The organism is Cupriavidus alkaliphilus (genome assembly GCF_900094595.1).
GTDB classification, from domain to species: domain Bacteria; phylum Pseudomonadota; class Gammaproteobacteria; order Burkholderiales; family Burkholderiaceae; genus Cupriavidus; species Cupriavidus alkaliphilus.
Genome location: NZ_FMAD01000011.1, coordinates 56,059 through 113,213, shown reverse-complemented (window position 1 = coordinate 113,213; position 57,155 = coordinate 56,059). Strand labels below are relative to the sequence as shown.

46 protein-coding genes (1 of these 46 running past the window's edge) are annotated in these 57,155 nt (G+C 70.2%); 25 read left to right on the top strand and 21 right to left on the bottom strand.

Annotation, left to right across the window (positions count from 1 at the left end):
• Positions 1 to 78: 78 nt before the first annotated feature.
• The 4 genes from GA0116996_RS21755 (at position 79) to gabD (ending at position 3,446) form a co-directional block, all read left to right on the top strand.
• Positions 79 to 1,290 carry an AI-2E family transporter gene (locus tag GA0116996_RS21755; RefSeq protein ID WP_092315741.1) on the top strand — a complete coding sequence of 404 codons (1,212 nt, stop codon included), beginning with the start codon at positions 79 to 81 and terminating at the stop codon, positions 1,288 to 1,290.
• 107 nt (positions 1,291 to 1,397) lie between these two features.
• Positions 1,398 to 1,613 carry a hypothetical protein gene (locus tag GA0116996_RS21750; protein WP_092315739.1) on the top strand — a complete coding sequence of 72 codons (216 nt, stop codon included), beginning with the start codon at positions 1,398 to 1,400 and terminating at the stop codon, positions 1,611 to 1,613.
• Between the two features lie 99 nt (positions 1,614 to 1,712).
• Complete coding sequence (locus GA0116996_RS21745; RefSeq protein WP_092315959.1) at positions 1,713 to 1,925, top strand: DUF3079 domain-containing protein; 213 nt, start codon at positions 1,713 to 1,715, stop codon at positions 1,923 to 1,925.
• 72 nt (positions 1,926 to 1,997) lie between these two features.
• Positions 1,998 to 3,446, top strand: a complete 1,449-nt coding sequence (gabD, locus tag GA0116996_RS21740) for an NADP-dependent succinate-semialdehyde dehydrogenase (protein ID WP_092315737.1) — start codon at positions 1,998 to 2,000, stop codon at positions 3,444 to 3,446.
• A gap of 12 nt (positions 3,447 to 3,458) precedes the next feature.
• On the opposite strand, the gene GA0116996_RS21735 is transcribed toward gabD, so the two are convergent.
• From GA0116996_RS21735 to GA0116996_RS21725, 3 genes are read right to left on the bottom strand one after another with little or no spacing between them, the layout of a single operon-like run.
• Entirely contained in the window at positions 3,459 to 4,292 is an 834-nt protein-coding gene (locus GA0116996_RS21735; RefSeq protein ID WP_092315735.1) for a hypothetical protein, read from the bottom strand.
• Positions 4,293 to 4,319: 27 nt separating this feature from the next.
• Entirely contained in the window at positions 4,320 to 4,673 is a 354-nt protein-coding gene (flhD, locus tag GA0116996_RS21730; RefSeq protein WP_092315733.1) for a flagellar transcriptional regulator FlhD, read from the bottom strand.
• Position 4,674: 1 nt separating this feature from the next.
• Positions 4,675 to 5,478, bottom strand: coding sequence for a helix-turn-helix domain-containing protein (locus GA0116996_RS21725; RefSeq protein ID WP_092315731.1), 804 nt, complete (start codon positions 5,476 to 5,478; stop codon positions 4,675 to 4,677).
• Positions 5,479 to 5,726: 248 nt separating this feature from the next.
• Here GA0116996_RS21725 and GA0116996_RS21720 point away from each other — a divergent pair, with 248 nt between their 5' ends.
• Positions 5,727 to 7,700, top strand: a complete 1,974-nt coding sequence (locus tag GA0116996_RS21720) for a PAS domain-containing hybrid sensor histidine kinase/response regulator (protein ID WP_092315729.1) — start codon at positions 5,727 to 5,729, stop codon at positions 7,698 to 7,700.
• 113 nt (positions 7,701 to 7,813) lie between these two features.
• Complete coding sequence (locus tag GA0116996_RS21715) at positions 7,814 to 8,794, top strand: Bug family tripartite tricarboxylate transporter substrate binding protein (protein ID WP_092315727.1); 981 nt, start codon at positions 7,814 to 7,816, stop codon at positions 8,792 to 8,794.
• Positions 8,795 to 8,804: 10 nt separating this feature from the next.
• Here the strand turns inward: GA0116996_RS21715 and GA0116996_RS21710 are convergent, their stop codons facing one another.
• A complete protein-coding gene (locus GA0116996_RS21710; RefSeq protein ID WP_092315725.1) occupies positions 8,805 to 9,635 on the bottom strand; it encodes an IclR family transcriptional regulator in 831 nt (276 codons plus the stop codon).
• Positions 9,632 to 10,459, bottom strand: coding sequence for an IclR family transcriptional regulator (locus GA0116996_RS21705; RefSeq protein WP_092315723.1), 828 nt, complete (start codon positions 10,457 to 10,459; stop codon positions 9,632 to 9,634). Before GA0116996_RS21705 ends, GA0116996_RS21710 begins: the two co-directional genes overlap by 4 nt.
• Positions 10,460 to 10,772: 313 nt before the next feature.
• Between GA0116996_RS21705 and GA0116996_RS21700 the strand changes: the two genes are divergently transcribed.
• From GA0116996_RS21700 to GA0116996_RS21685, 4 genes are all read left to right on the top strand, one after another.
• Complete coding sequence (locus GA0116996_RS21700) at positions 10,773 to 11,732, top strand: MBL fold metallo-hydrolase (protein ID WP_092315721.1); 960 nt, start codon at positions 10,773 to 10,775, stop codon at positions 11,730 to 11,732.
• Between the two features lie 59 nt (positions 11,733 to 11,791).
• The gene (locus tag GA0116996_RS21695) at positions 11,792 to 13,534 is read left to right on the top strand and encodes an FAD-dependent oxidoreductase (RefSeq protein WP_092315719.1); all 1,743 of its coding nucleotides are present in this window, start codon (positions 11,792 to 11,794) and stop codon (positions 13,532 to 13,534) included.
• Positions 13,535 to 13,570: 36 nt separating this feature from the next.
• A complete protein-coding gene (locus tag GA0116996_RS21690) occupies positions 13,571 to 13,795 on the top strand; it encodes a DUF2783 domain-containing protein (RefSeq protein WP_092315717.1) in 225 nt (74 codons plus the stop codon).
• A 153-nt stretch (positions 13,796 to 13,948) separates the two neighbouring features.
• Positions 13,949 to 15,307, top strand: coding sequence for an MFS transporter (locus tag GA0116996_RS21685; protein WP_092315715.1), 1,359 nt, complete (start codon positions 13,949 to 13,951; stop codon positions 15,305 to 15,307).
• Between the two features lie 56 nt (positions 15,308 to 15,363).
• Here the strand turns inward: GA0116996_RS21685 and GA0116996_RS21680 are convergent, their stop codons facing one another.
• Complete coding sequence (locus tag GA0116996_RS21680) at positions 15,364 to 15,672, bottom strand: hypothetical protein (protein ID WP_010814535.1); 309 nt, start codon at positions 15,670 to 15,672, stop codon at positions 15,364 to 15,366.
• Positions 15,673 to 15,845: 173 nt separating this feature from the next.
• Here GA0116996_RS21680 and GA0116996_RS21675 point away from each other — a divergent pair, with 173 nt between their 5' ends.
• Together GA0116996_RS21675 and GA0116996_RS21670 are read left to right on the top strand one after the other, a co-directional pair.
• Complete coding sequence (locus tag GA0116996_RS21675) at positions 15,846 to 16,067, top strand: DUF2188 domain-containing protein (protein WP_018007233.1); 222 nt, start codon at positions 15,846 to 15,848, stop codon at positions 16,065 to 16,067.
• A gap of 59 nt (positions 16,068 to 16,126) precedes the next feature.
• The gene (locus GA0116996_RS21670) at positions 16,127 to 17,512 is read left to right on the top strand and encodes an erythromycin esterase family protein (RefSeq protein ID WP_092315713.1); all 1,386 of its coding nucleotides are present in this window, start codon (positions 16,127 to 16,129) and stop codon (positions 17,510 to 17,512) included.
• 34 nt (positions 17,513 to 17,546) lie between these two features.
• On the opposite strand, the gene GA0116996_RS21665 is transcribed toward GA0116996_RS21670, so the two are convergent.
• The 4 genes from GA0116996_RS21665 to GA0116996_RS21650 form a co-directional block, all read right to left on the bottom strand.
• A complete protein-coding gene (locus GA0116996_RS21665) occupies positions 17,547 to 17,864 on the bottom strand; it encodes a hypothetical protein (RefSeq protein WP_092315711.1) in 318 nt (105 codons plus the stop codon).
• A gap of 84 nt (positions 17,865 to 17,948) precedes the next feature.
• On the bottom strand, positions 17,949 to 18,224 hold the full coding sequence (locus tag GA0116996_RS21660; RefSeq protein ID WP_092315709.1) for a BON domain-containing protein: 276 nt from the start codon (positions 18,222 to 18,224) through the stop codon (positions 17,949 to 17,951).
• Positions 18,225 to 18,249: 25 nt separating this feature from the next.
• The gene (locus tag GA0116996_RS21655) at positions 18,250 to 18,807 is read right to left on the bottom strand and encodes a BON domain-containing protein (RefSeq protein WP_092315707.1); all 558 of its coding nucleotides are present in this window, start codon (positions 18,805 to 18,807) and stop codon (positions 18,250 to 18,252) included.
• 44 nt (positions 18,808 to 18,851) lie between these two features.
• The gene (locus tag GA0116996_RS21650) at positions 18,852 to 20,015 is read right to left on the bottom strand and encodes a flavodoxin family protein (protein ID WP_181487070.1); all 1,164 of its coding nucleotides are present in this window, start codon (positions 20,013 to 20,015) and stop codon (positions 18,852 to 18,854) included.
• A gap of 273 nt (positions 20,016 to 20,288) precedes the next feature.
• On the opposite strand from GA0116996_RS21650, the gene GA0116996_RS21645 reads away from it, so the two are divergent.
• Positions 20,289 to 20,867 carry a CinA family protein gene (locus tag GA0116996_RS21645; protein ID WP_092315705.1) on the top strand — a complete coding sequence of 193 codons (579 nt, stop codon included), beginning with the start codon at positions 20,289 to 20,291 and terminating at the stop codon, positions 20,865 to 20,867.
• A gap of 81 nt (positions 20,868 to 20,948) precedes the next feature.
• On the top strand, positions 20,949 to 21,305 hold the full coding sequence (locus tag GA0116996_RS21640; protein WP_092315703.1) for a hypothetical protein: 357 nt from the start codon (positions 20,949 to 20,951) through the stop codon (positions 21,303 to 21,305).
• 103 nt (positions 21,306 to 21,408) lie between these two features.
• Here GA0116996_RS21640 and GA0116996_RS21635 read toward each other — a convergent pair whose 3' ends face one another.
• The 3 genes from GA0116996_RS21635 to GA0116996_RS21625 form a co-directional block, all read right to left on the bottom strand.
• Entirely contained in the window at positions 21,409 to 22,026 is a 618-nt protein-coding gene (locus tag GA0116996_RS21635; RefSeq protein WP_092315701.1) for a diguanylate cyclase, read from the bottom strand.
• Between the two features lie 28 nt (positions 22,027 to 22,054).
• On the bottom strand, positions 22,055 to 22,507 hold the full coding sequence (locus GA0116996_RS21630; protein WP_092315699.1) for a DUF2383 domain-containing protein: 453 nt from the start codon (positions 22,505 to 22,507) through the stop codon (positions 22,055 to 22,057).
• 108 nt (positions 22,508 to 22,615) lie between these two features.
• A complete protein-coding gene (locus GA0116996_RS21625; protein WP_243419738.1) occupies positions 22,616 to 22,915 on the bottom strand; it encodes a hypothetical protein in 300 nt (99 codons plus the stop codon).
• A 338-nt stretch (positions 22,916 to 23,253) separates the two neighbouring features.
• On the opposite strand from GA0116996_RS21625, the gene GA0116996_RS21620 reads away from it, so the two are divergent.
• The 8 genes from GA0116996_RS21620 to treY all read left to right on the top strand — a co-directional run bounded on the left by GA0116996_RS21620 (position 23,254) and on the right by treY (position 44,311).
• Positions 23,254 to 26,697, top strand: coding sequence for an alpha-1,4-glucan--maltose-1-phosphate maltosyltransferase (locus GA0116996_RS21620; protein ID WP_092315697.1), 3,444 nt, complete (start codon positions 23,254 to 23,256; stop codon positions 26,695 to 26,697).
• A gap of 21 nt (positions 26,698 to 26,718) precedes the next feature.
• A complete protein-coding gene (treS, locus tag GA0116996_RS21615) occupies positions 26,719 to 30,072 on the top strand; it encodes a maltose alpha-D-glucosyltransferase (RefSeq protein ID WP_092315695.1) in 3,354 nt (1,117 codons plus the stop codon).
• Entirely contained in the window at positions 30,069 to 32,363 is a 2,295-nt protein-coding gene (gene glgB / locus GA0116996_RS21610) for a 1,4-alpha-glucan branching protein GlgB (protein ID WP_092315693.1), read from the top strand. Before treS ends, glgB begins: the two co-directional genes overlap by 4 nt.
• Positions 32,360 to 34,555 carry a glycogen debranching protein GlgX gene (gene glgX, locus GA0116996_RS21605; protein ID WP_092315691.1) on the top strand — a complete coding sequence of 732 codons (2,196 nt, stop codon included), beginning with the start codon at positions 32,360 to 32,362 and terminating at the stop codon, positions 34,553 to 34,555. Before glgB ends, glgX begins: the two co-directional genes overlap by 4 nt.
• Entirely contained in the window at positions 34,552 to 36,798 is a 2,247-nt protein-coding gene (gene malQ, locus GA0116996_RS21600) for a 4-alpha-glucanotransferase (protein ID WP_092315689.1), read from the top strand. Before glgX ends, malQ begins: the two co-directional genes overlap by 4 nt.
• Positions 36,799 to 36,918: 120 nt before the next feature.
• Complete coding sequence (locus tag GA0116996_RS21595) at positions 36,919 to 39,462, top strand: glycogen/starch/alpha-glucan phosphorylase (protein WP_092315687.1); 2,544 nt, start codon at positions 36,919 to 36,921, stop codon at positions 39,460 to 39,462.
• A 191-nt stretch (positions 39,463 to 39,653) separates the two neighbouring features.
• Positions 39,654 to 41,657, top strand: coding sequence for a malto-oligosyltrehalose trehalohydrolase (locus GA0116996_RS21590; protein ID WP_092315685.1), 2,004 nt, complete (start codon positions 39,654 to 39,656; stop codon positions 41,655 to 41,657).
• Positions 41,654 to 44,311: a malto-oligosyltrehalose synthase gene (treY, locus tag GA0116996_RS21585; protein ID WP_092315683.1), complete on the top strand. Its 2,658-nt coding sequence runs from the start codon at positions 41,654 to 41,656 to the stop codon at positions 44,309 to 44,311. Before GA0116996_RS21590 ends, treY begins: the two co-directional genes overlap by 4 nt.
• 10 nt (positions 44,312 to 44,321) lie before the next feature.
• Here the strand turns inward: treY and GA0116996_RS21580 are convergent, their stop codons facing one another.
• Positions 44,322 to 44,900 (bottom strand): malto-oligosyltrehalose synthase, encoded by a 579-nt coding sequence (locus tag GA0116996_RS21580; protein ID WP_092315681.1) that lies wholly within the window; start codon positions 44,898 to 44,900, stop codon positions 44,322 to 44,324.
• 469 nt (positions 44,901 to 45,369) lie between these two features.
• Here GA0116996_RS21580 and GA0116996_RS21575 point away from each other — a divergent pair, with 469 nt between their 5' ends.
• From GA0116996_RS21575 to GA0116996_RS21565, 3 genes are read left to right on the top strand one after another with little or no spacing between them, the layout of a single operon-like run.
• A complete protein-coding gene (locus GA0116996_RS21575; protein WP_092315679.1) occupies positions 45,370 to 45,741 on the top strand; it encodes a BON domain-containing protein in 372 nt (123 codons plus the stop codon).
• Between the two features lie 48 nt (positions 45,742 to 45,789).
• Positions 45,790 to 46,020 carry a hypothetical protein gene (locus GA0116996_RS21570; RefSeq protein WP_092315677.1) on the top strand — a complete coding sequence of 77 codons (231 nt, stop codon included), beginning with the start codon at positions 45,790 to 45,792 and terminating at the stop codon, positions 46,018 to 46,020.
• Positions 46,021 to 46,062: 42 nt separating this feature from the next.
• Positions 46,063 to 46,461: a hypothetical protein gene (locus GA0116996_RS21565; protein ID WP_092315675.1), complete on the top strand. Its 399-nt coding sequence runs from the start codon at positions 46,063 to 46,065 to the stop codon at positions 46,459 to 46,461.
• A gap of 70 nt (positions 46,462 to 46,531) precedes the next feature.
• On the opposite strand, the gene GA0116996_RS21560 is transcribed toward GA0116996_RS21565, so the two are convergent.
• From GA0116996_RS21560 to GA0116996_RS21530, 7 genes are all read right to left on the bottom strand, one after another.
• Entirely contained in the window at positions 46,532 to 47,206 is a 675-nt protein-coding gene (locus GA0116996_RS21560) for a BON domain-containing protein (RefSeq protein ID WP_092315673.1), read from the bottom strand.
• Positions 47,193 to 48,080, bottom strand: coding sequence for an endonuclease/exonuclease/phosphatase family protein (locus GA0116996_RS21555; RefSeq protein ID WP_092315671.1), 888 nt, complete (start codon positions 48,078 to 48,080; stop codon positions 47,193 to 47,195). The genes GA0116996_RS21560 and GA0116996_RS21555 overlap by 14 nt, the downstream gene beginning before the upstream one ends.
• 29 nt (positions 48,081 to 48,109) lie before the next feature.
• The gene (locus GA0116996_RS21550) at positions 48,110 to 48,475 is read right to left on the bottom strand and encodes an endonuclease (protein ID WP_092315670.1); all 366 of its coding nucleotides are present in this window, start codon (positions 48,473 to 48,475) and stop codon (positions 48,110 to 48,112) included.
• 92 nt (positions 48,476 to 48,567) lie between these two features.
• Positions 48,568 to 54,429, bottom strand: a complete 5,862-nt coding sequence (uvrA, locus tag GA0116996_RS21545; protein WP_092315668.1) for an excinuclease ABC subunit UvrA — start codon at positions 54,427 to 54,429, stop codon at positions 48,568 to 48,570.
• A gap of 240 nt (positions 54,430 to 54,669) precedes the next feature.
• Positions 54,670 to 55,701, bottom strand: a complete 1,032-nt coding sequence (locus GA0116996_RS21540) for a LacI family DNA-binding transcriptional regulator (protein ID WP_244159942.1) — start codon at positions 55,699 to 55,701, stop codon at positions 54,670 to 54,672.
• Positions 55,702 to 55,783: 82 nt separating this feature from the next.
• The gene (locus GA0116996_RS21535) at positions 55,784 to 56,767 is read right to left on the bottom strand and encodes a tripartite tricarboxylate transporter substrate binding protein (protein WP_092315664.1); all 984 of its coding nucleotides are present in this window, start codon (positions 56,765 to 56,767) and stop codon (positions 55,784 to 55,786) included.
• Positions 56,768 to 56,809: 42 nt separating this feature from the next.
• Positions 56,810 to 57,155, bottom strand: the final stretch of a protein-coding gene (locus GA0116996_RS21530) for a porin (protein WP_092315662.1). It continues 749 nt past the right edge of the window; 346 of the gene's 1,095 nt are visible here — the last part of the coding sequence; its start codon lies off the right edge, out of view; its stop codon occupies positions 56,810 to 56,812.

Sequence of the window (57,155 nt, the reverse complement as noted above, 5' to 3'; positions counted from 1 at the left end):
GCGGCGTCCGACAGTCCAACGCCTGCCAGGACGCTATCTTCGAGAGTAGCGCCAGGCCTTTTGCCGAAGCGCCCGGCTATGTCGACCGTTCCCGATCCCACCGCCCCGGCGCTGCCGCCAGCGCAGCCCGTCCCACAACTGACCGACGATGGCCGCGCCGCTGGCGCCGCCGATCCGTCCGCGCCAGCGCCCGCGCTGCTGACCGATGCCGCCGTCGCCGGCGCGCTGCATCGCGCCAGCACCGCGCTGATGGTGCTGGCGGTGCTGTTCTCGCTGTACGCCGTGCACGTGGCGCGCGACTTCCTGGTGCCGGTGGTGATCGCGGTGGTGATGGCCTACCTGCTCGATCCGCTGGTGTGCGCGCTGCAGCGGCTGGGACTGGCGCGCTCGCTGGCCAGCACCATCGTACTGCTGGCGCTGCTGGCCGCCCTGCTCAGCGGCGCCTACCTGCTGCAGGGCCAGGTCGAGTCGATGGTCAACAGCCTGCCGGAGATGGCCAGCAAGTTGTCGCGGTCCGTCGGCGCGCTGCTCAGCGGCGACGACTCGATGTGGCAGAAGATACGCCGCGCCGCCACCGTGCTCAGCGGCACCGGCCAGCCGCCGCCGGCGCGCGGCACGCAGGTGGTGGTGGAGCAGTCGTCGGGCCAGATCAACAACATGCTGCTCGCCGGCTCGGTCAGCATCTTCACCATGGCGGCGCAGGCGGTGGTGGTGGTGTTCCTGCTGTATTTCCTGATGCTTGCCGGCGATACCTTCAAGCGCAAGTTCATCAAGATGGTGGGCACCACCATCTCGGAGAAGAAGATCAGCGTGCACATGCTGGATGAGGTCAACCGCTCCATCCGCCGCTACATGGGGATGCTGCTGGTGACCAACGCCGGCCTGGGCGTGTGCACCTGGCTGCTTTTGAAATGGCTTGGGGTCGACAATGCCGGCAGCTGGTCGATCGCGGCGGCGGCACTGCACCTGGTGCCCTACTTCGGCGCGCTGGCGATCGCGCTGTGCCTGGGCATGGTCACGTTCATGCAGTTCGGCACGTTGGGGATGGCTGCCGCGGCGGCCGGCGGCTCGCTGCTGATCGCCACGCTGATCGGTTCGGTCATCACCACGTGGATGACCGGCCGCATGGCGCGCATGAACGCCGTGGCGGTGTTCGTGGCGCTGCTCTTGTTCACGTGGCTGTGGGGCGTGTGGGGAATGCTGCTCGCGATCCCGCTGATTACCATCGCCAAGGTGGTGGCGGATCACATTGAAGGCATGGAAGTGGTGGCCGAGTTCCTTGGCGAGTAACGTGCGTTTGCGCACCTGTCGCACCGGAGCCGCACCGCTATACTGAAACAGCGAATGCTGCACCACAGCATTATCGGGCACGGCGTTTCGCGCGGAGGAAAAACACCATGTCTTTATGCGACCTGTGCGAGTCGCAACTGGACCGCCCCGGCCATGTGCCGCCGCATCCGCGGCTGGCGATATCGGCGACGCTGCGCATGGCGAGCGGACAGAATGCGTTTGTGTACCGCTGCGGCCACTGCGGCGAGACACTATTGCTTGCAGCCGACGACGGTGAAGCGCCGGACCGCTGGACGCGCCTCGACGCCGACGGCTGGCGTTGAGCGGCGCTACGCCGCTGTTGGCGCCATGTTGGTGCCTTGTTGGTGCCGCCTTGATCGCGCACAAGTCCGGTATCCGGAAGCGTCGAGATAATGGCCATCATGGCCAAGAAATTTCCCATCCATCCCAGCCATCCCGAGCGCGTCTGCTGGGGCTGCGACCAATACTGCCCGGTCGACTCGATGCGCTGCGGCAACGGCTCCAGCCGCACCCAGCACCCCGTCGAGCTGCTTGGCGACGACTGGCTCGAATACGGCGACTGGGGCATCGAGGCGCCGCCCGCCCGGGCACCGTCCGGGGCCACCCCCGGGTAGCGGGATTACAATCGTTGTCTCCGGCCCAACGACAAAGACCCGGCGCCACTGCCGGCATACACCGAGACAACCATGCTGAACCTCCAGGATTCCTCGCTGCTGCGGCAGCAGTGCTTGATTGACGGCCGCTGGATCGATGGCGAGCGCCGCATCGACGTGACCAACCCCGCCACCGGCGAGCGCGTCGGCCAGGTGCCGCAGCTGGGCGCCGAAGAGACGCGCCAGGCCATCGAAGCCGCCAATCGCGCGCTGCCGGCGTGGCGCGCCCGCACCGCCAAGGAGCGCTCGGCGCTGCTGCGCAAATGGTTCGAGCTGATCATGGCGAACCAGGAGGACCTGGCCCGCATCATGACCGCGGAGCAAGGCAAGCCGATCGCCGAGGCGCGTGGCGAGATCGCCTATGCGGCCTCGTTCATCGAATGGTTTGCCGAGGAAGGCAAGCGGGTCTATGGCGATACCATTCCCGCCCCGGTCAGCAACCAGCGCATCGTGGTGACCAAGGAACCGGTGGGGGTCTGTGCCGCGATCACGCCGTGGAACTTCCCCGCCGCCATGATCACCCGCAAGGCCGGCCCGGCGCTGGCGGTCGGCTGCACCATGGTGGTCAAACCCGCCTCGCAGACGCCGCTGACGGCGTTGGCGCTGGTGGCCCTGGCCGAGCGTGCCGGCATCCCCGCCGGCGTGCTGTCGGTGGTGACCGGCTCGGCCAGCGCGATCGGCGGCGAGATGAGCAGCAATGCGCTGGTGCGCAAGCTGACCTTCACCGGCTCGACCGAAGTCGGGCGCGTGCTGATGGCGCAGACCGCCGCCACCATCAAGAAGGTGTCGATGGAACTGGGCGGCAACGCGCCCTTTATCGTGTTCGACGATGCCGACCTCGACGCCGCCGTCGAAGGCGCGATCGTTTCCAAGTACCGCAATGCCGGTCAGACCTGCGTCTGCGCCAACCGCATCTACGTGCAGTCCGGCGTGTATGAGGCGTTTGCGCAGAAGCTGGTGGCCGCGGTGGCGGCGCTGAAGGTGGGCAACGGCATGGACGACGGCGTGCGCATCGGCCCGCTGATCGACGACAAGGCCGTGGCCAAGGTCGAGGAGCATATCGCCGACGCGCTCGGCAAGGGCGCGCGCCTGCTGCAGGGCGGCCAGCGCCATGCGCTCGGGCACTCCTTCTTCCAGCCGACGGTGCTGGCCGACGTCGCGCCCGGCATGCTGGTCGCGCGCGAGGAAACCTTCGGCCCGCTCGCGCCGCTGTTCCGCTTCGACACCGAGGACGACGTGGTCGCCATGGCCAACGACACCGAGTTCGGCCTGGCCAGCTACTTCTATGCGCGCGACCTGGGCCGGGTCTGGCGCGTCTCGGAACGGCTGGAATACGGCATGGTCGGCGTCAACACGGGCCTGATCTCGAACGAGGTGGCGCCGTTCGGGGGCGTCAAGCAATCGGGCGTGGGCCGCGAGGGCTCGCATTACGGCATCGACGACTACCTGGTGATCAAGTACACCTGCATGGCCGGCATCTGACCCGGCGCGCCCTCAGCCCGCCGTGCCCGCGGCGTGCCGGGGGCAGGACTGCGGCGGCGCCAGCCGGCAGCTGTCCCGAAAGCGGGCGATCTGGTCGTGCACCTGCTGCATCTGTTCGATCTGGTAGCTGGCCCGCTCCCGGCTGTAACGGGTGCCGAACTCATACAGCGCCCCGTCCGCGGCGCGGGCCAGCCCTTCCAGCGACTGCGCCAGCGTGCGTCCCTCGACGCTGCGGTGCCGCCGCAGGCGCCAGGACAGCGCCTCCTGGCCCTGGTCGAGCAGGTTCTGCTGCAGGTAGCCGAGCCGCTCGGCAAGTCCCTGCGCGTCCTGCAGCACCGACAGATAGGCGCATACGACCGCGAGCCGCTGCTGCATCTCGCCGCCGGCCAGCAGCTCACGCGCGCACGCGCCCCAGGCCTGCGCCCCGGGCCCGGGGTCCTGCCCGGCGCATTCGCGCGCATAGACCTCCAGCGGCAGCACCGACACCGACAGCCCTGGCGGCAGCACGCTGGTGAAGCGGCTGGCGATGGCCTGCTGCAGGGTGCGGTCCAGCGCGCAGCACGTCTTGATATCCGCATCGACATAGAAGTCCAGCGCCGGCTGCCGGCCGTGGCCCACCGAGACCACCGCCCGGACGGGCGGGCGCCCGGCCATGGCCAGCGTTTCCAGGCCGGCTTCGATGCAGCGCTGCTCGGCGGCCTCGGCGCCAAGGGCCTGGACGATGTCCTGCATCTGCAGCGTGCCGGCGATTTCGGTGCGGTCGACCGCGGGCGGCCAGCCGCCGCGGCGGTCGGCGGCCATGGTCATCCGCTTCAGCTCGACATGCGTCATCGCATTGCCCGTCATATACCCTCCGATTCCAGAAGTCATGTCTCAATCCCGCCGTGATGCCATCACGATCGCGGCATGCATGCCGTGCAAGGCGTGCAGCGGCTCGGCCCCGGTCAGCGCGGCCACCAGCAGGCCGTCATCCAGCCGGAAGCGGTACCGCATCAGGCTGGACCGCGCCAGCGCGATGATCTGCGTCGGCGTCAGCGATGCCAGCAGGCGGCCCATCTCGCGCCCGAGGCCGAGCCGGAACAGCGCCTCGGCCTCGTTCTCGCGCATCAGCCGCTGTACCACCAGCAGGTAGGACAGATTCAGCGCCTCGAGCTGGCGCTGGCCGTCGGTGTCCGTTTCCTGTTGCGTGTCCGGCACGCTTGCGCAAGAGGGCCTGTCCTGTTCCATGTCATTCTTTTGCCGGTGCGGACGCGCCGCCCGCCATGCGCAAGCGCGGCGCGGGTGCGTGGGCGAGGATCATCGGGCGGGCGGCAATGGCCCGCAGCGCGGGCTTGTCGAGCAGTGTGATGGTGCGGTGCCGTACCGTGATCAAGCCGCCATCGGCCAGCCGCGAGAACTGACGGCTCACCGTTTCCAGCGTCAGGCCGATATAGCTCCCGATTTCCTCGCGGCTCATGCGCAGTACAAAGGCCGACGAGGAAAATCCGCGCAGCGCGAAGCCGTCCGCCAGCCACAGCAGGAACGTCACCAGCCGTTCTTCGGCCGTCATCAGCGCCAGCATGGTCTGTACCGCCCGCGCGCGCTGCAGCTGGCCGTCCAGCGCCAGCAGCAGCTGCCGCCCGAGCGGCGCCAGCGTGGTCGCGGCCAGGCGCAGCGCGTCCACGGTGAACAGGCACAGCTTGGTGTCTTCCAGCGCGGTGGCGTACGACGCATAGTGCGGACGCGCCAGGCTGTCCAGTCCCACCATGTCGCCGGGAAAGTGGAAGGCGACCACCTGGGTGCGCCCGTCTTCGGTGGTGACATGGGTCTTGATGGTGCCGACACGAATGGCATAGACCGAGGTCACCGGGTCTCCCAGCAGGTACAGGAATTCGCCCTTGCGCAGGCGCACCATGCGTTGCGCCGCTTCGACGCCTGGCGCGCCGCGTGCCTGGCCGGCCGGCGCGCAGTCCGGGCAGGCGCCGGCCATCTGGCAACACGTGCTGCATGGCATGGCTTCGCGCTGCGGCTGGCGATCATCGGACTGTGTCATCGGCACTGTGGGCTGTGAAACCTTGAGAACCTCGTGCGTCAATTCTATGGAGCAGCCCTCACCAGACAATCCGTACATTCCGATTCTGGGCATGGAAGCGTCCGACCTTGCCGCGCGTGGGCCCCCGGGACGTCCGTGCTGCACATGACCGCGCGGGACGGTGCCAACGAAGCGCAAGCAGGCGTATCCTTACCCCACCATCAGGATCGGATGCGCCGGCAGCGCCGGCACTTCGCCCAACCCATCCCATGACAAGACGCCCCGACGATCCACAACCCCTTGCCGGCAACGCCAGCAGCCCCGAGGCCGGCGGCCCCGACCATCCGAACGCGGCGGATACCCCTTACCGGACGCTGGTGGAAGCCGTGCAGGACTACGCCATCTTCACGCTCGACGTGGGTGGCCATGTCTCCAGCTGGAACAAGGGCGCGGCCCGCATCAAGGGATACCGGCGCGAGGAGATCCTGGGCAAGCATTTCTCGCACTTCTATACGCCCGACGCCGTGGCCCGGCGCTGGCCCGACGCCGAGCTGAAGGCGGCCGCCGAACTGGGCCGCTTCGAGGACGAGGGCTGGCGCGTGCGCAAGGACGGCAGCCGCTTCTGGGCCAACGTCGTCATCACCGCGCTGCGCGACCCCGAGGGCCGGCTGATCGGCTTCGGCAAGGTCACGCGTGACCTGACCGAGCAGCGCCGCGCCGCCGAGGCGCTGCGCCAGAGCGAGGAATCGCTGCGCCTCCTGGTCGAAGGGGTCAAGGATTATGCGATCTTCATGCTCGATCCCGGCGGCCATATCGTCAGCTGGAACTCGGGCGCGTCCTATATCAAGGGCTACCGCCGCGATGAAATCATCGGCCGCCATTTCTCGCTGTTCTATCCGCAGGAGGACGTCGCCGCCGGCAAGCCGGCGCGGCACCTGGACCTGGCCCGGCGCGCCGGACGCATCGAGGACGAGGGCTGGCGCGTGCGCAAGGACGGCTCGCTGTTCTGGGCCAATGTCACGCTGACCGCCGTCTACGACGATTCGCGCGCGCTGCGCGGCTTTGCCAAGGTGACGCGCGACATGAGCGAACGCCGCCGCCGCGAAGAGCTGGAACGCTCGAGCCAGCGCCTGAATGAATTTCTGGCCACGCTTTCGCATGAGCTGCGCAATCCGCTGGCGCCGGTGCGCAGCGCGCTGACCGCGATGCGGCTCGCCCCGGGCGACGGCGCGCTGGCCAACCAGAGCCTGGCCCTGATCGAGCGCCAGGTGACGCACCTGAGCCGGCTCGTCGACGACCTGCTCGATATCGGACGCATCACCTCCGGCCGGATCGAGCTGCGCACCGGACCGGTGGAACTCGACGAGATCATCGGCCTGGCGATCGAGGGCGCGCGCCCGGCGCTCGATGCCAAGTCGCAGCGCGTAGACGTGCAGGGCGCGCCCGGCGCGATCCGCCTGGATGCCGACAAGACCCGGCTGGTGCAGGTGCTGCAGAACCTGGTGCTCAATGCGTCGAAGTTTTCACCGGCGGGCACGGTGGTGACGATAGCCACGGCGGTGCAGAAACGTACCCTGGAGCTGCGCGTGACCGACCAGGGCCGCGGCATCTCGCCGCACGCGCTCGAGGACATCTTCCAGTTGTTCGTGCAGGAAAGCCGGCCGGGCACCGATGTGCAAGGCGGACTGGGCATCGGCCTGTCGCTGTGCCGCTCGCTGGTAGAACTGCATGGCGGCACCATCGCGGCCACCAGCGCCGGGCCGGGGCTGGGCAGCACCTTCACGCTACGGCTGCCGCTGCCGGCCGCGCGCCAGCCCGACGATGCGCACGGCGCCGGCATGCCCGCCACCGGCCAGGCCAATACCGACCTGCAGGTGCAGCGCATCCTGCTGGTCGACGACAACCGCGACGCCGCCGACAGCCTGGCGATGCTGCTCGAAATGTGCGGCCATGAGGTGACCATCGCCTACGACGGCTCCGAAGCCCTGCACGTGGCGCCGCGCTGCCGTCCGCATATTGCGCTGATCGACCTGGCCATGCCGGGCATGGACGGCTTCGAGGTGGTGCGCGCCATGCGCGGCGTGGCGGGCACCGAATCGACCCGCTTTGTCGCGCTGACCGGCTTCGGCCAGCCGGCGGACCGGCAGCATACCGAGGCCGCCGGCTTCGATGCGCACCTGGTCAAGCCGGTGGAGCTGGAGACCCTGTTCGGCACCATCGCGCGGCTGCGCCAGCCTGACTGAGCGGCACGGCCTCCGGCCTAACCCGACCTTCGCCAATCCCGAACCCGCGCGCGCCGCGGCTGCGACACACTGACGCCCGTTCCATCGCAACAAATCAAGGAAAGGAGACAGCGATGCAGGGTTGGATCAGGCGTGCGGCCATGGGGCTGCTGTTTGCATGCGCGGCCACGGCCGCAGGCACCGCGCTGGCGGACTACCCCGACAAGCCGGTGCGGCTGGTGGTGCCGTTCCCGCCGGGCGGCGCCACCGACCTGCTGGCGCGCGAGATCGGCAACGCGCTGTCGGCGCGGCTGCAGCAGCCGGTGGTGATCGAAAACCGCCCCGGCGCCGGCGGCAACCTGGCGGCGATCGCCGTGGCGCGGGCCCCGGCCGACGGCTACACGCTGCTGTTCGGCACCTTCGGCTCGCTCGCGGTGAACAAAAGCCTCTATGACAAGCCCGGCTACGACCCGCTCAAGGACTTCGCGCCGGTGGCGTCGGTGGCCTACCTGCCCAACGTGCTGCTGGTGCATCCCAGCGTGCCGGCGCGCACCGTGCCGGAACTGCTGGCGCTGGCGCGCAAGGAGCCGGCCAAGCTGACCTACGGCTCGTTCGGCAACGGCTCGTCGTCGCACCTGGCGGGCGAGCTGTTCACGCACCTGGCTGGTGTCGACATCACGCATATTCCGTACAAGGGCAGCGCCGCGTCGATGACCGACCTGATCGGCGGGCGCATCACCATGATGTTCGACAGCGTCTCCACGGCACTGCCGTATATCCGCGACAAGCGCGTGCGCGCACTGGCGGTGACCACGCAGAAGCCGTCCGAGCAACTGCCCGGCGTGCCGACGCTGGCCGCTGCCGGCGTGCCCGGCTACGAGCTAACCGCATGGTTCGGCGTGGCGGCCCCCGCGGGCACGCCCAAGGCCGTGATCGACCGCCTCAACGGCGAGATCGTGACCGCGCTCAGGCAGCCGGACCTGGCCGCCCGGCTGGCCAGCCAGGGCACGGTGCCCTTCCCGGCCACGCCGGCGCAGTTCGGCAGCTATATCCGCGCGCAATACGAGAAGTGGGACGGCCTGATCAAGTCCGCCAACATCAAGCTCGACAACTGACCGCCTGGCCTCAGGCGGCGTCCGGCGCGCCGAAGCGCCACGACAGCCGTGCCGCCGCCTGCCGCACCAGCGCGGCCGTGGCGCCTTCGGTGCCGCTGTCGAAGCTGCCGCTGGAACCCATCACCGCGATCACCAGCGCCAGGCTGCCGGTGTGGTCGAACACCGGTGCCGCCAGCGTGTCGATGCCCGGCACCGGATGGCTCAGTGCATTGTCGATGCGCGCCGCGCGCACCTGCGCCAGGCGCGCGGCGTAGGCCGGCGCCAGCCTGCCGCCCGCTCCGAGCACCTGGCCGGCGGCGGCGCCCGCCATGCGCAGCGCATCGTTCTGCAGCAGGCCCGCCAGCACGTTGGCCGGCAGGTGCGCGGCGACGGTGCGGCCGATGGCGGTATGGACCAGCGACAGCACCGTGCCCACGCGCAGGCTGACATGCTGCGGCCGCGCCGATTCTTCCAGCCGCACCACGGTGGGCCCCAGCGGCCCCAGCACGGCCATCGCCACGCTCAGGCCCGTGGTCCCGGCCAGTTCGATCACCTCGGGTTCGGCCTCGCGCGTCGGCGACAGCCGCTGCAGCGCGATCAGCCCCAGCTCCAGCGCCAGTGGTCCGCACAGGTAATTGCCGGCGGCATCGCGCGCCAGCAGTCCGGTCTTCTGCAGGCTGACCAGGTGCGGAAATGCCTTCGCCGCCGGCATGCCCGCGGCCAGCGCCAGGTCGCGCAGTGGCAGCGGCCGGCCCGCGGCCACCAGCGCGCCGAGCAACTGGCCGGTGCTGTCGAGCGACTGGATGCCGCGCTGCGGCTTGCCGCCGTCGGGGTCCTGCGGGGTTTCGTTCGCGCCGCTCATGCCTGTTCACCGTTCGGTTCGCGCAGCGCCGCGCCGATCTCCGCGCCCGCGCACAGCAGCGCCCGCGCCGCCGCGCCGTGCCAGTCGACGTCGATGGCACCGGTCGATCCCACCAGCGTCAGCACCAGCCGCAGCGCGCCGGCGCCGTCGAGCACCGGCACGCTGAGGCTGCTGACGGCCGGGCTGGGGGCATCGATGCTGCGCTCGATGCCGCGCGCGCGAATCTCCGCCAGCCTGGCGCCGAACGCGGCCAGGTCCGCCGCGGTGGCCTCCGGTTGCTGCGCCTGCCATAGCGGCTGCCACTGCGCCGGCGGCTGGAAGGCGCAAAACACGCGGCCAGTGGCGGTGGCGGCCAGCGCCATCACCGTGCCCACGTGCAGGTTGACGTGCAGCGGCGCGCTCGCCGGCACATAGCGCACGATGGTCGGCCCCTGCGGCCCGGCCAGGCAGATCGCCACGCTGCAGCCCAGCGCCTGCGCCAGCGCGTCCGCGCGTGGCAGCGCGGCGCGCCAGGCGTCGTCCTGCTCCAGGTGCAGCAGGCCCAGGCGCAGCGACAGCGGTCCGGGCTCGTAGCGGCCGGACAGATGGTCGCGCTTGATCAGGCCCAGCCGCGCCAGGCTGACCAGATAGGCATGCGCCTGCGCCGGCGTCAGCTGCGCGGCGTCGGCCAGCGCCGCCAGCGGCATCGGTACGCGCGCCGCGGCCAGCGCCGCGAGCAGGCGCGCGCCCACCTCCACGCTCTGGATGCCCCGCTGCGCCTTGTCGGCACGCGCCCCCGGCGCGCCCGCCGGCGTCATCGCTGTCCCCGCCCTGGGTCTGGCCATCAGCGTCCTGTGTGATCGGAAAAACCGGATATTAATCGAACGCCTCCCCGATCCCGCCGCACGCGGGTTTACCCCCATCCCGATCCGGCCTAAGTTCGCCCCCTCAATTATTTGTCATAGGCTAATCATTTCGCTATTGATTAATTTCGCCAGCTTTCCTAAGATGGCATTACCCCGTCGCGACCCGGCACACGCAGCCGTGCGACATCCGGAACTCCATACGAACGGGGGCGAGACAGCCAGTGCCACGCACGCATCACCGGGATCCCGGGGGCCGTGCCGTCTTGCCCTCCCCACAAAAGGAAAAGACGCCATGTCCAAGGCATTCGCATCGCAGGCTGACCTGGAAGCCAAGCAGATCACCTTTACCCAGCTGTCCGAGAACGCGTGGGCCTATACCGCCGAGGGCGATCCCAACTCCGGCGTGGTGATCGGCGATGACGGCGTGCTGATCGTCGACACCACGGCCACGCCGGCCATGGCGCAGGACCTGATCGCGCGCATCCGCACCATCACCGACAAGCCGATCAAGTACGTGGTGCTGTCGCACTACCACGCCGTGCGCGTGCTGGGCGCGTCGGCGTACTTTGCCGAGGGCGCGCAGCAGATCATCGCCAGCCGCGGCACCTACGAGATGATCGTCGAGCGCGGCGAGGCCGACATGAAGTCCGAGATCGAACGCTTCCCGCGCCTGTTCGCCGGCGTCGAGACCGTGCCCGGCCTGACCTGGCCGACGCTGGTGTTCGAGAAGGAAATCACCTTGTTCCTGGGCCAGCTGGAAGTGCGCATTGCCCACCTGGGCTCGGGCCATACCAAGGGCGACACCGTGGTCTGGCTGCCGCAGCAGAAGGTGCTGTTCTCCGGCGACCTGGTCGAATACGACGCCGCGTGCTACTGCGGCGACGCACAGCTGGCCGAATGGCCGGCCACGCTCGATGCACTGCAGGCGCTCAACCCCGAGAAGCTGGTGCCGGGCCGCGGCCCCGCGCTGACCACGCCCGATGAAGTGAAGAAGGGCATCGCCTACACCAAGGACTTCGTCACCACGCTGTTCACCGCCGGCCAGGAAGCGGTGGCGGAAAAGCTCGACCTGAAGGCCGCGATGGCGCATACGCGCCGCGCCATGGACCCGAAGTTCGGCCACGTCTTCATCTACGAGCACTGCCTGCCCTTCGATGTCTCGCGCGCCTATGACGAGGCCAGCGGCATGCGCCATCCGCGCATCTGGACCGCCCAGCGCGACAAGGAGATGTGGGCCGCGCTGCAGGACTGACGACGGCACCCGAGCAAGCCATCGCATAACAAAGCTTTTCAGGTGGAGGAGACACAAGCATGAGCAGCATCGACTACCAGCGGCTATCGTTCCCATACCAGCCCTGCGCGGAGCAGCAGCGCACCGGCCAATCCGCCGATGCCGCGCCCGCGGCGGTGCATCCGGTGGTGGTGGTCGGGGCCGGCCCGGTGGGGCTGGCCACCGCCATCGACCTGGCGCAACGCGGCGTGCCCGTGGTGCTGGTGGACGACGACTGCACGCTGTCCACGGGTTCCCGCGCGATCTGCTTTTCCAAGCGCACGCTCGATATCTTCGACCGCCTCGGCTGCGGCGAACGCATGGTCGAGAAGGGCGTGCGCTGGCATGTCGGCAGGGTGTTCCTGCGCGACGAGCAGGTCTACAGCTTCGACCTGCTGCCGGAGAGCGGCCACCGCCGCCCGGCCTTCATCAACCTGCAGCAGTACTACCTCGAAGGCTATCTGCTGGAACGCGCGCAGGCGCTGCCCAATATCGAGATTCGCTGGCACAACAAGGTGGTCGGCGTGGAAAGCCGCGGCGGCGCCGACGCCGGCGTGGTGCTGACCGTCGAGACCCCCGACGGCTGCTACCCCCTGGCGGCGCGCTATGTGGTGGCCGCCGACGGCTCGCGCAGCCCGATGCGCAAGCTGCTGGGGCTGGACAGCAAGGGCCGCACCTTCCGCGACCGCTTCCTGATTGCCGACGTCCGGATGGAGGCGGATTTCCCCGCCGAGCGCTGGTTCTGGTTCGATCCGCCCTTCCACCCCCATCAGTCGGTACTGCTGCACCGGCAGCCGGACAACGTCTGGCGCATCGACTTCCAGCTCGGCTGGGACGCCGATCCGGTGCTGGAGAAATCGCCCGAGCGCGTGATCCCGCGGGTGCAGGCGCTGCTGGGCAAGGACGTGAAGTTCGAACTGGAGTGGGTCAGCGTCTACACCTTTTCCTGCCAGCGCATGGACAGCTTCCGCCACGGCAATATCCTGTTCGCCGGCGATGCCGCGCACGGCGTCTCGCCGTTCGGCGCGCGCGGCGCCAACAGCGGTGTCCAGGACGCCGAGAACCTGGCCTGGAAGCTGGCCTACGTGCTGCAGGGCCATGCCTGCGACCGGCTGCTCGACACCTACGCCAGCGAGCGCGAATTCGCCGCCGACGAGAACATCCGCAACTCCACCCGCTCGACCGACTTCATCACGCCCAAGAGCGCCGCCAGCCGCGTGTTCCGCGACGCGGTGCTGGCGCTGTCCAGGCGCCATGCGTTTGCGCGCGGCCTGGTAAACAGCGGCAGGCTGTCGGTGCCGGCGGTGCTGCATGACTCGCCACTGAACACCGAGGACGCCGCCCCGGATGCGGGCGGCAAGCTGGTGCCGGGTGCGGTCTGCTGCGATGCGCCGGTGTCCGCTGTGGACGGCGCGGGCTGGCTGCTGTCGCACCTCGGCGGTGATTTCACCTTGCTGGTGTTCGGCAATCCGGAAGCCATCGAAGCCGGCACGCTGGCCGACCTGGCCGCACTGAAGCAGGCCGGCACGCCACTGCAGCTGGTCTATGTGACCGACGCCGCGCAGCCGCCCATGACCTGCACCCACGCCACCGTGCTGCGCGACGACGAAGGCCTGGCGGCGGCACGCTACGGCGCCACGCCCGGCACCTGCTACCTGGTCCGTCCGGACCAGCATGTGTGCGCGCGCTGGCACCGCGCCGACCCGGCCGCGATCCGCGCCGCGCTGGCGCGCGCCACCGGTGCCGACCTGCGCGCGCCGCAGCCAGGCCGCATGGCCGCCTGATCGCCCCGACGCCAGCCCTGCCCCACGGAGATTGCCATGCCCAACCTGCTCAACACCCAGCCCAACCTGGCGCGGCCCGACGACTTCTACGAAGCGCTGATCGAGATGCACCGCGACCTCGACGAGTCCCAGAGCCAGGCCGCCAACGCGCAGCTGATCCTGCTGCTGGCCAACCATATCGGCGACCACGAGGTGCTGCTGGCGGCGATGGCCGAAGCGCGCGCCGGCGTCGTCGCCAGCCCCGACACGGCGCCGGCCTGACCGGATAGCCAGGCGCAGGCGCGGCCCAGCCCGAGCCTGCGCCACGCGCTGTCCTTCAACACATCCCGGGCCAACGCGCACCAGACGCGGCCCACTGGCGGCAACCGCCCGGCTGCCTGCCGCCGCAGCCACCACCGCACGGAGACAACATCGATGAGCCATCCGGTCTCAGGGGAGCTTTCGTCCCTATCCAGCCTGGCGCCTTCCGCCCCGGCCCCCGCAGCACTCGCCGCGCGCGACGAGGACGCGCTCTACCGCAAGGTCTGGCTGCGCATCATTCCCTTCCTGTTCGTCTGCTACGTGGTGTCGTTCCTGGACCGCATCAACATCGGCTTCGCGCAGCTGCAGATGAAGCAGGACCTGGGCTTCAGCGACGCCATGTACGGCCTTGGCGCCGCGGTGTTCTACGTCGGCTACGTGCTGTGCGAGGTGCCGAGCAACATGCTGCTGGCACGCTTCGGCGCGCGCCGCACCTTTACCCGCATCATGGTGCTGTGGGGCATCGTGTCGGTGGCGATGATGGCGGTGTCGACGCCAGCGCAGTTCTACGCCCTGCGTTTCCTGCTGGGCGTGTTCGAGGCCGGCTTCTTCCCCGGCATCGTGCTGTACCTGACCTACTGGTTCCCGGCGCGCCGGCGTGCCGCGGTCATGGCGATCTTCTTTGCCGGCGTGGCGGTGGCGGGCGTGCTGGGCGGGCTGGTGTCCGGCTGGATCATGCGCGACATGGCGGGCGTGCTGGGCCTGCAGGGCTGGAAGTGGATGTTCGCGATCGAAGGCGCGCCGGCGGTGCTGCTGGGGCTGGCGGCCGCGCGCCTGCTGGTCGACGGGCCGCAGCAGGCCGGCTGGCTGAGCGAGCGCGAACGCGCCCACCTGCTGCGCGACACCGCCGCGCACACGCAGGGCGGCGGCCATTCGCTGCACGCGCTGCGCCAGGTGCTGCGCAACCCGCGCGTGTACCTGTTCGCCTTTATCTATTTTTCGCTGACCTGCGGCTCGCTCGCGCTCAGCTTCTGGATGCCGCTGATGATCCGCGATTTCGGCGTGACCGACGTGATGTCGGTGAGCCTGTATTCGGTGGTGCCCAATGCGGTGGGCGCGGTCGGCCTGATCCTGATTGCGCGGCATTCGGATCGCACCGGCGAGCGCCATCGCCATTTCCTGCTGTGCACGGCGGGCGGCGCGCTGGCACTGGCGGCGCTGACCTTGCCGCTGCCCGGGCTGGGCGCGATGCTGGCCATCCTGTCGGTGGCGGCGGTGCTGATCTTTGCCGCGCTGCCGGTGTTCTGGGCGCTGCCGCCGGGCTACCTGCCGGGCGCCGGCACCGCCGCCGGAATCGCCTTTATCAGCAGCATCGGCATCACCAGCGGCATCGTCAGCCCGTGGGTGATCGGGCAGATCAAGACCCGCACCGGCAGCCTCGACCATGCCCTCTACCTGCTCGCGGCGCTGCTGCTGGCAAGCGGCCTGGCCATGTGGCTGGGCGTGCCGAAACAGCCCGCGCGGCCGGCGTAGGGCCGGTCTCGGGCAACTTCAATTCCGGATGGTCCGCACCCGCGCGGGTGCGGCGTTCAGTGGGATCGGCCGCAGGGAATCACGGAGGCGATTTCCTCGCGCATCACCTCGACCACATCGTCGATTTCCAGCCCCTCGGCGGTGACCAGCACGTCCTGTCCGCGGCCGATCGCGTAGACCACGCCGCGCCAGCGGCCGGGCTCGACGGCCTCGCACAGGCGGATATTGAATTCGGTGTCCTGGTCCTGGCTATACACCGTCACCAGGTCGCCCACCTGGGGAGTGCGCACCGCTTCTCCGTCGAACGCCCGGGCCACCACGGTCACCGGCGACTGCGTCAGCCCCCTGGCAAATCTTGCTCGCATGGTCCGCTCCTCTGATTGCGATCCAAGTCCAGCTTACAAGAGGCCGGATAAATAACCAGGGATTTCCATCGGAAAGTGGAACCGGAAGCGCTTCGCGCCTGTCAGACGCCGCCGGATAGACAGCGCGCGCAGATCGACCACAATAAAAGGACCGATATCCGAGGAGACCCGACATGGGCAGCAACATACACGTCGTTCCGCACGACGAAGGCTGGGACGTCATCCACGAAGGGGCACGCTACGCCGAATCGCACCACGCCACGCAGGAAGAGGCGGTCGCCGCCGGCACCTCGCAGGCCCAGCGCGAGCACGTCGAATTGCTGATCCATGGCCGCGACGGCCAGATCCGCTCGCGCAACAGCTTTGGCCACGATCCCCGCACCATTCACGGCTGACCCGCGCTGCCTGCCGCAACGCTGAGGATGCCGGCACGCTGCCGGCAATCCGCGCAGCCATGCCTCGACACCTTGCCGACCCGCACACCGTGGCCGCCATCGCGGCCGCGACGGTGCCGTGGCCGGCGGTCGACCATGCGGCCGAGAGCCCCTTCACCGGACCCTTCGCCAACGGCGCCGCGGCGCTGGCCGATCGGCTCGGCGGCCACCGCGTGGTGCTGCTGGGCGAGAGCACGCATGGCACCGCCGAGTTCTATCACGCCCGCGCCGCGCTGACCGCGCACCTGGTGGCGCGGCACGGCTTCGGCATCATCGCGGTGGAGGCGGACTGGCCGGACGCCGCCGCGGTCGACCGCCATGTGCGCGGGCGCCCGCCGCGGCCCGCCGAATCCCCTGGCGCCGCCTTTACGCGCTTCCCGGTCTGGATGTGGCGCAACCTCGAGGTGGCGCGCTTTATCCGCTGGCTGCACGCGCACAACGCCGCGCTGGCGCCGGCCCGGCGCGCCGGCTTCTTCGGCCTCGACATCTACAGCCTGGGCGCCTCGATGGCGGCGGTGCTGGCTTACCTGGAAGGCGTCGATCCCCGCGCCGCGCAGGCCGCGCGCGAACGCTATGGCTGCCTGGAACCGTGGCGGCGCGACCCGGCGCGCTACGGCCGCGCCGTGCTGCACGGCACCCATGCCGACTGCGAGGACGCCGTGGTCGAACAGTTGCAGGCCCTGCTCGACAAGCGCCTGGCCTACGCGCGCGACGGACACGAGGACTTCCTGGACGCCGCGCAGAATGCGCGCCTGGTGGCGTCGGCCGAACGCTACTACCGCGTCATGTACCACGGCAGCGACGACAGCTGGAACCTGCGCGACACGCACATGTTCGAGACACTGGAACAGTTGCTGCACGCCCATGGGCCGGCATCGCGCGCGGTGGTGTGGGCGCACAACTCGCATATCGGCGATGCTTCGCAGACCGAGATGGGCACCACCCAGGGCCAGCTGAATATCGGCCAGCTATGCCGCGAGGCATTCGGCGATGCGGCCGCGCTGGTCGGCTTCAGCACCTACGACGGCACCGTCGCGGCGGCAACTTCGTGGGACGGGCCCATGGAAATCAAGCAGGTGCGCCCCGCGCGGGCGGACAGCTACGAGCACCTGTTCCACGCCGCCGGCCATGCGCAGGGCTGGACGGATTTGCGGGGTGGCGGCGTCGGCGACAGCAATGGCAGCGTCGTGCACGCCGAGTTGCGCGAACTGCTGATGCCGGCGCGGCAGGAACGCTTTATCGGCGTGATCTACCGCCCGGAGACTGAACTGCAGAGCCACTACGCGCGCGCCATCCTGCCGCGGCAGTTCGACGTGCTGGCGTGGTTCGACCGCAGCAGCGCGGTCCCGGCGCTGCCGGAGGCGCCGGCGCCGGGCGCGCCTGAGACCTGGCCTTGGGGTCTCTGAGACGCTGGCGCAACCCCGCCGCGCTTTGCCTCGGTTACTTGCGGCTCTTCGGCGCTTTCGGTTCCGAAGCCGGATAGTCGTACCGTTGCGGCGATTGCGGCCCCTCGTTGACGGCGGGGCTGGCCGGCGTGGCAGGCGTTGCCGGCGTGGCACGGGTGCCCGGGCCGCCCGGCGTCGCGGGTGTGGCCGGCGTTGCAGGGGTGGCGCGGCGCGTGTCGCCCTGCCCCGGCATGACGTCCGAGGCCGAGGTGCCTGGCGCGCGCGTGTCGGCGCCAGGACGCGTGGTGGTGGTCTGGGCCCACGCGGGTACGCTGAGCAACGCGGCCAGCGCAAAAATCGCGGTGTATCTCATGACAGTCTCCTTCCTCGTGAACGGCCAGCGCCGTCTGGCAGTGGCCGGAACTGGCTCCGTTGCGAAAGCCATGCCAGCGCACACTCAGCCGCCGGTGCGGTCGGGCGCGACCTCGATGTGATTGACGACGTCGCGCCCGCCGGCATGCTTGCGCACGCAGGCCTCGATCGCGTCGCGGTCAGCGGCGCTGCCGATCGCGCCGCGCAGCGTGATGCGGCCCTGCGCCACGTCCAGCGCAATCTCGCTGACGTCGAGGCCGCTTTCCCATAGGCGCTCGCACAGCGAGGCCTGCAGCGCCGTGTCGGCCGCGCCCACGGCGTTGCCGCGCGGGTTGGCGGTGGTCTTGGTGGGACCGGGCATGGGCATGGTCTCCGCGCCGCCGCCCTCAATACATGCGCATGCCGTGGCCAGGATGGCCTTCGGCCCCGGCCGGCCTTGCCACGTGCAGGTGGTTGACCAGGTCCCTGACGCCGAAGACCTCGTCGGCGATATCCTCGATGCGGTACTTCTGGTGCCGGTCCGGCACGCTGCCCTCCAGCGTCACCACGCCCTGCTCGACCCGCACCTCCACCTCGTTCAGGTCCAGCCGGCCACTGCGCGTCAGTTGCTCGCACAGGTCTTCCAGGATGCGCTCGTCGCTGCGCTGGTAGTTGCGCGGCCCGACCGGCCGCCATGATGGCTCCGTCCCGCCACGGTAGAGATCCATGCGCTCGTTGTAGCCGGTGAACTGGCGGTAGGGATCGGTCCTGCCCCGGGCTTGCGGGACCTGGCCCTCGTGCGGCCGCCATTCCCCGGTACCGCGGCCGCCACCGAATTCGCCGGGGTCGACAGGCTGGTCATAGTCGTACACGCCATAGGCACCCACGTAGTGGCTGCGCATATCGGCCTCGGGCACGGCACTTTCGTGCCATGGAGGGCCGCGCCAGTTGTCTCTGCGATCCATCGTTGCCTCCGTTCTTGCCTCCGTTGTTGCCTCGGTCCGCCGCGCTACTTCAGCCGCGGCGGTACCAGCCCATGGTCCGCGGTGCGCAGCTGGCCATGGCGCAACTGCTCGACCGCGCAAGCGAGCGCACGCGCCACGTTGTCGACTTCGCCCTGCACGCTGGTATCGCGGTCCAGCGCGACGTGGCTGGTGGCATATGGCTCGTAGTAGCCGATATACCGGTCCAGCCGTGCCTGGGCCCCGGCATCGATCAGTCCCATCCAGTCCAGCCAGTCCGACAACGCGCGGCGCACGCCTTCGATGCCGGCGACGTCGCCATGCACCACCAGCCCGTAGGCGCGCCCGGCCAGGTGCTTGGGATAGTCCCAGCCCGACAGCTCGATCGCCTTGGCCCTTGCCACGTCCTTGCCGCGCGTGCTGGTGGGATCCGGGTTGCCGCCATCGGCGCAGACCAGCCGGTCCATCATCAGCTTGAGCGGGCTGCTGACCTGGTACCAGTACACCGGGGTGACGATCAGCACGCCGTGGCAGGCGGCCCAGCGCGGGTAGATCTCGTTCATCCAGTCATTGACCTGGCCCAGCGCATGGTTGGGATAGCAGCTGCACGGCCAGTGGCATAGCGGCATCGCGGTCGATACGCAGCCCTTGCACGGATGGATTTGCAGTTGGGCGTCGGACGTCAGGTGGCTCAGGTCGAGCAGGTCGACCTCGATGCCCTGCGCTTCCAGCCGCTCGCGCGCACGCCCGGCCAGGCGCCAGGATTTCGACATTTCGCCCGGGCAGGTGTAGTCGTTGCGCGCGGCCGCGCACACCAGCAGCACGCGCGAGCGCGTGGCAGGATCGGCCTGGCGCTGCTGGGCCACGCGCACCGCCTCGCTGGCCGCGCGCCATTCGTCGGACAGGTCGTATTCGGGATCGGCATAGCCCGCCCCTGCCTTGTGCGTATGCGGCGCCTTGCGGCTTTGCGCATAGGCGTCCCACGCAATGCGCTCGAGGCGGTCCAGCGCTTCGTCCTCCTGCCGGTAGGCCGGGTCGGTAAAGCGCGCCAGGAAGCGCTGACGAAAGACTTCGCGCGGCAGCGGACTGGTTACCTGGCCCTTGCGCACATCCTCGGGGTTGCCGGCGTGGCGCGGCGCGCGCGGCGCATCGTGTGCCGGTCGATCGGGGGGCGCGGCTGGCATGGGCGGCTTCGGCGGCTGCTCGGGCATGTCGGTCTCCGTACAGGTCATTGCGCACCGGACATGCAAGATGAGCGCCACCGCCGCGCAAGGTGTGCGCCGCGCGCGGCGCGCAGCTTTTACAGGCACGGTCCGGCGCTGCATGTACATTTTTCCCCGCATTTGCACCCGCCGCTGCCGCCAGCGGTCGCGCGCTGTCCCTGCAGCGCCGCGCGTGCGATATCCACGGTGCTGGCACGGAACCTGCCGCCCCTGCGGGAAATCGCTGCGGATACCGCAATGGAGAACATGCGAGTGATTGCGATGAGCCACGGCGGCGCAGGCGGCAGCAATAACGTCGGCATCGCGCGCTATCTGCTGCGCCATGGGCTGCACGTGGTCACGGCGGAATCCTGCACCGCTGGCCTGATCGCCTCGCGCATCGCCGAGGTGCCGGGCTGTGGCGATGTGTTGCGCTGCGCGATCGTGGCCTACTCACCGTCCGCCAAGGAACAGCTGCTGCACGTCCCGGCCGAGACCATCCGGCGCCATGGCCTGACCAGCGAGGCGGTTTCGCTGGCGATGGCGCGCGGCGCCATGCAACTGACCGGCGCGGACCTGGCGATCGCCAACACCGGCGTTGCCGATGGCGGCGGCGACGGCGATATCCCCGCCGGCACGCAATGCTTTGCCTGGGTGTTCCGCCGCCACGGCCATGCCGCGCACGATGTGGTGTCGCACGCGCAAGGCATTGCGATGTTTACCGAGACCCGCCGCTTTGCCGGCGCGCGCAACGCCGTGCGCGAAGCCGCCGCCGACTGGGCGCTGGCACGCATCTGCCATTACCACGAACTGGCGCGCAGCGGGCAAGGCCGCGCGCCGCGCGCATGGACGCGCGCATGAATGGCTGGCGCGCCGAAACGGCATGCCGGCAATCCCGAGGGCCCTGGGCCCGACCGACGTAGTCTTGCAACGGAGACCATCATGAAACGCACTCTCGCTACCACGGCACTGGTCGTCGGCACCGCGCTCTGCCTGCCGGCCTTTGCCCAACAAGCACCGGCGTCGCCGAACGTGCCGAACCCCAGCGCGCCGCCGATCGAAGGTTCCCCTCCGTCCTCGCGCAACCAGCCGGCTGCTACCGACATGGGCTCAGCTTCCGCCCCTGGCGCCAGGGACACCACGAAGGACACCATGAAGAAGTCGAAGTCCAAGTCGGACAAGGCCTCGAACACCGCGCGCAGCAAGAAGCCGCGCGAGCAAGGCGCGCCCGCCGCACCGACCGCCGATGCGCCAAGCGGCCCCAAGGGCGATTCGCCGGATCCGGCGCCGAAGCAGTAAGCGCCCGACCGAGCCTGAAGACGCGGCGCGCCGTGCGCGCCGGCAGGTCCCCTGCAGCGCCCGCGACCGGACGGATGATCGCGTTCGCGGGCGTCGCGGCAGCCTAGCCGCCGCCGCGCATGGCGCGCGTCGCCTGCGCCAGCAGGGCCTCGCGTTCACGCCGGCGCCAGCGCACGCAGCGCCATAGTTCCTCCAGATACGGAAGCCCCGCCAGCAGCACCACCGCCACCAGCAGGCCGGCCAGATACGCCGGCGGCAGCGGCTCGGCCTTCCATCCCAGCGCCATCCGCGCCGGCTCGGTGCCGCGCCCGGACAAGGCGAGAAACTGGTCCCAGTGCAACACCACCACATATGACGCCGCGGCCAGCGGCAGCACTTCCAGCAGGCTGTGCATGTGCTGCTCGACCGGTGCGATATGGCGGCGCTTGCTGGCGTAGTGCACATCCCACCATGCGGTGATCTCGTGGATGACCAGCGCCGCCAGCACCACCGCGATCACCAGCGCGTTGACCTCCAGGAACAGCACCAGCAGCAGCGGCAGGCCCACCTCGGCCAGCATCAGCATGTGCAGCAGCGACTCGGTCACGCCGGCGTTGCGTTCGATCTGCGTGGCCCGGTGACACAGCCAGTCGCCCACGCCCGCCAGCAGCCACAGCGGCACCAGCCCGTACATCAGCACGAGCCGGGCGGCATGTTCGAAGGCATGGAGGTCGGCCGGCATGGCAGGACTAGGTTCCGATGCACGCCGGCTACGGCCGCTCTTGCGGCGCGCGGTACTGCTGCCGCAGCACCCGGAACAGTTCGTGGTTCAACTGCACGCCGCGATACTGCCTGCGCACCACGGCGCGCAGGCGCGAGCCCAGCACATGCGTGCGCAGCGCCCGCGCATAGCGCCGCTGCACGGCGTGCTCGCGCTTGCTGATGGCCTGCACGATGGATCGGTCGGAACTGTGCTTGCCGATGCCCGGGGGCACCGGGGCCGGGCCAGGGGCAGGTTGCGGCAAGGCCTCCGGCACCTCACCCAGTTCGAGCAGGCAAGCCTGCAGTTCATGCGCGGCCTGCGCGAACGCATTGGCGCGGCTGGTCAGCACCGACTTGAGATGCGGATTGGCGGCCGCGCTGGCAGCGCGGCGGCAGCCCAGCTCGCCCTCTCGCGAGGCCGCGATCAGCGCGTTGAGCAACAGGATTTTTTTCTTCGCCATGGCACACCTGCCCTGGTCCGCGGGCGGACCGTGAAGTCACCGATCGGAGCCGGCGCCTGCCGGCGGTTGCGCGTTGGCGCCGGACATGCGGCGCATGCCGGACTGGTCTCAGGATAGCGGCTGGCCCGGCCTGGCGCCAGTTGCGGCGAAGGCGTGCCGCGCGGCGGCCCGCCACGCCTTGCGCGCCTCGCGCATGCCGCGCAGGTTCATGACGATCAGCGCCAGTTGCAGCACGATCAGCGCATGGGCGTCGCCGTGCCAGCCCCATGCAATCCAGAGCACGTTGCTGGCCAGGAACACCCAGAAGCCGGCGCGCCGCCGCGAAATCGAGCGCGAGCCGACCAGCCAGGTCGCCAGTACCGTCACCACCATTGCCGGCCATTGCGCCGCCTCCAGCCACTGATCCATGGGTCCCCTTAGATGGCTTGCCAACGTGCCGGCCATGGCACGCATGGGCTCACAGGGGCAAGAACCATACCGGCGAATGCACCGGCCGGCAGCGCGCGCGGCCTTGCGCGAATATTTCCATCAACGCGGCGGCCACCAGTACTTTTTACAAGCCGTTGCCGAATCGGCACATGCGCCGCGGCGCCGCACGCCCTTGCGGTGCCTCGGTGAACGGGCCCGTCGCCGCGCGCGGGCGCGCTGGCACGCACTTCGCATGGCTGAGCCATCCCGGCGGCTGGCCGCAAGGCGCCGCTCCGGGTTTTTTGTTGCTCCGCCGGAGCGAAACACCGGGAGGACATGTGCGGATCTGCCAGATCGACCTGACCGGAACGCCCGAAGCCGATCAACATGCGCTGCAGCGCGTGGCGGCACTGGGGTTCGACCACGTATTGATCGGCGGCTGGCCGCACCTGCCTGAGGACGACACGCTCGCGGCGTGCGCCCGGCATGGACTGGCCCCCCTGCTCGATATTTCACTGGACCGCTATATGGCGGATGGCGCCGCCGGGACCGACGACCTTCCCGATGCCGCCTGGATCGACACCGCGGCGCCCGCCTTCGCGCCGCATGAGACTGACAACCACATCCCCGGCACGCGCCTGCGCTGGCATGACCGCCAGATTGCCGAGGCGCTGGTGCAATGGTGGGCGGCGCGGCTGCGCCTGGCGTGGGCCGCCGGCGCCGCCGGCTTCTGCTGCCGCGCGCCGGCACGCGTGCCCGGTGAGTCCTGGGCCGCCCTGCTGGCAACCTTGCGCGGCGATGCGGTGCCGGAAACGGCGCGCGGCACGCCGCGCTTCCTCGCGTGGACCCCGGGGCTGACGCCGGCACAGCTCGACGAGCTGGCGCCCGCCGGCTTCGACGGCGCCTTCTGCTCGCTGCCGTGGTGGGACTACCGCAGCGCCTGGCTGACCGAGGAAATGGCGCGGCTGCGCCGCCTCGGCCGGGTGCTCGCGGCGCCGGCGCTGGCGCCGGCGCGCCATGACGCGCTCAGCGCGCGGCGCGCGCTGTGGACCGCCGCGGCGATCGGCGACGGCATCCTGGTGCCGGCGGGTTTCGAGACCGGCGGCGCGCAGGCGCGCGATCCGCTGGCGCCGGACGGCCACGCGCACGACGGCGTGCCCTACGACATCACCCATGAAGTGCTCGAGGCCAATACCTGGCTGGCCGCGCGCGACCCCGCGCCGGCGCTGGCGGTGCGCCTGCTGAGCGGCCCCGACGCGCCGCTGACCGTGCTGGCGCGCCTGCCCGCCCCCAACGGCCATGGCAACGGGACCGATGCCGCGCCGCGCCGCGAGGATCCGGCCGTGCCCGATGCCGGTCCCGCGCTGGCGGTGGTGCTCAATCCCGATCCGATGGAGCCGGCCAGCCTCGGCGCCGACCGCGTGCTCAGCGCCATGCCGCATGCCAGCGCCCGCCTGGAGCCGGCCGCGGGCGGCCCGGGCGGCACCCTCGACGGCACCAGCCGGCTCGATGCGCTGTCCAGCATCACGCTGGCGCCGGCCGATATCCGCCTGTATGAAGTGCCGCCGGTGCCGCTGACCCGGCCCGGCATGCCGCGGCCCGACGCGACCGCGCCGCACGGCCACGAAACCCTGGCGGTCACCGGCTTGGGCAGCGTGGTGGCCGCCATGGAGGCGCCGCGCATCGCCATCGAACAGGTCGAGCCCGCCTGCGACGCCGGCCGCTTCGCCGTGCGCCGCGTGGTGGGCGAGCGCGTCGCCGTCAGCGCCGATATCTGGATGGATGGCCACGACAAGCTGGCCGCGGCGGTGCTGTGGCGCGCGCCGGGCGAAAGCGACTGGCGCGAGACGCCGATGCAGCCCGGCATCAACGACCGCTGGGAAGGCAGCTTCCCGCTGGTGGCGCTGGGCCGGCATGAATTCACGGTCGAGGCCTGGCGCGACACCTACGCCAGCTGGCTCGACGAGATCGGCAAGAAGCGCGCGGCGGGACTCAACGTCGCGCTCGAGACCGAGGAAGGCGCGCGGCTGGTGGCCGATGCGCTGCTGCGGCCGGCGGGAAATGGAAAAGCGGGCAACGGCAAGGCGGGCAACGGCAAAAAGTCCGGCAGGAAGGACAGCCAGAAGACCGCCATCGACAGCGAACTGTCCGCCATCGTCGATGAGCTGACCGCCGCCGCCGGCGATGACGAACGCCGCCTGCAGCTGCTGCTGTCCGAGCGCACCGCCGCGGCCATGCAGGCCGTGATGCAGACCCCGGCCGGACGCCCGTTCGCGTCGCGCCATCCGGTCGCGATGCCGGTCGAGGCCGACCGGCTGGCCGCGCGCTACGCCAGCTGGTATGAGCTGTTTCCGCGCTCGCAAAGCAACGACGCGCAGCGCCATGGCACCTTCGACGACGTCATCGCGCGCCTGCCCGCGATCCGCGCGATGGGCTTCGACGTGCTGTACTTCCCGCCGATCCACCCGATCGGCCGCACCCATCGCAAGGGCCGCAACAACAGCCTGCGCAGCGAGCCGGGCGACCCGGGCAGCCCCTATGCCATCGGCGGCGACGAAGGCGGCCACGATGCGCTGCATCCCGAGCTGGGGACGTTCGAGGACTTCAGCCGCCTGATCGACGCCGCCGCGGCCAACGGCCTGGAACTGGCGCTGGACTTCGCGATCCAGTGCTCGCCCGACCATCCGTGGCTGAAGCACCATCCGGAGTGGTTCGCGCACCGGCCCGACGGCTCGCTGCGCTACGCCGAGAACCCGCCGAAGAAATACGAGGACATCGTCAACGTCGATTTCTACGCCGCGCCGCCGGCCGGTGCCGCGCTGTGGCAGGCGCTGCGCGACGTGGTGATGTTCTGGGCCGACCACGGCATCCGCATCTTCCGCGTCGACAACCCGCACACCAAGCCGCTGCCGTTCTGGGAATGGATGATCGCCGACGTGCGCGCGCGCCACCCCGACACCATCTTCCTGGCCGAGGCGTTTACCCGGCCCAAGATGATGGCGCGCCTGGCCAAGCTGGGCTTCAGCCAGTCGTACACCTACTTCACCTGGCGCAACGCCAAGTGGGAGCTGACCGAGTACCTGACCGAGCTGACGCAGAGCCCGCTGCGCGATTTCTTCCGGCCGCACTTCTTCGTCAATACCCCCGACATCAACCCCTACTTCCTGCATCACGGCGGCCGCCCCGCATTCCTGATCCGCGCGGCGCTGGCGACGCTGCTGTCCGGGCTGTGGGGCATGTACAGCGGCTTCGAGCTGTGCGAGAGCGCGCCGTTCGTGCTCGACGGCAAGGTGCGCGAGGAGTACCTGGACTCCGAGAAATACCAGCTGCGCGTGCGCGACTGGCAGCAGCCCGGAAATATCGTTGCCGAGATCTCGCGGCTCAACGAGATCCGTGCCGGGCACCCCGCGCTGCAGAACCACCTGGGGCTGCGCTTCTACCAGGCCGGCAGCGACGCGGTGCTGTGGTTCGCGCGCTTCGTGCCTGGCACCGACTACCTGTTCGGCGACGACGTGCTGCTGGTGGCGATCAACCTCGATCCGCGCACCGCGCACGATGCCGATATCGAAATCCCGCTGTGGGAATGGGGCCTGCCCGACCAGGCCGGCCTGGCGGTGCAGGACCTGATGCGCGGCCAGCGCTTCGAGCTGCGCGGCAAGCACCAGCGCATCCGGCTCGACCCCGCGCAGCTGCCGTTCGCGGTCTGGCATGTGCAGCCGCTGGAACGTCCCGCCCCCCGCCCACCTGCTGCGCCGGTCTCGACCGACCCGCACGGCGCCTGACAGGCATACGTGGAGACACGGATGAAACGCCTTACCGAAACCGCCAGCGCCGCCCTGCTCAACGCCGATCCGCTCTGGTACAAGGACGCGGTCATCTACCAGCTGCACATCAAGTCCTTCTTCGACGCCAACGGCGATGGCGTGGGCGACTTCGCCGGCCTGCTCGGCAAGCTCGACTACCTGGTCAACCTGGGCGTCGACACGGTGTGGCTGCTGCCGTTCTATCCGTCGCCGCGCCGCGACGACGGCTACGACATTGCCGACTACCGCAACGTCCACCCCGACTACGGCACGCTGGCGGACGCGCGGCGCTTTATCGCCGCGGCACATGCGCGCGGACTGCGCGTGATCACCGAGCTGGTGATCAACCACACCTCGGACCAGCACCCGTGGTTCCAGCGCGCGCGCAAGGCCAAGCCCGGCTCCGCGGCGCGCCGCTACTACGTGTGGTCGGATCATGACCAGGCCTACGCCGGCACGCGCATCATCTTCTGCGATACCGAAAAATCCAACTGGAGCTGGGACCCGGTGGCGGGCGCGTATTTCTGGCACCGCTTCTACTCGCACCAGCCGGACCTGAACTTCGACAACCCGCAGGTGCTCAACGAAGTGCTGTCGGTGATGCGCTTCTGGCTCGACATGGGGGTCGACGGACTGCGCCTGGACGCGGTGCCCTACCTGGTCGAGCGCGAAGGCACCAGCAACGAGAACCTGCCCGAGACCCACGCCGTCATCCGCAGCATCCGCTCCCACCTGGACCAGCATTTCCCCGGCCGCATGCTGCTGGCCGAGGCCAATATGTGGCCGGAGGATGCGCAGCAGTACTTCGGCCTGACCGGGCCTGAGCCGGAAGGCGACGAATGCCACATGGCGTTCCACTTCCCGCTGATGCCGCGCATGTACATGGCGATCGCGCGCGAAGACCGCTTCCCGATCACCGACATCATGCGCCAGACGCCGGAGGTGCCGCCCAACTGCCAGTGGGCGATCTTCCTGCGCAACCATGACGAGCTGACGCTGGAGATGGTGACCAGCAGCGAGCGCGACTACCTGTGGGAGGTCTACGCCACCGACCGGCGCGCGCGCATCAACCTGGGCATCCGCCGCCGCCTGGCGCCGCTGATGGAACGCGACCGCCGCCGTATCGAACTGATGAACAGCCTGCTGTTCTCGATGCCGGGCACGCCGGTGATCTACTACGGCGACGAGATCGGCATGGGCGACAACATCCACCTGGGCGACCGCGACGGCGTGCGCACGCCGATGCAGTGGTCGCCCGACCGCAACGGCGGCTTCTCGCATGCCGATCCCGAGCGCCTGGTGCTGCCCCCGCTGCAGGGCCCGCTGTATGGCTACGAGGCGGTCAATGTCGAGGCGCAGGCGCGCGACCCCCACTCGCTGCTGAACTGGATGCGGCGCATGCTGGCGTTGCGGCGCAAGCACCGCGCCTTCGGCCGCGGCACGCTGCGCTTCCTGTTCCCGGGCAACCGCAAGATCCTGGCGTACCTGCGCGAGTTCGAGGGCGAGCACATCCTGTGCGTGGCCAACCTGTCGCGCGCGCCGCAGGCGGTTGAGCTGGACCTGTCCGCCTTCAACGGCCGCGTGCCGGTGGAGATGATGGGCGCGACGCCGTTCCCGGCGATCGGCACGCTGACCTACCTGCTGACGCTGCCCCCCTATGGCTTCTACTGGTTCGTGCTGAGCGACGAGGCGCAGCCGCCGTCGTGGCACGTGGAGGCGCCCGAACAAATGCCAGACCAGATCACCCTTGTGATGCAGAACACCGGCCGGCCCGAACTGACCGAGGCCTCGCGCCGGCTGATGGCCAGCGAGGTGCTGCCGCACTACATCGGCCGGCGCCGCTGGTTCGGCGCCAAGCACGAGCGCATCGAGCGCGTCGCGCTGGCCTACCTGCTGCCGTTTGCGCGCGGCAGCGCCGGCGAAGACATCTACCTGGGCGAGGTCGAGGTGGCGCTGCCCGGGCGCACCGAGCGCTACCAGTTGCCGGTGGGCATCCTGTGGGACCGCGAAAGCGCCGACGGGGTCTCGCAGCTGGCGCACGGGCTGTCGATGGCGCGTGTGCGCCAGGGCAGCCGCGTGGGGCTGGCCACCGACGGCTTCGTGGTCGAACCGTTCGCGCGCGAGGTGGTGCGCGCCCTGCGCAACGATGTCCAGGTCCATGCCGGGCACGACATCATCCACTTCCGCGCCGAGCCCGGGCTGGCCGCGCTGGAACTGGAACGCGACCCGATCGAGTACATGTCGGCCGAGCAGTCCAACAGCTCGCTGTCGTACAACAACACCGCAGTGCTCAAGCTGGTGCGCCGGCTCTCGGGCGGCATCCACCCCGAAGCCGAGATGACGCGCTACCTGACCGCGCAGGGCTATGCCCACGCCGCGGCGCTGCTCGGCGAGGTGGTGCGCACCGGGCCGGACGGCGTGCCGCATACCATGATGCTGCTGCAGGGCTATATCCTGAACCAGGGCAACGGCTGGGACTGGACCCTGGACTATCTGGGCCGCGCCATCGACGATGCGCTGCCGTCACAGGACAGCGAGGACGAGTTCGCCGAGGCCATGAACGGCTACGCCGCGCTGGCCGGCACGCTGGGGCGCCGGCTGGCCGAACTGCACGAGGTGCTGGCGCGCCCCAGCGACGACGACGCCTTCACGCCGCTGCCCGCCACCGCGGACGATGCACGCGCCTGGGCCGGGCAGGCGATTGAGGCGCTGCAGCGCGCCCTGGACCGGCTGCAGGCGCGGCCCGCCGCCGAGTCTGCCAGCCCGGCCTTCGAGGCCGATGTGCAAACCCTGATGGCCGCGCGCGACGCGCTGCCCGGGCTGGTCGAGCAGCTTGCCGCCGCTGCGCCGGGCAGCCTGCAGACCCGCATCCACGGCGACTTCCACCTGGGGCAGGTGCTGATCGCGCAGAACGATACGTATCTGGTCGACTTCGAAGGCGAGCCCGGCCTGTCGCTGGACTGGCGCCGGCGCAAGACCTCGCCGCTGCGCGACGTGGCGGGGCTGCTGCGCTCGCTCGACTATGCCGCGGCCACGGTCGGCACCGACCGCCGCGAACGCACCCACAGCGAGCTGCCGCCGCAGCTGGCCGAACGGCGCGCGGTGCTGCTGGAGCGCTTCCGCAGCACCGCCAATGAAGCTTTCCTGAGCTGCTACCGCCAGCACATGGAGGCCGCGCCCGCGCCATGGGCGGCGCCCGACCAGCTGCAGCCGCTGCTCGACCTGTTCCTGCTGGAACGCGCGGCGTATGAGGTCGAGTACGAAGCCGCCAACCGGGTCGCGTGGATCGACCTGCCGGCGAGCGGGCTGGCTCGCCTGCTGCGCAAGCTGGCGCCACTGGGAGACCAGCCATGAGCCCCCCCGCCAGCGCCGGCGGCGACCCGCGCACCGGCAAGCAGGCCGGACTGCTGCCGGGCCATGAACTCGACGCCCTGCTGGGCGGCCGCCATCCCGATCCGTTCGGCGTGCTGGGACCGCATCCGGATGGCGACGCCACGCTGGTGCGCGCCTGCCTGCCCGGGGCGGCGTCGGTGCAGCTGGCCGATGCCGGCGGCGCGCCGCTGGCGGAGATGGAGCGCCTGCATGGCGGCGGCGTGTTCGCCGCGCGCCTGCCGCGCGGCACCGGCACCGGCGCCGCGGCTTACCGCCTGCGCGTGCAATGGTCCGACGGCACCGAGCAGTGCAGCGCCGACCCCTACGCCTTCGGCCTGCTGCTGGGCGAACTGGACCTGCACCTGATCGCCGAGGGCCGGCACTTCGAGCTGAGCGCCTGCCTGGGCGCGCAATGCCAGCGCGTGGACGGCATCGACGGCGTGCGCTTCGCGGTGTGGGCACCGAATGCGCGGCGGGTCTCGGTGATCGCCGACTTCAACGGCTGGCACCCGGCGCGGCATCCGATGCGGCTGCGCCATCCCAGCGGCATCTGGGAGTTGTTCGTCCCCGCCGCGCTGGGGGCGCAGCCGGGCAGCCGCTACAAGTACGACCTGCTCGACCCGCACGGCACCGAACTGCCCGACAAGGCCGACCCGCTGGCGCTGGCCGCCGAGCCGCCGCCCGCCACCGCCTCGGTCGTGACCGGTCCCGGCCAGGGCGCGCCTCCGTTCACCTGGCACGATGACGACTGGATGGCGCGCCGCCAGCAGCGCGACCCGTACCGCACGCCGATGTCGGTCTACGAGGTCCACGTGCTGTCGTGGCTGCGCGCGGCCAACGACGCGCAGCACGGCTGGAACCTCCTGGCCGACCGGCTGGTGCCCTACGTGCAGGAACTGGGCTTCACCCATATCGAGCTGCTGCCCATCACCGAGCACCCGTTCGGCGGCTCGTGGGGCTACCAGCCGCTGTCGCTGTATGCCCCCACCGCGCGGCTGGGACCGCCGCAGGCCTTTGCCGCCTTCATCGACCGCTGCCACCAGGCCGGCATCGGCGTGATCCTGGACTGGGTGCCGGCGCACTTCCCCACCGATCCGCACGGGCTGGCGCAGTTCGACGGCACCGCGCTGTACGAGCACCAGGATCCGCGCGAAGGCTTCCACCAGGACTGGAACACGCTTATCTACAACCTGGGCCGCAACGAAGTGCGCGGCTTCCTGCTGGCCGGCGCGCTGCACTGGCTCGAGCACTTCCACGCCGACGGCCTGCGCGTCGACGCGGTGGCTTCGATGCTCTACCGCGACTACAGTCGCCAGCCCGGCCAATGGGTGCCGAACCGCTTCGGTGGCCGCGAGAACCTCGAAGCGGTGGACTTCCTGCGCGAACTCAACGCGGTGGTCCATGAACGCTGCCCGGGCGCGCTGACCATCGCCGAAGAGTCGACCGCGTGGCCCGGCGTGACCGCCAGCGTGGCCAGCGGCGGGCTCGGCTTCGACTTCAAATGGAATATGGGCTGGATGCACGACACCCTGCACTACCTGGCCCATGAGCCGGTCCACCGCGCCTGGCACCACCAGAACATGACCTTCGGCCTGGTCTACGCCTGGTCCGAAGCCTTCGTGCTGCCGCTGTCGCACGACGAGGTGGTGCACGGCAAGGGCTCGATGCTCGGCAAGGCGCCGGGCGACGACTGGCAGCGCTTTGCCGGCCTGCGCGCCTATTACGGCTTCATGTGGGCGCATCCCGGCAAGAAGCTGCTGTTCATGGGCGGCGAGCTGGCGCAGTGGCAGGAATGGAACCACGATGCCGAGCTCGACTGGCCGCTGCTGGACCAACCCATGCACCGCGGCATGCACACGCTGGTGCGCGACCTGAACCGGCTCTACCGCGAGCTGCCCGCGCTGCATGCGCTGGACCACAGCCCCGAAGGCTTCCAGTGGGTAGTCGGCGACGACAACCACAACAGCGTGTTCGCGTGGCTGCGCCGCGCGGGGGCGGACAGCCCCGAGGTGGTGCTGGCGGTGGTCAACATGACGCCGGTGCCGCGCCAGGGCTACCGTGTCGGCGTGCCTTTTGCCGGCGCATGGCGGGAATGCCTGAATACCGATGCCGCCGCCTACGGCGGAAGCAACGTCGGCAACGGCGGCGCCGTGATGGCGGTCGAGGTGCCTTCGCACGGCCAGCCGGCTTCGCTGGCGCTGACGCTGCCGCCGCTGGCCACGCTGGTGCTGCGCTTCGACCAGGGTGACGGCAGCGAAGGCGCCGCGACATGACCCGCCAGTTCGCTGACCGGCTGCTGCCGGGCAAGCCGTTTCCGCTGGGCGCCCACTGGGACGGGCTGGGGGTCAATTTCGCGGTGTTCTCGGCGCACGCCTCGCGCGTCGAGCTGTGCCTGTTTTCCGATAACGGTCGCAAGGAACTGGCGCGGCTGCCGCTGCCTGAATGCACCGACGAGATCTGGCATGGCTACCTGCCCAACGCGGCGCTGGGCACGCTGTACGGCTATCGCGCGCACGGCCCTTACGATCCCGGCCACGGGCACCGCTTCAACCCCCACAAGCTGCTGCTGGACCCCTATGCGCGCCAGCTGAGCGGCCCGGTGCGCTGGTCCGACGCGCTGTTCGGCTACCGGCTGCAGAGCGCGCGCGCCGACCTTACGCCGGACCGCCGCGACAGCGCGCCGACCATGCCCAAGGCGGTGGTGGTGGACGAAAGCTTTCACTGGGGCGACGACCGGCCGCCGGCAGTGCCCTGGCCCGCCACCATCCTCTACGAGGCCCACCTGCGCGGCCTGTCGATGCTGCGCGACGACGTGCTGCCCAACCTGCGCGGCACCTTCGCCGCGCTGTGCGATCCGCGCTTTATCGACCACCTGGTGCAGCTGGGGGTGACCACCGTCGAGCTGCTGCCGGTGCACGCCATCCTGCAGGACCGCTTCCTGCTGGAGCGCGGCCTGCGCAACTACTGGGGCTACAACACGCTGTCGTACTTCGCCCCCGAGCCGGCCTACCTCGGCACCGGGCAGCTGCAGGAATGCAAGGTGGCGATGCGGCGCCTGCATGCCGCCGGCATCGAAGTGATCCTGGACGTGGTCTACAACCACACCTGCGAAGGCAACGAGCTGGGCCCGACGGTGTCGTGGCGCGGACTCGACAACGCCAGCTACTACCGGCTGGTGCCCGGCGACGAGCGCCACTACATCAACGACACCGGCTGCGGCAACACCCTCAACCTGTCGCATCCGCGCGTGCTGCAGATGGTGATGGATTCGCTGCGCTACTGGGTGCAGTGCTACCACATCGACGGCTTCCGCTTCGACCTGGGCAGCACGCTCGGGCGCGAAGGCAACGGCTTCGACGCCGGCTCGGGGTTCTTCGATGCATTGATGCAGGACCCGGTGCTGAGCCGCGTCAAGCTGATCTCCGAGCCCTGGGACCTGGGCCCCGGCGGTTACCAGCTGGGCAATCACCCCCCGGGCTTTGCCGAGTGGAACGACAAGTTCCGCGACGTCAGCCGCCGCTTCTGGCGCGGCGACGCCGGGCACCGCGGCGAGATGGCGGCGCGGCTGGCGGCCTCGGCCGACCTGTTCGACCGGCGCCACCGGCGCCCGTGGGCCAGCATCAACTTCATCACCGCGCACGATGGCTTCACCCTGGCCGACCTGGTCAGCTACAGCGCCAAGCACAACGAGGCCAATGGCGAAGACAACCGCGACGGCACCGACGACAACGCCAGCGCCAACTGGAGCCCGGACGGCAGCGTCGAAGGGCCCACCGACGACCCCGACATCCTGATGCGCCGCAACCGCGTGGCGCAGGCGCTGATGGCCACGCTGCTGCTCTCGCAAGGCACGCCGATGCTGACCGCCGGCGACGAATGGGGCCGCAGCCAGCACGGCAACAACAATGCCTATTGCCAGGACAACGAGCTGTCGTGGCTGGACTGGAAGCAGGCCCAGGCGCCCGGCGCGCAGCCGCTGCAGCAGATGGTGCGCCGGCTGCTGGCGCTGCGGCGCAAGCTCCATGCGCTGACTGGCGACCGCTTTGCCCACGGGCGCGAAGAACTGGCGCCGGGCATTGCCGACATTGCCTGGTTCGACACCGACGGCAAGCCCCCCACGCCAGAGGAATGGGCCGATCCGGAGATCCGCACGCTGGCACTGCGGCGCGCCGCCGCGCCGCCGCAGCCCGAGCGTCCGCTGCTGGGATCGCTGGCCGACGCCGCGCCGGACGATGCGCGCGCGGTGCAGGTGACGCTGCTGCTGCTCAACGCCGGCGACAGCGACGCTACCTTCCAGTTGCCCGAGCCCGCGCTGCCGTGGGCCCTGCTGTTCGACAGCAGCCGGCCCGAGACCAGCGACGCCGAGCTGGCTGGCACGCAGGTGCACGAGTCCCAGCCGGTCGCCGCCCACTCGCTGGTGCTGCTGGCTGCGCAGGCCCCCACGCCTCCGGAGGACCACGCGTGAGCCGCGCAGGCGCAACCTCGCCGCTGCACGCGCTGGCGCTGCGCGCCGGCCTGCAGCCGCACTGGACCGATGCCTGGGACCAGCCGCGCGAGGTCGGCGACGCGGCCCTGCGGCGCGTGCTGGAAGGTCTGGGCCTGCCCTGCGGCAGTCCTGGCCAGTGCGCCGCCTCGCACGCGTGGCTGGCCGCCGACGACGCGGCCCATGCGCTGCCGCCGCTGCTGACGGCGGAACGCGGCCTGCCGGTCGCGGTACCGTGGCCGCATACCGTGCCGCAGCGCGCCTACCGGGTGACGCTGGAAGACGGCGCGATCATCGCCGGCACCGCGGTGCGCGGCGCGGGTGCCGATGCCGCGCTGATGCAGTTGCCCGCCATCGATGTCTGCGGCTACCACCGGCTGGACCTCGGCAATGCCCATGCCACGCTGGCGGTGGCGCCGCGGCGCTGCTACGGCGTTGCCGACGCGCTGCGGCATGCCGGCCGGGGCAAGGAGGGCGAAGGCGCGCGCACGCCGCCGTGGGGCCTGGCGGTGCAGCTCTACAGCCTGCGGCGCGGCGCGGCCTGCGGCATGGGCGACCTGACCGCGCTGGCCGAAGGTTGCGCCAGCGCCGCGCGCGCCGGCGCGGACGCCATGGCCATCAACCCGCTGCATGCGCCCTTCGCCGCGCTGCCCGAGCGCTACAGCCCGTATGCGCCATCCAGCCGGCTGTTCCTGAACCCGCTCTATGCCGACCCTGCCACGGTGTTCGGCCAGGCCGCGGTGGATGCCGCCATCGCCGGCCTGGGCGCGGCCGACACGCTGCAGGCGCTCGACGCCCGCGGCGAGATCGACTGGATCGCGCTGGCGCCGCTGCGCTACGCCATCGTGCGCTGGCTGTGGCAGCGCCGCGAGTCCCTGCTGCCGCGCGCGGCGCTGGACGACTATGCCGCGTTCCGCGCGCGCGGCGGCACGGCGCTGCATGCACACGCGTGCTATGAGGCCATCCAGGCCCGACGGCTCGGCGACAGCGCCAACGGCAACAACCAGCACGCCGCGCCGGACTGGCGCTGCTGGCCGGTCACGCTGCGCTCCCCGGCCGATGCCGCGGTGGCCGCCTTTGCGCAGGCTCACGCCGACGACGTCGCCTTCCACGCCTTCCTGCAATGGCTGGCCGACGATGGCCTGGCGCGGGCGCAGCGCGCGGCGCGGGACGCCGGCATGGCCATCGGCATCATCCGTGATCTTGCCGTCGGCGCCGACCCCGGCGGCAGCCAGGCCTGGACACGCCAGGCCGAAACGCTGGCCGGCTTCCATGCCGGCGCGCCGCCGGACCTGTACAACCCGCTCGGGCAGGACTGGGGCGTGGCGGTGTTCTCGCCGCGCGGCCTGCGCCGGCACGGCTACGCGGCGTTCCTGGAGATGCTGCGCGCCAACCTGTGCCACGCCGGCGGACTGCGCATCGACCACGTGCTGGGCCTGGCGCGCATGTGGCTGGTGCCGGCCGGCGCGCCCGCCAGCGACGGCGCTTACCTGCGCTATCCGCTGCAGGACTTGCTGCGGCTGGTGGCGCTCGAGTCGTGGCGGCATCGCGCCATCGTCATCGGCGAGAACCTCGGCACGGTGCCGCCGGAGCTGAATGAGGCGCTGTCGGCGCGCGGCGTGCTGGGCATCGACGTGCTGTGGTTCCAGCGCGAGGCGCGCGCGCAGGACGAGGCTCGGGATGAGGCAACCGAAGATGCCGCCGACCTGGCTGACCAGGAAGCCGGGGCAGCGGCCTTCCTGCCACCGCAAGACTGGCCCGCGGATGCCGTCGCCACCACCACCACGCATGACCTGCCCACCGTCGCCGGCTGGTGGGCCGGCCAGGACCTGGCGTGGCGCGACCGGCTGCGGCTGCTGGCGCCCGGCGAAACCCTGGCGCAGGCGCAGGACGGCCGCGCGCGCGAGCGCGGGGCGCTCTGGCAGGCCTTGTGCGAAGCCGGGCTATGCAGCGGCGCCGTCCCCGCGCCGGAACGCGCGCCGCTGGACGCAGTGCTGGCCTGGCTGGGCACGGCACGCACCGCGATGCGGCTGCTGCCGGTGGAAGACCTGCTGGGCCTGGCCGAGCAGCCCAACCTGCCCGGCACCACCAGTGGCCACCCCAACTGGCAGCGCCGGCTCGATACCGAGGTGCGTGCGTGGTTCGGCACCCCGGCGCTGCGCGCGCGCGCCGACGCATGGCGTGGCATCCGCCCCGGCGCACGCCATCCGCCAACGCAGCCATGAGGGCTACAGGCCCCACCGCCCGCACCAATGTGCTGTGTCCGAAACCGCCGTCCGCATCGATCGTGCAACCGCCGTGCGATCCGCTAAGCTTGACCCACTCCCATGCGCAGGAGCCCCGCCATGAACGAAGCCATCCGGCCCGAGCATGCCGATGACACCCGCACCGCCCTGTCCGGCGCCAGCCTGCGCCAGGCCTTTCTCGACCACCTGTTCCATACCCAGGGCAAGCTGCCCGGGCACGCCAGCCAGAACGACCTCTACCAGGCCGCCGCGCATACCGTGCGCGACCGCCTGGTGCAGCGCTGGATCAGCACCGCCGAAGCCTACCTGGGCCAGCCGTCGCGCACGGTGGCCTACCTCTCCGCCGAATTCCTGATGGGCCCGCACCTGGGCAACAACCTGATCAACCTGGGCATCTTCGAGGAGGTCTGCGAGGCCATGGAGGAGGCCGGACTCGACCTGGCCCGCATCCTGGACCAGGAAGTCGAGCCCGGCCTCGGCAACGGCGGCCTGGGCCGGCTGGCGGCGTGCTTCATGGATTCGCTGGCAACGCTGGAGATCCCCGCGCTGGGCTACGGCATCCGCTACGAGTACGGCATCTTCCAGCAGACCATCATGGACGGCATGCAGGTCGAGAAGACCGATACCTGGCTGCGCAACGGCAACCCGTGGGAAATCCAGCGCTCCGAATGGGCGGTGCAGGTGCGCCTGGGCGGCCACACCGAGCACTACACCGACGACCGCGGCCACTACCGGGTGCGCTGGGTGCCGGCCAAGACCGTGGTCGGCGTGCCGTTCGATTCGCCGATCCTGGGCTACCGCGTCAACACCGTGAACACGCTGCGACTGTGGCGTGCCGACGCGACCGAGGCGTTCGACTTCCACACCTTCAACCGCGGCGACTACCTTGGCGCCGTCAGCAAGAAGGTGACCTCCGAGAACCTGACCAAGGTGCTCTACCCCAACGACGAAACCACGCAGGGCAAGGAGCTGCGGCTCGAGCAGCAGTATTTCTTCGTGGCCTGCTCGCTGCAGGACATGCTGCGGCTGCTCGCGGTCGACGGCATCCCGGTGACGCGCTTCCACGAGAAGTTCGCGGTGCAGCTCAATGACACCCACCCGGCCGTGGGCATCGCCGAACTGATGCGGCTGCTGGTCGACGAGCACGACCTGGCCTGGAACGAAGCCTGGCAAATCACGCAGAACGCCTTCGCCTATACCAACCACACGCTGCTGCCCGAGGCGCTGGAGCAATGGCCGCTGCCGCTGTTCGGGCGGGTGCTGCCGCGCCATCTCGAGATCATCCTGGAGATCAACGCGCGCTTCCTGGACGAGGTACGGATCCGCTTCTACGGCGATGAATCGCGCCTGGCGCGGCTGTCGCTGATCGACGAGCATGGCCAGCGGCATGTGCGCATGGCCAACCTGGCGTGCGTGGGCAGCCATGCGGTCAATGGCGTGGCCGAGCTGCACTCGCGCCTGATGCGCGAGGATGTGCTGAAGGACTTCTACGAGATGTGGCCCGAGAAGTTCACCAGCATCACCAACGGCGTGACGCCGCGGCGCTGGCTGGCGCTGTCCAACCCGCGGCTGACGCGGCTGGTATCGGATGCGATCGGCGATGGCTGGATCTCGGACCTGGAGCAGCTGCGCGCGCTGGAGGCGTATGCCGACGACGCCGGCTTCCGCGATGCCTGGCAGGATGCGCGGCGGGCCAACAAGACCGACCTGGCGCAGCTGGTGCGCGACACCACCGGCGTGGTGGTCGACCCGTCATCGATGTTCGACGTGATGGTCAAGCGCATCCACGAATACAAGCGCCAGCACCTGGCGGTGCTGCATGTGATTGCGCTGTACCACCGCATCAAGTCCGACCCCGGCGCGCAGGTCCAGCCGCGCACCTTCCTGTTCGGCGGCAAGGCCGCGCCGGGATACGCCTATGCCAAGCTGATGATCCGCTTCATCACCTCGGTGGCCGACGTGGTCAACCGCGACCCGCAGGTGCGCGACCGGCTCAAGGTGGTGTTCCTGCCCAACTTCAACGTCACCTACGGCCAGCGCATCTATCCGGCGGCCGACCTGGCCGAGCAGATCTCGCTGGCCGGCAAGGAGGCCTCCGGCACCGGCAACATGAAGTTCGCGATGAACGGTGCGCTGAATATCGGCACCATGGACGGCGCCAATATCGAACTGCGCGAAGCGGTGGGCCATGACAACTTCTTCCCGTTCGGCCTGACCGCGCCCGAGGTCTATGCGCTGCGCGACAGCGGCTACGATCCGGCGGCGTATTACCACAGCAACCCACAGCTGCGCGCCGTGATCGACCTGGTGCAGCAGGGCTTCTTCTCGCGCGGCGAGCCCGGCCTGTTCCGCCCGCTGTTCGAGCCGCAGCATGGCCACGACCCCTACCTGCTGATGGCGGACTTCGCCGCCTATATCGATTGCCAGCAGAAGGTATCGGACGCCTATGCCGACCACGCGCGCTGGCAGCGCATGTCGGTGCTGTCGTGCGCGCGCTCGGGGCGCTTTTCGTCGGACCGGGCCATCCGCGAATACTGCGAGCGCATCTGGCATGTCGCGCCGGTGCCGGTGCGGCTGCTGCACCGCGCCAGCGGCGAGCCGTGGCAGGTGGAAGCCGGCACGAACGGGCCGCGCGCAGCCTGAGGCGCGCAACGGTTGCTTGCGTTGATGGCATGGGCGCAAGGCGCAGCGTAGTTTCTACAATGCCACAGGTAACAAAGCCCGCGCCGCGCTGCGCTGCGGGCTTGCCGGTGGCGCCGCGAATGCGCCGTTCTGCTGGCATGGAGTTCGCATTGCGCAAGGATCCTATTCCCCCCAGAAAGCAGGAGCCGAATTTGAACGCCGACCCCTTTCTGCTCGCCCCCGGCACCCGCTCTGCGGTGCCGCCGCTGGGGCCGTTCGACTGCTTTGCAGCGCCTTCGGCCTCCGCCTTCAGCGCCCACGACGAACCCACCCAGGACTACCTGTTCGGGCCGGCCTGGCTGCCGGACGGGCGGGTACGCTTCCGGCTGTGGGCGCCCGACGCCGCCGAGCACGGCCAGGCGGTGCGCGTGGAGATCGCCGGGCTCGGCCCGGTGCCGATGGCTTGCGGCCCCAACGGCTGGTTCGAGGCGATCGTGCCGGGCTGCGCGGGCGCGCGCTACTGGTTCCGGCTCGACGACGGCACCACCGTGCCGGACCCCGCCTCGCGCTGGCAGGCCGACGATGTCCACGGCCCCAGCATCGTGCCGGCACCGGACGCCGCCGGCGCGTTTGCGTGGACCTGCCCCGACTGGCGCGGCCGCCCCTGGCCCGAAGCCATCGTCTATGAAATGCACGTGGGCCTGTGCGGCGGCTACGCGGGCGCCGCGCGGCAACTGCCGCGGCTGGCGGCGCTGGGCTTTACCGCGGTCGAGCTGATGCCGGTCGCCGAGTTTCCCGGCACGCGCAACTGGGGCTATGACGGCGTGCTGCCGTTTGCGCCAGAGTCCGGCTACGGCACGCCCGACGAACTGCGCGCACTGGTCGATCGCGCCCACCAGCTAGGTATGATGGTGCTGCTGGACGTGGTCTACAACCACTTCGGTCCCGAGGGCAACTACCTGCACCGCTATGCCAGCGCCTTTTTCCGTACGGACCGCCAGACCCCCTGGGGACCGGCCATCGATTTCCGCCGGCCGCAGGTGCGGCGATTCTTTACCGAGAACGCGCGCTACTGGCTAGAACAGTTCCGCTTCGACGGCCTGCGCCTGGACGCCGTGCATGCCATCGAGGATGAAGGCTGGCTGGCGGCGCTGCCGGGCGAACTGCGCGCCGCGCTGGCCGATGGCGATGGCCCCCGCCGCCATGTCCACCTCGTGCTCGAGAACGACAACAACGATGCCGCGCTGCTGGCCGCGGGCTACGACGCGCAGTGGAACGACGACGCGCACCACGCGCTGCACGTGCTGCTGACCGGCGAGGACGATGGCTACTACCGCGACTACAGCACGGCGCCGGACCCGGGCGACAGCGGCAATGGCGACAGCGCCGCCGCCGGGCGCGGGGTGCCGGCGCTGCGCCACCTCGCGCGCGTGCTGGGCGAAGGCTTTGCCTACCAGGGCGAACGCTCGGCGTTCCGCTCGGCCGCGCTGCCCGCGGCGGCGGATGGGGTGCGGCGCGGCCAGCCCAGCGCGCACCTGCCGCCGACGGCCTTTGTCTGCTTCCTGCAAAACCACGACCAGACCGGCAACCGCGCACTCGGCGAACGGCTGGCGCAACTGGCCGGGCGCGACGCGCTGCGCGCGGCAATCGCCTTGCAGCTGCTGTGCCCGCAGGTGCCGCTGGTGTTCATGGGCGAGGAAACCGGCAGCGCGCAGCCGTTCCTGTATTTCACCAGCCATCCGCCCGAGCTGGCCCGGGCCGTGCGCGACGGGCGCCGGCGCGAGTTCGCCGCGACCGCCGCGTTCAGCGACGACGCCCGCGCGGCGGCCATTCCCGATCCCAATGACCCCGCCACGTTCGAAGCCTCGCGCCCGCGCCTGGACGATGACGGCGACTGGACGCCGTACTACCGCGAACTGCTCGCCGTACGGCGGCGCGAACTGCTGCACCGGCTGGCCGGCTGCCAGAGCGCCGGCGTCGACGTGCTGGGGCCGGCGGCGCTGTGCGCGCGCTGGCGGCTGATGGACGGCGTGGAGCTGAGCCTGTGGCTCAACCTGGGCGACCAAGCCGTGCCGTGCACGCGGCCGTGCCACGACCGCAGCACCGCGCTGCATGAGAGCAGCGCCGGTGCGGCCGCGGCCCTGTCGGCCGGGCTGCTGCCGCAACGCTCGTGCGTGGCCACCGTGTGCGAGCCCGCCGCGGCACGCGCGCGATGATGCCTGACGGCGCGCCGCAAGCGCTGCCGCGCGCAACCGCCCGGCTGCAGCTGCACGGGGGCTTCACCTTTGCCGATGCCGCAGCCGTGGTCGGCTACTACGCCGCGCTGGGCGTCAGCCACCTGTACCTGTCGCCCATTTGCGGCGCGCGGCCCGGCTCCACCCATGGCTATGACGTCACCGACTTCACCGCGGTGCGCGCCGAGCTGGGCGGCGAGCCCGGCCTGAAAGCGCTGGCCGCGCGCGCCCGCGACGCCGGCCTCGGCCTGATCGTCGACATCGTGCCCAACCATATGGCAGCCGACCCCACCCACAACGGCTGGTGGCGCGATGTGCTGGCGCATGGCCGCGGCAGCCCTTGCGCGGCTACCTTCGACATCGACTGGACCCCGCGCGACCCGGCGCTGCACGGCAAGGTGCTGCTGCCGATCCTGGGGCAGTCGTACTGGGACACCGTGGTGGCCGGCGAGCTGCGCTGGGTCCCGGCCAGCGACGATGCGCCCGCCCACCTGCGCTATTTCGACCACACGCTGCCGCTGGCGCCGGGCAGCGTCGATGCCGAGGCCGAGCGCGACGGCCCGGCCTGGTACGACGCCACGCATGCCGACGGCCGCGGCCGGCTGCATGCCTTGCTGGAACGCCAGCACTACCGGCTGGCCTGGTGGCGCACCGCCGCCGCCGCGCAGAACTGGCGCCGCTTCTTCGAGATCAGCGACCTGGTCGGCGTGCGCGAGGAGGACGAGCGGGTGTTCGATGCGGTCCATGCGCTGGTCCTGCGGCTGCTGCGCGAAGGCTGGATCGACGGGGTGCGCGTCGACCACGTCGACGGCCTGGCCGATCCCGCCGGTTACTGCCGCCGGCTGCGCGCCGAACTGGACCGCCATGCCGCCGCGCGCCCGCCCACGCTGCGGCTGGAGCGTCCGTGGATGGTGGTCGAGAAGATCCTGGGCCCGCGCGAGCGCCTGGCGCCGGACTGGCAGGTGCATGGCACCACCGGCTATGACTTCATGGACGAGGTCGCCGCGGTGCTGCATGACGGCGACGGCGAGGCACCGCTGGAGGCGCTGTGGGCGACGGTCAGCGGCGATGCGCGCGGCTTTCCCGAGCATGTCGAGGCCGCGCGGCGCCAGCTGCTGGAGCGGCACCTGGTGACGGAATTCGAAGGCGCCGCCGCCTGCCTGCGCGACTGCGCCGAGCAGGAGCCCGGCACGCGCGACCTGACCCGGGCGGCGCTGCGGCGCGCGCTGGCCGCGCTGATGGCCGCGGTGCCGGTGTATCGCAGCTACTTCGACGCGCGTCCGGCCGAACGCGATGCGGCCGCGGCGCATGCCGATGACGCCATGCTCGAACAAGCCATGCTGGCCGCGCGCGCCGGCCTGGCGCCCGACGAAGCGGTGGCGCTGGCCTTTATCGGCGGCTGCCTGCGCACCGCCGCGCCAGCCGACAGCGAAACCGGCGCACTGCGCCGACGGCTGCAGCAACTGATGCCAGCACTGGCAGCGAAGGCCGGCGAGGACACCGCCTTCTACCGCTACGGGCGGCTGCTGTCGCGCAACGAAGTGGGCAGCGATCCGGCCCGGCTGGCGATGCCGCCGGCGCAGTTCCACGCCCGCATGGCGGCGCGGCGGCTGGCCTGTCCCCATGCCATGCTCGCCACGGCTACCCACGACCACAAGCGCGGCGAAGACGCGCGCATGCGCCTGGCGGTGCTGAGCGAGGTGCCGCGCGCATGGGCCGATGCCGTGGCGGCATGGGAGGCTGCGTCGGCCGGGCTGCTGGCGACCTTGCCGCAAACGCCGGACCCGGGCGACCGGCTGATGCTGTACCAGACCCTGGTCGGCGCCTGGCCGATGGAAGACCTGAGCCTTGCCGACGATGCCGGCGCCGCGCAGCCCTTGCTGGAGCGCGTGGGTGCGTGGCAGCGCAAGGCCATCCGCGAAGCCAAGCGCCATGGCAACTGGACCTGCCCCGACACCGACTACGAAGCCGCATGCGAGGCATGGCTGCGCGGCCTCGCCGCGGGCGGAGCCGGCAGTGTGCTGGCGCAGATCGGCCAGTTCGCGCAGCGCATTGCCGCGGCCGGGGCGCTCAACAGCCTGGCGCAGGTGCTGGTGCAGCTCACCGCGCCCGGCATTCCCGACCGCTACCAGGGCTGCGAAGGCTGGGACCTGAGCCTGGTCGATCCCGACAACCGGCGCCCGCCTGACTACGCCCGGCTGCAGGCGCGCCTGAGCTGCAGCGCGGGCTGGGCGCACTGGCTGGCGCACTGGCGCGACGGCCGCATCAAGCAGCAGCTGGTGCGCCAGGTGCTGGCGGTGCGCCGCGCGCATGCGGCGCTGTTCGCCGATGGCCAATACAGCATGCTCGCCGCGCAGGGGACGCTGGTGCCGCAGGTGCTGGCGTTCGCGCGCAGCGCCGACGGGCGCCAGGCCATCACCGTGGTGACCCGGCTTGCCGCCGCGCGCGTCGACCCCGCCCTGCCGCGCATTCCCCAATCGGCCTGGGGCGATACCACGCTCAACGTCGGTGCGCCGCAACCGAGCCGCTGGACCGATGCCCTGACCGGCCATGTCATCGACGCACCCATGGGCCGCCTGCGGCTGCGCGAAGTGCTGGGCGGCCTGCCGGTCGCGCTGCTGCTGCGCGAGCCCTGACGCGCCAGGCTCACGAGTGCGGCGGCGCCGCCGGCTGCCATACGACCGGCCATACGACCGGCGCGAACGGCCCGCGCGAGGCCTGGGTCGGCGAGGCGCTGCGTTCCTGCGGCAGGTAGGGCCGGATCACCACGGCCACGTAGTCGTCTTCCTTGGGCGTGACCACGATGTACGCGAGCCCCGACATCACCAGGCCGACCTCGCCGAGTTCGGTGGCAATGCGCGCCACGATAAAGCGCTGCAGCAGCATCGGATTGACGCTGTCGTCGATGGCAAGGGCGGCGGTGCAGATGGTCAGGAAGCAGCGTTCGACCTCGCGGCACACCACCACCACTTCATCAATGGCATAGCCGGCGCGGCTGGCGCGCACCAGCACCGACACCCCCGCACTGGGCGCGGCGCGGTGCCATCCCGGCTTGACCTTGAAGCTGGGCAGGGCCAGGCCGGAACCGGTGTCCTGTGCGACGGTGTTGAAGCGCTGGGCGAAGTCCGAAGGCGTGATCGCAAGCAGCTGGCGCTCGACCGGTGCCGACGACACCGATACCGACGACGCCAGGACCACGGCGGACAGAATGCTGGCTAGGTTCATAGCTTCCTCGCAACGGCTATACGCTCCCCCGCGCTGTCGAGCCCGGCAGCACACGGCCGCAAGCTGGGCCGCGGCGCGAAGGCCGGCGTTACGGGTGCTCGCCGGCACCTGCCGCACGCCAGTTGTTGCCAGCATCTCCTTCACTATAGACAGGACCGCACGCCAGCACAGGACGGAACGCAAGCGGCACGCCAGCCGCCGCGCCACAGCCCCGCGCAGCGCCGCCGGCGCCCTGCGCCGGCTCAGCCCCGCGCGCCATGCAGTTTCTGCAGCGCCGGTAAAAACTACGGCGCATGCGGCACCACGCCGCGCCGGCGGCTCTGCCGCATGGCGCACAGCCCGCGCCGTGGCGCAGCATCGGCCGGCTGGTGGCAGTGCCTGCGCCAGTGGCCAGGCGGGAACGGAGCTTGCAGGCAAATTGCAGGTGCGGGCTGAACCGCAGGCCCGCCAGCATGTACAGGAGGGCCCTATGACAGCACGCTACCGCTTCCGCATCGCCGCGCTGGCGTTGCCGCTGGCCGTGCTGGCCATGGCGGCCTCCGGGCCGGGCATCGCGGCACCGACCGACGCGCCCGCCGCGCCGTCTTCCACCGGCCGCACCGCGGCGCCGCGCGACACGGCCGCCACCAGCGACCGTACCATCACTGCCGAGGTGCAGGCGCGCCTGGCCAACGCGCGTACGCTCGATCCGAGCAAGATCCGGGTGTCGACCACCGACGGCGTGGTCAAGCTCGAAGGCACCGTGCGCGACGACAAACAGCGTACGATGGCCATGGAACTGGCCCGTTCCGTACGCGGCGTCAGCGCGGTTTCGGATGAACTGCGCGCCGGCACCGATTGACGAGCTGTCGCCTGACCGGCAGCGCCATGCCAACATGATGGAGACGTGATGAGCACCCATCGCCAGCCCGACCACGACACCACCCGTCGCCGCAGCGAGCCCCGCGACCCGCACAAGGGCGGCCCCGACACCGAGCACGAACGCGGCAAGCCGGGACGCGACCGGCGCCACGATGTCGAGCGCGAGCACGACATCCCCGACGAGAACGGCGAGCCGCCCTCGGTCAAGCGCCCCGGCGGCAAGCCCGAGGAAAGCGAGCCGCCGGTCGAGAACTACTGAACCTCGGCGACCCGCCTTGCACCCATCCGAACAGGAGGCATGATGAGCAAGACCGTACGTACCGGCCCCACCCGGCATGCCGGCACCCGCACCGACCGCGTGGGCAGCCCGTCAGCGGGCCGGCGCGAAGGCGCGCAAGCCGCCTCGGGCCGCGGCCGTTCGCGCCAGAACACGGCCACCGGTGCGGCGCGCGCCGAGGCAGGCAACATCCCCAGCACGCTGGACCCGGACCTCGACCAGGAAACCAACGATATCGAGGACGAACTCGCGCAGCGTGACGAGGACGCGCACAGCCCCGAGGAAGAGGAAACCCCCGAGGAAGAGATCGCCGATGAAGTGGTGCGCGCCGCCGAGGCACTGCCAAGCGACGTGCCGGTCGACAAGGCCGACCGCACCGACGACCGGGAAGAGAATCCGCCGCGTCCGCCCCGGGTGGATTAACCCGGCGGCCGCAGCGCGGCTTCGCAAAACCACAAGCCGGGCGGCTCCGGAGGCTACGGAGCCGCCCTGTTCATTCGGACGCCAGGATGCCGTAGGGCCGCACCCGGATGTGGTTGATCACGTCCTGCACGCCGAACACGCGTTCGGTGATTTCTTCGATGTCGTATTTGCTGCGGCGGTCGCCGACGTGCCCTTCCAGCGTCACCAGGCCGTCCTGCACCCGCACCGTGACTTCGCTGACATCGAGCTCCTGCGCATGCGCGAGCCGGTCGCAGACTTCATCGTGGATACGGTCGTCGCCACGGCGGTAGTTCTTCGGGCCGCCGCGGCGGTAGCCCCGGTACGCCGGCACGTCCCAGTCGTCAGCGCCGTAGCCGCCCCCGCTGCCGTACGGGGCGCCGGCCGGCCCGCCATACCAGTCGCGCCGGCCCTCCCACCGCTCTGCGCCATACGGCACGCGGCGGCGCGACCATTCGTCTTCATAGCGGACTTCGTCCCAGGGCTCGGTTGCGGGCCCCCAGCGCGAGGATTCGACCTCCCGGCCGTACCAGCCTTCCTCCGTGCCTTCGAACGGACGGGTGTCATCGCGCGGCAGGCGTTCGGCGGTATTGCCATAGCGGCCCGCGGTCAGGTTGCGCTGCCTGCGGTTGTGCGCCTGCGCGGGGATGCCGCTATAACCCTGGTCGCTGCTGCCGTACTGGTGATCGGGGCGCCTGCGCAGGTATTCATCGTCACGGTGTTTCATTGAAATCCTCCTTCGCGTGCGCAGTGGTACGCCGCTCATTCCACCCGCCTTCCGGCACCTCGAAACAGGCCACCAGCGGCAGGTGGTCCGAGGCCACGCGCGCCAGCGGCGAGCGGTGGCTTGCCACCGACACCAGGTGCGCGCGCGGCGACACCCAGATGCGGTCGAGCGCAAACAATGGCAGCCGCGACGGAAAGGTCGCCGTGTGCGGCGTGTGTTCGAAATAGGCGTGCAGCCAGCGCAGCGGCCGGCCCCACAAGAACCATTCGTTGACGTCGCCCAGCAGGATGGTCGGCAACGGCGGCGCGGTGGCGACGTAGTTGAGCAACTGCTGCACCTGGTGGCGGCGCTCGCCCGGGCGCAGGCCCAGGTGCGTGGCGATCACGCGCAGCGGATTGGCGCAGCCGGAAGCCGTGCACGCCACGGTCGCGTCGATGGCGCCGCGCGGCTCGCAGCCCTTGACGGTCAGGTCGATCTGGTTCACGGCCTCGGGTGCGAAGCGCGTCAGCAGCGCATTGCCGTAGTCGGCGCTGCCGCGCACCCGCGTAAAGCCCGACACCACATGCATGCCGGTATGTCCGGCAAGATATTCCAGCGTATGGTCGTTGCTGCTGCCCGATTCCACCTCCTGCAGCGCCACGATATCGGCATCGAGTTCCTCCAGCACCGCGGCGATCCGGTCCGGGCGGTAGCGGCGATCGGTGCCGACGGCGCGGTGGATGTTGTAGCTGACTACTGTCATCTGGGCCAGGCCCGCCGCGCGCGTCGGCGGGCAGTGCAGCGCCGCCGAGGCCTCGGCCACGACACGGGTATCGTCGGGCTCACGCGCGTGGGCAGGATTTACAAGGGACGGTAAGTCCGGTTGCATTCGCATGGCCGGTCTCGATGAGCGGTTGGAGATGCTCAGGCCCCGTCGAGGAACTGGTTGGGCTTGCCGGTGCGGCGGCCCAGGTCAGGGCTTTCCCAGCGGGCGCCTTCCATATACGGGTCCGGCGTGCGCTGCATGGTGGTGCCAGGCATGCCAGGCTGCGCCGGCATGGTCGACGGCTGTGCCTCGGGCGCGGTGGCCGGTGCCGTCGGGGCCAGGTCAGTACGCGTTGGCGCGTTGGCGCCCTGGGAATAAGGATCGAATTTGTCGGTGCTGCGCGCGCCCTGCGAATACGGGTCGTAGGAGCCGCGCGGCGTACCCGGCGTCTGCGCCATGGCGGGGATGGCGACCGCGGCCACGGCGATGGCAGCGAGGAGTCGGCTGGTGCGGATATGCTTCATGGTTACCTCCATTGGGGCGCGATGTGCGCGCCAGTAACCATGGGCAAGCGAAAGGCGTGCCCGTACGCCTTTCGCGCCGCCGCACGCCGGCCTCAGGCGGTACTTACCTTGCCCGCGTCGGCGTTGCCCCGCGCCAGCACCGGTACCAGCGCCGCACCCGTATGGCTGGCGCGGTTGCGCGCCAGCGCTTCGGGATCGGCCGCGCCGACGATGGTGCCGCCGCCCGCGCCGCCCTCCGGGCCGAGATCGATGATCCAGTCGGCCTCGGCAATCACGTCGAGGTCATGCTCGATCACCACCACGCTGTGGCCGCCGTCGGTGAGCCGGTGCAGCACGCGGATCAGGCGCGCCACGTCGGCCATGTGCAGGCCCACGGTGGGTTCGTCCAGCACGTACAGCGTATGCGGCGCCTTCTGGCCCCGCCGCGTGATGTCGTCCCGCACCTTGCTCAGTTCGGTGACCAGCTTGATGCGCTGCGCCTCGCCGCCCGACAGCGTCGGCGACGGCTGGCCCAGCGTCAGGTAGCCCAGGCCCACGTCCTTCATCAGCTGCAGCGGATGGGCAATGTTCGACATCGCCGAGAAGAACTCCACCGCCTCGTCGATCTCCATGGTCAGCACTTCGCCGATATTCTTGCCACGCCAGGTCACCGCCAGGGTCTCGGGGTTGAAGCGCTGCCCGTGGCAGACATCGCACGGCACCTTCACGTCCGGCAGGAAGCTCATGCCGATGGTGCGCACGCCCTGCCCTTCGCACGCCGGGCAGCGCCCGTCGCCGGTGTTGAACGAGAAGCGCGACGCGGTGTAGCCGCGCGCGCGTGCTTCCAGCGTATCGGCGAACAGCCGGCGGATGGTGTCCCACACGCCGATATAGGTCGCCGGGCAGGAGCGCGGGGTCTTGCCAATCGGGGTCTGGTCCACTTCCAGCACGCGGTCGATCGATTCCCAGCCGGTGATCGCTTCGCAGCCATGCCAGTTGTGCTGGACGTTGAGCGGCTTCCTGGCAGTGGCCTTGCCCGCGCCGTTGTCACCCTTCGCCGCATTGCGCGCACGCCGGGTCGCCGGCGACGACAGCACCGAGCGGCCCACCGCGTCGAGCAGGTTGGTCATCAGCACATCGCGCGCCAGCGTCGACTTGCCCGAGCCGGACACCCCCGTGATCGCCACCAGCCGCGACAGTGGCAGGCGCGCGGTCACATTGCGCAGGTTGTGCAGCGACGCGCCGTGCACCGTCAGCCATTCCGGCGGATCCGCCGGCTTGCCCGCGGCGCCGGGCCTGACCGTGCGCCGCGCCTGCAGCGGATGGACGATCGGATTGGCCAGGAACTGGCCGGTGGTGGAAGCCGTCGCCGCAGCCAGTTCGGCCACGCCGCCCTGCGCCACCAGCGTGCCGCCGCGCTTGCCGGCCCCCGGGCCGATGTCGATGATGTGGTCGGCGCGGCGGATGGTGTCTTCGTCATGCTCCACCACCACCAGCGTGTTGCCCTTGTCGCCCAGCTTGCGCAGCGCATCCAGCAGGATCTGGTTGTCGCGCGGATGCAGGCCGATGGTGGGCTCGTCCAGCACGTAGCAGACGCCCTGCAGGTTGCTGCCGAGCTGTGCCGCCAGACGGATGCGCTGCGCCTCGCCGCCGGACAGGCTGGGCGCGGCACGGTCCAGGCTGAGGTAGCCCAGCCCCACTTCTTCCAGGAACTGCAGGCGGCTGCCGATCTCGCTGACCACGTCGCGCGCGATCTCGGCATCGCGCCCGGCCAGGCGCAGGCCATCGACCCAGCGGCGGGTCTCCGATACGGTCCACTGCGCCACGTCGACGATCGCGTTTTCATCGAACGTCACCGCGCGCGCCACCGGGTTCAGGCGGGTGCCGTGGCAGTCCGGGCACGGCGTGTCGACCACGCCTTCGGGCTCCTGCTCTTCCGACGGCAGGCTCTGCTCGCGGCCGCGGTTGTCGTCGGCCAGCACGGTGTCGTCGAAAGCCGCGCGCTGCTCGCGCGTCAGCGCCAGCCCGGTGCCGACGCAGGTGCCGCACCAGCCGTGCTTGCTGTTGTACGAGAACATGCGCGGGTCCAGTTCCGGATAGCTGGTGCCGCATTGCGGGCAGGCCCGCTTGGTCGAGAATACCTTGACCTCGCCCACGTGCGCGGTGCCGCCGTTGTGCATGGCATGGTCCAGGCCGTCCAGCGGCGCCAGCAGGTGCATCACGCCCTTGCCGGCTTCCAGCGTCTGCGCCAGCAGCGCGCGCAACTCGGCCTCGTGCTCGGCCGACACCACCAGGTCGCCGACGGGCAGCTCGATGGTGTGCTCGCGGAAGCGGTCCAGCCGCGGCCACGGGTCCACCGGCAGGAACTCTCCGTCGACGCGCAGGTGCGTATTGCCGCGCGCCTTGGCCCACTTGGCCAGGTCCGTGTAGACCCCCTTGCGGTTGACCACCAGCGGCGCCAGCAGCCCCACGTGCTGGCCGCGATGGTCGCGCAGCAGCTGTGCGGCGATCGACTCGGGACTCTGCGACGTCACCGGCGCGCCGTCATGCACGCAGTGCTGGATGCCCAGCTTGACGTACAGCAGGCGCAGGAAGTGCCAGACCTCGGAGGTGGTCGCCACCGTGCTCTTGCGGCCGCCGCGCGACAGCCGCTGCTCGATCGCCACCGTCGGCGGGATGCCGTAGACCGCATCGACTTCGGGCCGGCCCGCGGGCTGCACGATCGAACGCGCGTACGCATTGAGCGATTCCAGGTAGCGGCGCTGGCCCTCGTGGAACAGGATGTCGAACGCCAGCGTCGACTTGCCGGAACCCGACACACCGGTGACCACGTTGAACTTGCCGTGCGGGATGTCGACGTTGAGCGCCTTCAGGTTGTGCTCGTGCGCATTGACGATGCGCACCACGTCCTCGCCCTCCACCTCGCGGCGCGCGCGCCGCGCCTGCAGCGCGGCCTGCAGCGGCACGCCTTCGCTCTCGGCGCGTTCGGCTGCCAGCGTGCCGGCTTCCCCGAGCGCCGCGTCATAATGGATCAGCGCCTGGCCGGTATGTGACTCGGGGCAACCCTTTACGTCCTCTGGCGTGCCGGTGCAGACCACGCGCCCGCCCGCGTCGCCGCCCTCGGGACCGAGGTCGATCAGCCAGTCGGCGGCGCGGATCACGTCCAGGTTGTGCTCGATCACAATCAGCGAATGGCCGCCATCGAGCAGCTTGCCGAAGGCCCGCATCAGCTTGGCGATATCGTCGAAATGCAGGCCCGTGGTGGGCTCGTCGAACATGAACAGCCGGCGCGGCATGGTGCTGGGCCGGGTCCGCGACGGCGTCGCCTGCGCGGCTTCGGCGAGGAAGCCGGCCAGCTTGAGGCGCTGCGCCTCGCCGCCCGACAGCGTCGGCACCGGCTGGCCCAGCTTCATGTATTCGAGCCCGACATCGACGATGGGCTGCAGCACGCGCAGTACCGCCGCATCGCCGGCAAAGCAGGCCGCGGCTTCGCTGACCGTGAGTTCCAGTACGTCGGCGATGCTGAGCAGGCGTGGCGGCTGGCCGGGTGCGGCGCGCTCGATCTTCACCTCCAGCACTTCCGGACGGTAGCGGGTGCCGTCGCAGTCCGGGCAGCGCAGGTAGACATCGCTGAGGAACTGCATCTCGACGTGCTCGAAGCCCGAGCCGCCACAGGTCGGGCAGCGCCCGTCGCCGGAGTTGAAGCTGAAGGTGCCGGCGGTATAGCTGCGCTGCAGCGCCAGCGGGGCCTTGGCAAAGAGCTTGCGGATCTCGTCGAAGGCGCCGACATAGCTGGCCGGGTTGGAGCGCGCGGTCTTGCCGATCGGCGACTGGTCGACAAAGACCACGTCGTCGACCAGCTCCGCCCCGGTCAGCGCGCGGAACGCCCCCGGCGACTCGGTGGCCTTGCCGAAGTGCCGCGCCATGGCGGGATACAGCACATCCTGCAGCAGCGTCGACTTGCCCGAGCCGGACACACCGGTGACGCACACCAGCCGCTGCAACGGGATCTCCACCGTGACGTCCTGCAGGTTGTGCTCGGTCGCGCCCGCCAGCACGATGCGCGGCTGCGTCTCGTCGACCGGCCGGCGCTGCCAGTGCGAGGCATCGGCCACGCGCCGGCGCCCGCCCAGGTATTCGCCGGTCAGCGTGCCGGCCTGGCGGATCGCCGCCGGCGTGCCGTCGAAGATGATATTGCCGCCGCGCTCGCCGGGGCCAGGGCCCATGTCGATCAGGCGGTCGGCGGCCAGCATCACCGACGGATCATGTTCCACCACCACCAGCGTATTGCCCGCGTCGCGCAGCCGGTGCATGGCCTCGACGATGCGGTTCAGGTCGCGCGGGTGCAGGCCGATGCTGGGCTCGTCCAGCACGAACAGCGTGTTGACCAGCGACGTGCCCAGCGCCGTGGTCAGGTTGATGCGCTGCACCTCGCCGCCGGACAGCGTGCGGCTCTGGCGGTCCAGCGTCAGGTAGCCCAGGCCCACGTCGCACAGGTACTTCAGGCGCGTACGCACCTCGGCCAGCAGCAGCTTGAGCGCATCGTCCAGCATCGCGCTGGGCAGCGACAGCGCGTCGAAGAAGCGGCGGATCCGCTCGATCGGCAGCAGCATCAGGTCATGCACGGTCAGGCCCGGCAGCGCCTCCAGCTGGGTGCGGTCCCAGTCGACGCCGCGCGGCAGGAAGCGGCGCTGCGGCGCCAGCACGGCGTCGGCATTGTCCCGGGAGCCCAGGCGCCACAGCAGCGACTCGGTCTTCAGGCGCGCGCCGCCGCAGGTTTCGCACGGCGTGTAGCTGCGGTACTTCGACAGCAGCACGCGGATATGCATCTTGTAGGCCTTCGACTCGAGGTAGTTGAAGAACCGCATCACGCCGTACCACTGCTTGTTCCACTGCCCGTTCCAGTCCGGCGAGCCGTGGATGACCCAATCGCGCTCGGCTTCGGTCAGCTCCGACCAGGGCGTGTCGCGCGGGATGCCGGCCTTGCCGGCATAGCGCATCAGGTCGTCCTGGCATTCCTTCCAGGCCGGCGTCTGCATCGGCTTGATCGCGCCGCCGCGCAGCGTCTTGCGCGCATCGGGAATCACCAGGCCCAGGTCGACGCCGATCACGCGGCCGAAGCCGCGGCAGGTTTCGCAGGCGCCGTAGGCCGAGTTGAAGGAAAACAGCGCGGGCTGCGGGTCGGCATAGCGCAGGTCGCTGTCCGGGCTGTGCAGGCCGGTGGAATAGCGCCACACCAGGCCGTCGTCGCCTTCGGTCAGCACGTAGATGTTGACGCGGCCGCCTCCCCGCTTGAGCGAGGCCTCGATCGCCTCGACCACGCGCACTTTCTCGGCATTGCCAAGGCGGAAGCGGTCCGCGACCACGTCGAGCAGCTTGCGCGCGCCGGTGGGCGACTGCACCACGCGCTGCGCCTGCACGCGCGTATAGCCGCTGACCGACAGCCACTGCTGGACTTCCTCGTCGGTGGCCGATTCCGGCAGTTCCACCGGAAAGGTCACCACCAGCCGCGCGTCGTGGTGCGGCTGGCCGGCGGCCGTGCGCGCGACCAGTTCGGCGTAGATGGTTTCCGGCGAGTCATGCCGCACCGGCTGCGCCGTCTGCTTGTCGAACAGCTCCGCCGCGCGCGCGTACAGCAGCTTCAGGTGGTCGTTCAGCTCGGTCATCGTGCCGACCGTCGAACGCGAGCTGCGCACCGGGTTGGTCTGGTCGATGGCAATCGCCGGCGGCACGCCATCGACGCGCTCGACCTGGGGCCGGTCCATCCGGTCCAGGAACTGGCGCGCGTAGGCGCTGAAGGTCTCGACGTAGCGGCGCTGGCCTTCGGCATAGAGCGTGTCGAACACCAGGCTGGACTTGCCGGAGCCGGACGGCCCCGTCACCACGGTCATCTCGCCGGGACGCAGGTCGAGATCGACATCCTTGAGGTTGTGCTGGCGGGCGCCGCGAATGCGGATTAGCTGCTTGCTCGACACGGTTTCTCTTTCGGATCAGGACGTTAAGGGAAGGGCGGGACACGTCCCGACCACTGTACATCCATACAGTCTATCAGGTTGGACACGAATTCGTATCGATTGCCCCGGACCGGCGGGGTTGCCGCGCGATGGCGCGGCGGCCGGGGCCCAGCCGCTTGCGGACGGACTTCGCCGCGGATTGCCGCTTGACTCCATTGGGGAATCGCCGAGCGGGTGCCCGGGCTCCGCCCGGGCGGCGTTTCACCCCTTGCGCGGCGCCGCCGTAGATCCTCGCACAATGAGGTGTGGCTGCAACTGCACGGTGACCGGATCCGAGGCCGGCTTGCTGATCTTCCTGAGCAGCAGGCGCGCCGCCTCCTCGCCCATCTCGTGCACGGCGATCCGGATGGTCGTCAGCGGTGGTGTCAGTGCATCGACGAACGGCATGTCGTTGTGGCCGATGACCGAGATGTCGTCGGGGCAACGCAGGCCGTGCTCGCGCAGGTGGTCATAGCAGCCCATCGCGACCAGGTCATTGGCCGCCGCAATCGCGGTCAGCGCAGGAAACACCTTGAGCAGCTGCTCGCACGCGACCCGGCCCGCATTGCGGGAGTAGCTGGATGCCTCGACCACGTGCCAGTCCGCGCGACGCAGGCGATGGCGCCTGACGGCCTGGATAAAGCCCTCGCGGCGCAGGTGGCCAGTCGACAGCGATGCCGGCCCGGCGATATGCCCGATGCGGCGATGACCCAGCTCCACCAGGTGATCGACGGTCAGCTGCATGGCCCGCATGCTGTCGCTTTCGACGGAGGACACGCTGCCCGAGCCTTCGCCGCGGTTGACCGTCACCACGGGGACGTGCCGTGCCTGGCAATACTCCAGCAGCGGATCCTCCCGTTCCGCGGTGGCCAGCACCAGCCCTTCGACCTGCCGCCCGAGCAGCTGGTCGATCACAAACCGCTGCCTGCGCTTGTCGCTTCCCGCATTGACCACGATCGGCACATAGCCCTGCTGCGCCAGCACCACCTCGATCCCGGCCAGGATCGGCGGAAACACGGGGTTGGCAATATCGGGCAGCACCACGCCGACCAACCCGGAGCGCTGGGTGCGCAAGCCGGCGGCGATGCGGTTGGGAGAAAAGCCGCGCGCCTCGGCAACGGCCAGCACGCGCGCCGCCACGTCCTCTGCCACGAGATGCCGCGTCGCCGGATTCATCACCCGCGACACGGTCGAGTAATGCACGTCGATCTCGGCAGCCAGGTCTTTGAGGGTGAGGCGCTTGCTCTCGGGCATGGAGGGTGAGGGCCGGAAAGGATGGGAGTACGCCATTTTAAGCCAGCGCGCAATTCCTTCCCCGGCGCCCTGTCCCCCGGCGCTACTGCCCCGCAATCGCCCCGGATTGGCGGATGACCGGCGCAAGCTTGCCGATCTCTGCCTGGATATACGACGCGAATTCCTGCGGCGACGAGCGCTTCGGCTCTGCCCCCTGCGCGGCCAGCCGTTCGCGCACGTCGGGCGCGGCCAGCGCCTTGCCGATTTCCGCGTTGAGGGTATCGATGATCTCCTTCGGCGTGCCAGCCGGCGCCAGGATGCCGAACCACGAGTCGAAGGCATAGCCCGGCAGGCCGGATTCCGCCACGGTCGGAATATCGGGCAGAGAACTGCTGCGTCTGGCCGTCGTGACCGCCAGCGCGCGCAGCTTGCCCTGCCGCACGAACGGCATGGCCGACACCGTTGGGGCGAACATCATGTCGCCGCGGCCGGCCATGACGTCGGTCAGCGCCTCCCCCGTGCCCTTGTACGGGATATGGACGATATCGATGCCCGCCTGCATCCTGAACATCTCGCCGCTGAGATGCGTGGAGCTGCCGGAGCCAGCCGAGTCGAAATTCAGCGTCCCTGGCGCCGCCCTGGCAGCCGTCACCAGGTCGCGCACCGATTTGTACTTGCTGCCGGCGTTGACCACCAGCACATTGGGCACCGTCGCCACCAGCGACACCGGCGCAAAATCCTTGACCGTGTCGTAAGCCAGTCTGGGATACAGCGTGGCGTTGATCGCATGGCCCACCGACACCAGGATCAGCGTGTAGCCATCCGGCGCCGCCTTGGCGACCCCGGTCGCGCCGAGTGTGCCGCCGGCGCCGGGGCGATTGTCGACGATCACCTGGTAGGTACCGCCTTCCCCCATCTTGGTGCCGATGATGCGCGCCAGGATGTCGGTGGCACTGCCCGCGGAAAACGGCACCACCAGGCGGATCGGCTTGCCGGGGTACGGTGCCTGGGCCACCGCGGCGGGCGCGGCGGCAAGCATCAATGACGAGGTCAGCGCCACCACGGCGCCTCGGATGAATCGAATCATGGTCTGTCTCCTCACTACCGGATGGGGTCGACGCGGCACGCCTCAGAAGAAATGGCGCATGCCCAGGGCAATGGTCTGCGGGTCGGCGCCGGCGCTGACGCCCAGTTCATTGATGGCAAAGTCGTAGGTCGCATTGCGCTTGTTGTGAATGCGGCTGTAGTAGGCGTACAGCGCGGTGCGCCTGGACAGCGGATAGTCGTAGCCCACCGTCACCTGCGTGGCCCCCGTCTCCGCGCCGCTGCGGAAAAAGCCCACCGTCTCCGTGGCATTGCCCGCACCATTAGCGGCCAGCGCCACGCCCACCCGCATGCTGCCCGGCCCCAGTTTCTGCACTAGCGACGCGTAGTAGCCGTTACGCGTCAGATCGCCGGATGCGGTGCGGTAGTGC

Excerpts from the sequence above, each read along its gene's own strand:
- GA0116996_RS21705 (WP_092315723.1), bottom strand. The coding sequence starts at position 10,459 with ATGGCCAGACCCAGGGCGGGGACAGCGATGACGCCGGCGGGCGCGCCG.
- GA0116996_RS21565 (WP_092315675.1), top strand. The coding sequence starts at position 46,063 with ATGAGCAAGACCGTACGTACCGGCCCCACCCGGCATGCCGGCACCCGC.
- GA0116996_RS21625 (WP_243419738.1), bottom strand. The coding sequence starts at position 22,915 with ATGGATCAGTGGCTGGAGGCGGCGCAATGGCCGGCAATGGTGGTGACG.
- GA0116996_RS21580 (WP_092315681.1), bottom strand. The coding sequence starts at position 44,900 with ATGAACCTAGCCAGCATTCTGTCCGCCGTGGTCCTGGCGTCGTCGGTA.
- GA0116996_RS21660 (WP_092315709.1), bottom strand. The coding sequence starts at position 18,224 with ATGCCCGGTCCCACCAAGACCACCGCCAACCCGCGCGGCAACGCCGTG.
- GA0116996_RS21750 (WP_092315739.1), top strand. The coding sequence starts at position 1,398 with ATGTCTTTATGCGACCTGTGCGAGTCGCAACTGGACCGCCCCGGCCAT.
- GA0116996_RS21550 (WP_092315670.1), bottom strand. The coding sequence starts at position 48,475 with ATGAAGCATATCCGCACCAGCCGACTCCTCGCTGCCATCGCCGTGGCC.
- GA0116996_RS21720 (WP_092315729.1), top strand. The coding sequence starts at position 5,727 with ATGACAAGACGCCCCGACGATCCACAACCCCTTGCCGGCAACGCCAGC.
- GA0116996_RS21575 (WP_092315679.1), top strand. The coding sequence starts at position 45,370 with ATGACAGCACGCTACCGCTTCCGCATCGCCGCGCTGGCGTTGCCGCTG.
- GA0116996_RS21560 (WP_092315673.1), bottom strand. The coding sequence starts at position 47,206 with ATGAAACACCGTGACGATGAATACCTGCGCAGGCGCCCCGATCACCAG.
- glgB (WP_092315693.1), top strand. The coding sequence starts at position 30,069 with ATGAGCCCCCCCGCCAGCGCCGGCGGCGACCCGCGCACCGGCAAGCAG.
- GA0116996_RS21700 (WP_092315721.1), top strand. The coding sequence starts at position 10,773 with ATGTCCAAGGCATTCGCATCGCAGGCTGACCTGGAAGCCAAGCAGATC.
- GA0116996_RS21675 (WP_018007233.1), top strand. The coding sequence starts at position 15,846 with ATGGGCAGCAACATACACGTCGTTCCGCACGACGAAGGCTGGGACGTC.
- GA0116996_RS21755 (WP_092315741.1), top strand. The coding sequence starts at position 79 with ATGTCGACCGTTCCCGATCCCACCGCCCCGGCGCTGCCGCCAGCGCAG.
- GA0116996_RS21690 (WP_092315717.1), top strand. The coding sequence starts at position 13,571 with ATGCCCAACCTGCTCAACACCCAGCCCAACCTGGCGCGGCCCGACGAC.
- GA0116996_RS21680 (WP_010814535.1), bottom strand. The coding sequence starts at position 15,672 with ATGCGAGCAAGATTTGCCAGGGGGCTGACGCAGTCGCCGGTGACCGTG.
- GA0116996_RS21695 (WP_092315719.1), top strand. The coding sequence starts at position 11,792 with ATGAGCAGCATCGACTACCAGCGGCTATCGTTCCCATACCAGCCCTGC.
- GA0116996_RS21665 (WP_092315711.1), bottom strand. The coding sequence starts at position 17,864 with ATGAGATACACCGCGATTTTTGCGCTGGCCGCGTTGCTCAGCGTACCC.
- GA0116996_RS21745 (WP_092315959.1), top strand. The coding sequence starts at position 1,713 with ATGGCCAAGAAATTTCCCATCCATCCCAGCCATCCCGAGCGCGTCTGC.
- GA0116996_RS21630 (WP_092315699.1), bottom strand. The coding sequence starts at position 22,507 with ATGGCGAAGAAAAAAATCCTGTTGCTCAACGCGCTGATCGCGGCCTCG.
- GA0116996_RS21540 (WP_244159942.1), bottom strand. The coding sequence starts at position 55,701 with ATGCCCGAGAGCAAGCGCCTCACCCTCAAAGACCTGGCTGCCGAGATC.
- GA0116996_RS21535 (WP_092315664.1), bottom strand. The coding sequence starts at position 56,767 with ATGATTCGATTCATCCGAGGCGCCGTGGTGGCGCTGACCTCGTCATTG.
- treS (WP_092315695.1), top strand. The coding sequence starts at position 26,719 with ATGAAACGCCTTACCGAAACCGCCAGCGCCGCCCTGCTCAACGCCGAT.
- flhD (WP_092315733.1), bottom strand. The coding sequence starts at position 4,673 with ATGGAACAGGACAGGCCCTCTTGCGCAAGCGTGCCGGACACGCAACAG.
- GA0116996_RS21725 (WP_092315731.1), bottom strand. The coding sequence starts at position 5,478 with ATGACACAGTCCGATGATCGCCAGCCGCAGCGCGAAGCCATGCCATGC.
- treY (WP_092315683.1), top strand. The coding sequence starts at position 41,654 with ATGATGCCTGACGGCGCGCCGCAAGCGCTGCCGCGCGCAACCGCCCGG.
- GA0116996_RS21570 (WP_092315677.1), top strand. The coding sequence starts at position 45,790 with ATGAGCACCCATCGCCAGCCCGACCACGACACCACCCGTCGCCGCAGC.
- GA0116996_RS21685 (WP_092315715.1), top strand. The coding sequence starts at position 13,949 with ATGAGCCATCCGGTCTCAGGGGAGCTTTCGTCCCTATCCAGCCTGGCG.
- GA0116996_RS21555 (WP_092315671.1), bottom strand. The coding sequence starts at position 48,080 with ATGCGAATGCAACCGGACTTACCGTCCCTTGTAAATCCTGCCCACGCG.
- glgX (WP_092315691.1), top strand. The coding sequence starts at position 32,360 with ATGACCCGCCAGTTCGCTGACCGGCTGCTGCCGGGCAAGCCGTTTCCG.
- GA0116996_RS21635 (WP_092315701.1), bottom strand. The coding sequence starts at position 22,026 with ATGCCGGCCGACCTCCATGCCTTCGAACATGCCGCCCGGCTCGTGCTG.
- GA0116996_RS21710 (WP_092315725.1), bottom strand. The coding sequence starts at position 9,635 with ATGAGCGGCGCGAACGAAACCCCGCAGGACCCCGACGGCGGCAAGCCG.
- GA0116996_RS21735 (WP_092315735.1), bottom strand. The coding sequence starts at position 4,292 with ATGACGGGCAATGCGATGACGCATGTCGAGCTGAAGCGGATGACCATG.
- GA0116996_RS21655 (WP_092315707.1), bottom strand. The coding sequence starts at position 18,807 with ATGGATCGCAGAGACAACTGGCGCGGCCCTCCATGGCACGAAAGTGCC.
- GA0116996_RS21650 (WP_181487070.1), bottom strand. The coding sequence starts at position 20,015 with ATGCCCGAGCAGCCGCCGAAGCCGCCCATGCCAGCCGCGCCCCCCGAT.
- GA0116996_RS21715 (WP_092315727.1), top strand. The coding sequence starts at position 7,814 with ATGCAGGGTTGGATCAGGCGTGCGGCCATGGGGCTGCTGTTTGCATGC.
- GA0116996_RS21595 (WP_092315687.1), top strand. The coding sequence starts at position 36,919 with ATGAACGAAGCCATCCGGCCCGAGCATGCCGATGACACCCGCACCGCC.
- gabD (WP_092315737.1), top strand. The coding sequence starts at position 1,998 with ATGCTGAACCTCCAGGATTCCTCGCTGCTGCGGCAGCAGTGCTTGATT.
- GA0116996_RS21645 (WP_092315705.1), top strand. The coding sequence starts at position 20,289 with ATGAGCCACGGCGGCGCAGGCGGCAGCAATAACGTCGGCATCGCGCGC.
- GA0116996_RS21670 (WP_092315713.1), top strand. The coding sequence starts at position 16,127 with ATGCCTCGACACCTTGCCGACCCGCACACCGTGGCCGCCATCGCGGCC.
- GA0116996_RS21640 (WP_092315703.1), top strand. The coding sequence starts at position 20,949 with ATGAAACGCACTCTCGCTACCACGGCACTGGTCGTCGGCACCGCGCTC.